Annotated in this window: 51 protein-coding genes and 5 pseudogenes (2 of these 56 cut by a window edge); 40 read left to right on the top strand and 16 right to left on the bottom strand. The window is 68.8% G+C overall.

Annotated features, from left to right (window positions below):
* The 10 genes from rpsE to G4Q83_RS14735 form a co-directional block, all read left to right on the top strand.
* Positions 1-108 carry the end of a 30S ribosomal protein S5 gene (rpsE, locus tag G4Q83_RS14780; RefSeq protein WP_104557639.1) on the top strand. It extends 438 nt beyond the left edge of the window, so 108 of the gene's 546 nt are visible here — the last part of the coding sequence; its start codon lies off the left edge, out of view; it ends in the stop codon at positions 106-108.
* Positions 101-292 carry a 50S ribosomal protein L30 gene (gene rpmD / locus G4Q83_RS14775; protein WP_128420168.1) on the top strand — a complete coding sequence of 64 codons (192 nt, stop codon included), beginning with the start codon at positions 101-103 and terminating at the stop codon, positions 290-292. The genes rpsE and rpmD overlap by 8 nt, the downstream gene beginning before the upstream one ends.
* A gap of 6 nt (positions 293-298) precedes the next feature.
* Positions 299-742: a 50S ribosomal protein L15 gene (rplO, locus tag G4Q83_RS14770; protein WP_128420167.1), complete on the top strand. Its 444-nt coding sequence runs from the start codon at positions 299-301 to the stop codon at positions 740-742.
* Between the two features lie 7 nt (positions 743-749).
* Positions 750-2,117: a preprotein translocase subunit SecY gene (gene secY / locus G4Q83_RS14765; RefSeq protein ID WP_128420166.1), complete on the top strand. Its 1,368-nt coding sequence runs from the start codon at positions 750-752 to the stop codon at positions 2,115-2,117.
* Positions 2,118-2,457: 340 nt separating this feature from the next.
* The gene (rpsM, locus tag G4Q83_RS14760) at positions 2,458-2,814 is read left to right on the top strand and encodes a 30S ribosomal protein S13 (protein WP_128420186.1); all 357 of its coding nucleotides are present in this window, start codon (positions 2,458-2,460) and stop codon (positions 2,812-2,814) included.
* Between the two features lie 9 nt (positions 2,815-2,823).
* A complete protein-coding gene (gene rpsK, locus G4Q83_RS14755; RefSeq protein WP_003470632.1) occupies positions 2,824-3,216 on the top strand; it encodes a 30S ribosomal protein S11 in 393 nt (130 codons plus the stop codon).
* 14 nt (positions 3,217-3,230) lie between these two features.
* The gene (gene rpsD, locus G4Q83_RS14750) at positions 3,231-3,860 is read left to right on the top strand and encodes a 30S ribosomal protein S4 (protein WP_128420165.1); all 630 of its coding nucleotides are present in this window, start codon (positions 3,231-3,233) and stop codon (positions 3,858-3,860) included.
* A 50-nt stretch (positions 3,861-3,910) separates the two neighbouring features.
* Positions 3,911-4,909, top strand: coding sequence for a DNA-directed RNA polymerase subunit alpha (locus G4Q83_RS14745; protein WP_128420164.1), 999 nt, complete (start codon positions 3,911-3,913; stop codon positions 4,907-4,909).
* A 197-nt stretch (positions 4,910-5,106) separates the two neighbouring features.
* Entirely contained in the window at positions 5,107-5,493 is a 387-nt protein-coding gene (gene rplQ / locus G4Q83_RS14740) for a 50S ribosomal protein L17 (RefSeq protein ID WP_128420163.1), read from the top strand.
* 213 nt (positions 5,494-5,706) lie between these two features.
* Entirely contained in the window at positions 5,707-6,219 is a 513-nt protein-coding gene (locus tag G4Q83_RS14735; RefSeq protein ID WP_128420162.1) for a disulfide bond formation protein B, read from the top strand.
* A gap of 305 nt (positions 6,220-6,524) precedes the next feature.
* Here G4Q83_RS14735 and G4Q83_RS14730 read toward each other — a convergent pair whose 3' ends face one another.
* The gene (locus G4Q83_RS14730) at positions 6,525-8,660 is read right to left on the bottom strand and encodes a TonB-dependent receptor (RefSeq protein ID WP_128420161.1); all 2,136 of its coding nucleotides are present in this window, start codon (positions 8,658-8,660) and stop codon (positions 6,525-6,527) included.
* A 226-nt stretch (positions 8,661-8,886) separates the two neighbouring features.
* On the opposite strand from G4Q83_RS14730, the gene G4Q83_RS14725 reads away from it, so the two are divergent.
* Positions 8,887-10,284, top strand: a complete 1,398-nt coding sequence (locus G4Q83_RS14725; protein WP_128420160.1) for a class II 3-deoxy-7-phosphoheptulonate synthase — start codon at positions 8,887-8,889, stop codon at positions 10,282-10,284.
* A 383-nt stretch (positions 10,285-10,667) separates the two neighbouring features.
* Positions 10,668-11,837, top strand: a complete 1,170-nt coding sequence (locus tag G4Q83_RS14720; RefSeq protein ID WP_185817441.1) for a mechanosensitive ion channel family protein — start codon at positions 10,668-10,670, stop codon at positions 11,835-11,837.
* Positions 11,838-12,229: 392 nt separating this feature from the next.
* Here the strand turns inward: G4Q83_RS14720 and G4Q83_RS14715 are convergent, their stop codons facing one another.
* Both G4Q83_RS14715 and typA read right to left on the bottom strand, forming a co-directional pair.
* On the bottom strand, positions 12,230-12,712 hold the full coding sequence (locus tag G4Q83_RS14715; RefSeq protein WP_128420158.1) for a DUF2127 domain-containing protein: 483 nt from the start codon (positions 12,710-12,712) through the stop codon (positions 12,230-12,232).
* Between the two features lie 13 nt (positions 12,713-12,725).
* Positions 12,726-14,555, bottom strand: coding sequence for a translational GTPase TypA (gene typA, locus G4Q83_RS14710; RefSeq protein WP_128420157.1), 1,830 nt, complete (start codon positions 14,553-14,555; stop codon positions 12,726-12,728).
* A 191-nt stretch (positions 14,556-14,746) separates the two neighbouring features.
* Here typA and G4Q83_RS14705 point away from each other — a divergent pair, with 191 nt between their 5' ends.
* From G4Q83_RS14705 to G4Q83_RS14695, 3 genes are all read left to right on the top strand, one after another.
* A complete protein-coding gene (locus tag G4Q83_RS14705) occupies positions 14,747-15,241 on the top strand; it encodes a peptidylprolyl isomerase (protein WP_128420156.1) in 495 nt (164 codons plus the stop codon).
* Between the two features lie 113 nt (positions 15,242-15,354).
* A complete protein-coding gene (locus G4Q83_RS14700) occupies positions 15,355-15,705 on the top strand; it encodes a glutaredoxin family protein (RefSeq protein WP_246432108.1) in 351 nt (116 codons plus the stop codon).
* A gap of 34 nt (positions 15,706-15,739) precedes the next feature.
* Positions 15,740-16,726, top strand: coding sequence for a malate dehydrogenase (locus tag G4Q83_RS14695; protein WP_128420155.1), 987 nt, complete (start codon positions 15,740-15,742; stop codon positions 16,724-16,726).
* Between the two features lie 340 nt (positions 16,727-17,066).
* On the opposite strand, the gene G4Q83_RS14690 is transcribed toward G4Q83_RS14695, so the two are convergent.
* Both G4Q83_RS14690 and G4Q83_RS14685 read right to left on the bottom strand, forming a co-directional pair.
* On the bottom strand, positions 17,067-17,669 hold the full coding sequence (locus G4Q83_RS14690) for a TetR/AcrR family transcriptional regulator (protein ID WP_128420154.1): 603 nt from the start codon (positions 17,667-17,669) through the stop codon (positions 17,067-17,069).
* The gene (locus G4Q83_RS14685) at positions 17,666-18,289 is read right to left on the bottom strand and encodes an NAD(P)H-dependent oxidoreductase (protein WP_128420153.1); all 624 of its coding nucleotides are present in this window, start codon (positions 18,287-18,289) and stop codon (positions 17,666-17,668) included. The genes G4Q83_RS14690 and G4Q83_RS14685 overlap by 4 nt, the downstream gene beginning before the upstream one ends.
* Positions 18,290-18,563: 274 nt before the next feature.
* Between G4Q83_RS14685 and G4Q83_RS14680 the strand changes: the two genes are divergently transcribed.
* Both G4Q83_RS14680 and prpE read left to right on the top strand, forming a co-directional pair.
* On the top strand, positions 18,564-21,059 hold the full coding sequence (locus G4Q83_RS14680) for a S9 family peptidase (protein ID WP_128420152.1): 2,496 nt from the start codon (positions 18,564-18,566) through the stop codon (positions 21,057-21,059).
* Positions 21,060-21,178: 119 nt separating this feature from the next.
* Positions 21,179-23,049, top strand: a pseudogene (gene prpE / locus G4Q83_RS14675) (propionate--CoA ligase); the annotation flags it as partial.
* A 207-nt stretch (positions 23,050-23,256) separates the two neighbouring features.
* Here the strand turns inward: prpE and G4Q83_RS14670 are convergent.
* Positions 23,257-23,865 (bottom strand): glutathione binding-like protein, encoded by a 609-nt coding sequence (locus G4Q83_RS14670; protein WP_128420151.1) that lies wholly within the window; start codon positions 23,863-23,865, stop codon positions 23,257-23,259.
* Between the two features lie 73 nt (positions 23,866-23,938).
* Positions 23,939-24,400 carry a cell wall hydrolase gene (locus G4Q83_RS14665; protein ID WP_128420150.1) on the bottom strand — a complete coding sequence of 154 codons (462 nt, stop codon included), beginning with the start codon at positions 24,398-24,400 and terminating at the stop codon, positions 23,939-23,941.
* A gap of 296 nt (positions 24,401-24,696) precedes the next feature.
* On the opposite strand from G4Q83_RS14665, the pseudogene G4Q83_RS14660 reads away from it, so the two are divergent.
* Positions 24,697-25,495: pseudogene (locus tag G4Q83_RS14660) on the top strand (IS5 family transposase).
* Here the strand turns inward: G4Q83_RS14660 and G4Q83_RS23485 are convergent.
* Positions 25,482-26,144 (bottom strand): hypothetical protein, encoded by a 663-nt coding sequence (locus tag G4Q83_RS23485; RefSeq protein ID WP_246432107.1) that lies wholly within the window; start codon positions 26,142-26,144, stop codon positions 25,482-25,484. The pseudogene G4Q83_RS14660 and the gene G4Q83_RS23485 sit on opposite strands and share 14 nt — an antisense overlap.
* Before the next feature lie 3 nt (positions 26,145-26,147).
* Between G4Q83_RS23485 and G4Q83_RS24100 the strand changes: the two genes are divergently transcribed.
* Both G4Q83_RS24100 and G4Q83_RS23480 read left to right on the top strand, forming a co-directional pair.
* Positions 26,148-26,282, top strand: a complete 135-nt coding sequence (locus tag G4Q83_RS24100) for a hypothetical protein (protein ID WP_281401965.1) — start codon at positions 26,148-26,150, stop codon at positions 26,280-26,282.
* Positions 26,283-26,311: 29 nt separating this feature from the next.
* A pseudogene (locus G4Q83_RS23480) lies at positions 26,312-26,416 on the top strand (hypothetical protein); the annotation flags it as partial.
* A gap of 208 nt (positions 26,417-26,624) precedes the next feature.
* Here G4Q83_RS23480 and G4Q83_RS14645 read toward each other — a convergent pair.
* Positions 26,625-27,989 (bottom strand): MFS transporter, encoded by a 1,365-nt coding sequence (locus G4Q83_RS14645; protein WP_128420979.1) that lies wholly within the window; start codon positions 27,987-27,989, stop codon positions 26,625-26,627.
* Between the two features lie 136 nt (positions 27,990-28,125).
* Here G4Q83_RS14645 and G4Q83_RS24235 point away from each other — a divergent pair.
* Positions 28,126-28,419: pseudogene (locus G4Q83_RS24235) on the top strand (Rap1a/Tai family immunity protein); the annotation flags it as partial.
* Positions 28,420-28,500: 81 nt separating this feature from the next.
* Here G4Q83_RS24235 and G4Q83_RS14635 read toward each other — a convergent pair.
* From G4Q83_RS14635 to G4Q83_RS14615, 5 genes are all read right to left on the bottom strand, one after another.
* On the bottom strand, positions 28,501-30,549 hold the full coding sequence (locus tag G4Q83_RS14635) for an NADPH-dependent 2,4-dienoyl-CoA reductase (RefSeq protein WP_128420980.1): 2,049 nt from the start codon (positions 30,547-30,549) through the stop codon (positions 28,501-28,503).
* 271 nt (positions 30,550-30,820) lie between these two features.
* Positions 30,821-31,846, bottom strand: a complete 1,026-nt coding sequence (locus G4Q83_RS14630) for a zinc-binding alcohol dehydrogenase family protein (protein ID WP_128420981.1) — start codon at positions 31,844-31,846, stop codon at positions 30,821-30,823.
* A gap of 65 nt (positions 31,847-31,911) precedes the next feature.
* Entirely contained in the window at positions 31,912-32,946 is a 1,035-nt protein-coding gene (locus G4Q83_RS14625) for an aldo/keto reductase (protein WP_128420982.1), read from the bottom strand.
* A gap of 42 nt (positions 32,947-32,988) precedes the next feature.
* Positions 32,989-34,263 (bottom strand): SGNH/GDSL hydrolase family protein, encoded by a 1,275-nt coding sequence (locus tag G4Q83_RS14620; protein WP_128420983.1) that lies wholly within the window; start codon positions 34,261-34,263, stop codon positions 32,989-32,991.
* Positions 34,260-35,507, bottom strand: a complete 1,248-nt coding sequence (locus G4Q83_RS14615) for an MFS transporter (RefSeq protein WP_128420984.1) — start codon at positions 35,505-35,507, stop codon at positions 34,260-34,262. Before G4Q83_RS14615 ends, G4Q83_RS14620 begins: the two co-directional genes overlap by 4 nt.
* Positions 35,508-35,607: 100 nt before the next feature.
* Between G4Q83_RS14615 and G4Q83_RS14610 the strand changes: the two genes are divergently transcribed.
* The 4 genes from G4Q83_RS14610 to G4Q83_RS14595 all read left to right on the top strand — a co-directional run bounded on the left by G4Q83_RS14610 (position 35,608) and on the right by G4Q83_RS14595 (position 39,544).
* A complete protein-coding gene (locus G4Q83_RS14610) occupies positions 35,608-36,519 on the top strand; it encodes a LysR family transcriptional regulator (protein ID WP_128420985.1) in 912 nt (303 codons plus the stop codon).
* Positions 36,520-36,799: 280 nt separating this feature from the next.
* Positions 36,800-37,894 carry an OmpA family protein gene (locus tag G4Q83_RS14605; RefSeq protein WP_128420986.1) on the top strand — a complete coding sequence of 365 codons (1,095 nt, stop codon included), beginning with the start codon at positions 36,800-36,802 and terminating at the stop codon, positions 37,892-37,894.
* Between the two features lie 290 nt (positions 37,895-38,184).
* Positions 38,185-38,682: a hypothetical protein gene (locus G4Q83_RS14600; RefSeq protein WP_128420987.1), complete on the top strand. Its 498-nt coding sequence runs from the start codon at positions 38,185-38,187 to the stop codon at positions 38,680-38,682.
* A gap of 46 nt (positions 38,683-38,728) precedes the next feature.
* Complete coding sequence (locus G4Q83_RS14595) at positions 38,729-39,544, top strand: pseudouridine synthase (protein ID WP_128420988.1); 816 nt, start codon at positions 38,729-38,731, stop codon at positions 39,542-39,544.
* 240 nt (positions 39,545-39,784) lie between these two features.
* Here the strand turns inward: G4Q83_RS14595 and kbl are convergent, their stop codons facing one another.
* Positions 39,785-40,981, bottom strand: a complete 1,197-nt coding sequence (kbl, locus tag G4Q83_RS14590; RefSeq protein ID WP_128420989.1) for a glycine C-acetyltransferase — start codon at positions 40,979-40,981, stop codon at positions 39,785-39,787.
* A 156-nt stretch (positions 40,982-41,137) separates the two neighbouring features.
* On the opposite strand from kbl, the gene G4Q83_RS14585 reads away from it, so the two are divergent.
* The 6 genes from G4Q83_RS14585 to G4Q83_RS14560 all read left to right on the top strand — a co-directional run bounded on the left by G4Q83_RS14585 (position 41,138) and on the right by G4Q83_RS14560 (position 47,149).
* Complete coding sequence (locus tag G4Q83_RS14585) at positions 41,138-42,199, top strand: sulfate ABC transporter substrate-binding protein (protein WP_185817226.1); 1,062 nt, start codon at positions 41,138-41,140, stop codon at positions 42,197-42,199.
* A 4-nt stretch (positions 42,200-42,203) separates the two neighbouring features.
* Positions 42,204-43,064, top strand: a complete 861-nt coding sequence (cysT, locus tag G4Q83_RS14580; protein WP_128420991.1) for a sulfate ABC transporter permease subunit CysT — start codon at positions 42,204-42,206, stop codon at positions 43,062-43,064.
* A 1-nt stretch (position 43,065) separates the two neighbouring features.
* Positions 43,066-44,028, top strand: a complete 963-nt coding sequence (cysW, locus tag G4Q83_RS14575; RefSeq protein WP_128420992.1) for a sulfate ABC transporter permease subunit CysW — start codon at positions 43,066-43,068, stop codon at positions 44,026-44,028.
* A 7-nt stretch (positions 44,029-44,035) separates the two neighbouring features.
* Positions 44,036-45,079, top strand: coding sequence for a sulfate/molybdate ABC transporter ATP-binding protein (locus tag G4Q83_RS14570; RefSeq protein WP_128420993.1), 1,044 nt, complete (start codon positions 44,036-44,038; stop codon positions 45,077-45,079).
* Positions 45,080-45,267: 188 nt separating this feature from the next.
* The gene (locus tag G4Q83_RS14565) at positions 45,268-46,056 is read left to right on the top strand and encodes a hypothetical protein (protein WP_128420994.1); all 789 of its coding nucleotides are present in this window, start codon (positions 45,268-45,270) and stop codon (positions 46,054-46,056) included.
* A gap of 385 nt (positions 46,057-46,441) precedes the next feature.
* On the top strand, positions 46,442-47,149 hold the full coding sequence (locus tag G4Q83_RS14560) for a TorF family putative porin (RefSeq protein WP_128421966.1): 708 nt from the start codon (positions 46,442-46,444) through the stop codon (positions 47,147-47,149).
* Between the two features lie 189 nt (positions 47,150-47,338).
* On the opposite strand, the gene tdh is transcribed toward G4Q83_RS14560, so the two are convergent.
* Positions 47,339-48,370: an L-threonine 3-dehydrogenase gene (gene tdh / locus G4Q83_RS14555; RefSeq protein ID WP_170069212.1), complete on the bottom strand. Its 1,032-nt coding sequence runs from the start codon at positions 48,368-48,370 to the stop codon at positions 47,339-47,341.
* Between the two features lie 341 nt (positions 48,371-48,711).
* Here tdh and G4Q83_RS23470 point away from each other — a divergent pair, with 341 nt between their 5' ends.
* The 9 genes and pseudogenes from G4Q83_RS23470 to G4Q83_RS14515 all read left to right on the top strand — a co-directional run.
* Positions 48,712-49,029, top strand: coding sequence for a hypothetical protein (locus tag G4Q83_RS23470; protein ID WP_246432105.1), 318 nt, complete (start codon positions 48,712-48,714; stop codon positions 49,027-49,029).
* A gap of 378 nt (positions 49,030-49,407) precedes the next feature.
* A pseudogene (locus G4Q83_RS23465) lies at positions 49,408-49,647 on the top strand (IS30 family transposase); the annotation flags it as partial.
* 57 nt (positions 49,648-49,704) lie between these two features.
* On the top strand, positions 49,705-49,881 hold the full coding sequence (locus tag G4Q83_RS14545; RefSeq protein WP_158254987.1) for a hypothetical protein: 177 nt from the start codon (positions 49,705-49,707) through the stop codon (positions 49,879-49,881).
* Positions 49,882-50,047: 166 nt separating this feature from the next.
* A complete protein-coding gene (locus G4Q83_RS14540) occupies positions 50,048-50,692 on the top strand; it encodes a histidine phosphatase family protein (RefSeq protein WP_128419576.1) in 645 nt (214 codons plus the stop codon).
* Between the two features lie 250 nt (positions 50,693-50,942).
* Entirely contained in the window at positions 50,943-52,202 is a 1,260-nt protein-coding gene (gene folC / locus G4Q83_RS14535) for a bifunctional tetrahydrofolate synthase/dihydrofolate synthase (protein WP_128419577.1), read from the top strand.
* Positions 52,203-52,270: 68 nt separating this feature from the next.
* Complete coding sequence (locus G4Q83_RS14530; RefSeq protein WP_128419611.1) at positions 52,271-53,299, top strand: SPOR domain-containing protein; 1,029 nt, start codon at positions 52,271-52,273, stop codon at positions 53,297-53,299.
* A 93-nt stretch (positions 53,300-53,392) separates the two neighbouring features.
* Positions 53,393-54,118 carry a CvpA family protein gene (locus G4Q83_RS14525; RefSeq protein ID WP_128419578.1) on the top strand — a complete coding sequence of 242 codons (726 nt, stop codon included), beginning with the start codon at positions 53,393-53,395 and terminating at the stop codon, positions 54,116-54,118.
* A 28-nt stretch (positions 54,119-54,146) separates the two neighbouring features.
* On the top strand, positions 54,147-55,613 hold the full coding sequence (purF, locus tag G4Q83_RS14520) for an amidophosphoribosyltransferase (RefSeq protein ID WP_128419579.1): 1,467 nt from the start codon (positions 54,147-54,149) through the stop codon (positions 55,611-55,613).
* A gap of 22 nt (positions 55,614-55,635) precedes the next feature.
* Positions 55,636-56,165 carry the 5' portion of a ferritin-like domain-containing protein gene (locus G4Q83_RS14515; protein WP_128419580.1) on the top strand. 292 nt of this gene lie beyond the right edge of the window, so the window shows 530 of its 822 coding nt (coding positions 1-530); it begins with the start codon at positions 55,636-55,638; the stop codon falls past the right edge of the window.

Raw genomic sequence — 56,165 nt, 5'->3', positions numbered from 1 at the left:
CCGATCAACCTGGTGCGCGCCACCCTGCGCGGCCTGGAAGACATGCAGTCGCCGTCGCGGATCGCGGCCAAGCGCGGCAAGAAGGTGGAGGAACTCAACCATGGCTAATGAGTCCAACAAGACGGTGAAGGTGCGCCTGGTGCGCGGCCTGCGTGGTACCCAGTCGCGTCACCGCCTGTCGGTGCGTGCGCTGGGCCTGAACAAGCTCAACGATGTGCGCGCACTGAAGGACAGCCCGCAGGTGCGCGGACTGATCAACAAGGTTCAGTACCTCGTCCAGGTTGAGGAGTAATCGACCATGACTATGCAACTCAATGATCTCAAGCCCGCCGCTGGCGCCCGTACCGAGCGTACCCGCGTCGGCCGCGGCATCGGTTCCGGCCTGGGCAAGACCTGCGGCCGCGGCCACAAGGGTTCGTTCGCGCGCAAGGGCGGCGGCAAGATCAAGGCCGGCTTCGAAGGCGGCCAGACCCCGATGCAGCGTCGTCTGCCGAAGATCGGCTTCCGTTCCAAGATCGCCAAGGATACCGCCGAGGTGCTGTCCTACCAGCTCGACAACCTGCCGGAAGGCGAGATCGATTTCGCCGCGCTGCGCGCCGCGAAGCTGGTCCCGAGCACCGCGAAGCAGGCCAAGGTCGTGCTCAAGGGCGAGCTGAGCAAGAAGTTCGTGCTCAAGGGCATTGCGGCGACCGCCGGTGCCAAGGCGGCAATCGAAGCTGCCGGCGGCAGCGTGCAGGAGTAACACGCAGATGGCGCAGGCTGGCATGGGTAACCTCGGCGGCGGGCTCGGCAAGTTCACGGAGCTTCGCCAGCGCCTGTTGTTCGTTCTCGGCGCATTGGTCGTCTATCGCATCGGTTGCTACGTACCGGTGCCGGGCGTCAATCCCGAAGCCATGCTTGCGCTGATGCAGGCGCAGGGCGGCGGCATCGTGGACATGTTCAACATGTTCTCGGGCGGCGCCCTGCACCGTTTCAGCATCTTCGCGCTGAACGTGATGCCGTACATCTCGGCATCGATCGTGATCCAACTGGCCACGCACATCTTCCCGTCGCTGAAGGCGATGCAGAAGGAGGGCGAATCCGGCCGGCGCAAGATCACCCAGTATTCGCGCATCGGCGCGGTGCTGCTGGCGGTAGTGCAGGGCGGCAGCATCGCGCTCGCGCTGCAGAACCAGACGGCACCCGGCGGCGCTCCGGTGGTGTACGCCCCCGGCATGGGTTTCGTGCTTACCGCGGTGATCGCGCTGACCGCTGGCACCATCTTCCTGATGTGGGTCGGCGAGCAGGTCACCGAGCGCGGCATCGGCAACGGCGTGTCGCTCATCATCTTCGCCGGCATCGTCGCCGGCCTGCCGGCGGCGTCGATCCAGACCGTGGAGGCTTACCGCGACGGCAACATGAGCTTCATCTCGCTGTTGTTGATCGTGCTGACGATCCTGGCCTTCACCTTGTTCGTGGTGTTCGTGGAGCGCGGGCAGCGCCGGATCACGGTGAACTACGCGCGCCGCCAGGGCGGCCGCAACGCGTATATGAACCAGACCTCGTTCCTGCCGTTGAAGCTGAACATGGCAGGTGTGATTCCGCCGATCTTCGCCTCGAGCATCCTCGCCTTCCCGGCGACGCTGTCGATGTGGTCGGGGCAGGCCGCGTCCAACAGCACCTTCGGCAGCTGGTTGCAGCGCATCGCCAACGCGCTGGGCCCGGGCGAGCCGGTGCACATGATCGTGTTCGCCGCGCTGATCATCGGGTTTGCGTTCTTCTATACCGCGCTGGTGTTCAATTCGCAGGAGACCGCGGACAACCTGAAGAAGTCCGGCGCGCTGATTCCCGGCATCCGTCCCGGCAAGGCCACCGCCGACTACGTCGACGGCGTGCTGACCCGCCTGACCGCCGCCGGCTCGCTGTACCTGGTGATCGTGTGCCTGCTGCCGGAAATCATGCGCGCGCAGTTCGGCACCTCGTTCCATTTCGGCGGCACCTCGCTGTTGATCGCGGTCGTGGTGGTGATGGACTTCATCGCGCAGATCCAGGCGCACCTGATGTCGCACAGGTACGAAAGCCTGTTGAAGAAGGCCAACCTCAAGGGCGGCTCGCGCGGCGGTCTCGCCCGCGGTTGATTGTACAATTCGATTTCCTTCCGCGAAGACGCCCCTGGTTCCCAGGCGCAGTCTTCCGACTTGAAGGGCGGCCCGTGCAGCGGTCTCGTGCGTGGGTGAGATGTGGTGGCCCTGCGCTGGAGTAGCGCGGGCGGCACGGGCGGATCCTCGCCCGGCCAACGACATCCGGCGCCGGAGCATGGGCACACTCCCCATGCCGGGCCTGCGGAACCGAAAGGTTCCACGGGCTTCCATGTAACCCGAGACCTTGCTACACTTACAAGTTCACTTTTTGATCATCCTGCCGGAATGGCGCCGCGGCGCGCCGTCGGGCCATCCTTTTCAGTTGGAGAACCGCGTCATGGCGCGTATTGCAGGCGTCAACCTGCCAGCCCAGAAGCACGTCTGGGTCGGGTTGCAAAGCATTTTCGGCATCGGCCGTACCCGTTCGAAGAAGGTTTGCGAAACCGCAGGCGTGACCTCGACCACCAAGATCCGTGACCTGTCCGAGCCGGAAATCGAGCGCCTGCGCCTCGAAGTCGGCAAGTACATCGTCGAAGGCGACCTGCGTCGCGAAGTGGGCATCGCCATCAAGCGTCTGATGGACCTGGGCTGCTACCGCGGCCTGCGCCATCGTCGCGGCCTGCCGCTGCGCGGTCAGCGCACCCGCACCAACGCCCGCACCCGCAAGGGCCCGCGCAAGGCGATCAGGAAGTAAGGGACAGACATGGCCAAGCCCGCAGCAGCAAAGACCAAGAAGAAGATCAAGCGCGTCGTCACCGACGGCGTCGCCCACGTTCACGCTTCGTTCAACAACACCATCGTGACCATCACCGATCGCCAGGGCAACGCCTTGTCCTGGGCGACCTCCGGCGGCGCCGGTTTCCGCGGTTCGCGCAAGTCCACGCCGTTCGCGGCGCAGGTGGCCGCCGAGAAGGCCGGGCGCGCTGCGCTCGACTACGGCGTGAAGTCGCTGGAAGTGCGCATCAAGGGCCCGGGTCCGGGTCGCGAGTCCGCCGTCCGTTCGTTGAACAACGTCGGATACAAGATCACCAACATCATCGACGTGACGCCTATCCCGCACAACGGGTGCCGTCCGCCGAAGAAGCGTCGCGTCTAAAGGAGCGATAAGAAATGGCTCGTTATATCGGTCCTACCTGTAAGCTCGCGCGCCGCGAAGGCGCCGATCTTTCCCTCAAGAGCCCGGCACGTGCGCTGGATTCCAAGTGCAAGCTGGAGCAGAAGCCCGGCCAGCACGGCGCGACCGCCCGCAAGGGCAAGCTGTCCGACTACGCCACCCAGTTGCGCGAGAAGCAGAAGGTCAAGCGCATCTACGGCCTGCTGGAGCGTCAGTTCCGCAACTACTACAAGAAGGCGTCGACCAAGAAGGGCAACACCGGCGAGAACCTGCTGCAGCTGCTGGAAACCCGCCTGGACAACGTCGTCTACCGCATGGGCTTCGCCGTCACCCGTCCGGCCGCGCGCCAGTTGGTGTCGCACCGTGGCGTGCTGGTCAATGGCAAGTCGGTGAACCTGGCCTCTTACCAGGTCAAGGCCGGCGACGCGATCGCCCTGTCGGAAAAGGCCCAGAAGCAGTTGCGCGTGCAGGAAGCGCTGACCGTCGCCGAAACGCATGACCTGAACCCGTCCTGGGTCGAGGTCGATTCGAAGAAGTTCAGCGGCGTCTTCAAGGCGGTGCCGGATCGTGCGGACCTGCCTGCCGACATCAACGAAGCGCTGATCGTCGAGTTGTATTCGAAGTAATCACATTGGAGAGCCTCCGGCAACGGAGGCTCGTCAGGAGAACCCGCAACATGACGGTTACCGCCAACCAGGTTCTGCGCCCCCGTGGGCCGCAGATCGAACGCCTTACCGACAACCGCGCCAAGGTCGTAATCGAGCCCTTGGAGCGCGGGTATGGGCATACGCTGGGCAACGCCCTGCGTCGCGTGCTGCTGTCCTCGATCCCCGGCTTCGCGATCACCGAAGTCGAGATCGACGGCGTGCTGCACGAGTACACCACGGTCGAAGGGCTGCAGGAGGACGTGCTGGAGGTCCTGCTCAACCTCAAGGACGTGGCCATCCGCATGCACACCGGCGACAGCGCCACGCTGTCGCTGTCCAAGCAGGGCCCGGGCACGGTCACTGCCGCCGACATCAAGACCGACCACAACGTCGAGATCCTCAACAACGACCACGTGATCTGCCACCTGACCAAGGATACGGCGATCAACATGCGTCTGAAGATCGAGCGCGGCTTCGGCTACCAGCCGGCCGCCGCGCGGCGCCGTCCGGACGAGGAAACCCGCACCATCGGCCGCCTGGTTCTGGATGCGTCGTTCTCGCCGGTGCGCCGTGTCGCCTACGCGGTCGAGTCCGCGCGCGTCGAGCAGCGGACCGACCTGGACAAGCTGGTCCTGGACATCGAGACCAACGGCACCATCGACGCCGAGGAAGCGGTGCGCACCGCCGCCGACATCCTCAGCGACCAGCTGTCGGTGTTCGGCGACTTCACCCATCGCGATCGCGGCGCGGCCAAGCCGGCCAGCAGCGGCGTCGATCCGGTGCTGCTGCGCCCGATCGACGATCTGGAGCTGACCGTGCGTTCGGCCAACTGCCTGAAGGCCGAGAGCATCTACTACATCGGCGATCTGATCCAGAAGACCGAAGTGGAGCTGCTCAAGACTCCGAACCTGGGCAAGAAGTCGCTCACCGAGATCAAGGAAGTGCTGGCTCAGCGCGGCCTGTCGCTCGGCATGAAGCTGGAGAACTGGCCGCCGGCCGGCGTCGCCCAGCACGGCATGCTCGGCTGATCCAGGCGACACCGGTTCCCCGCATGCGCGCCATGCGGGGAACCGCGTTTTAGCGTTATCCGCAGCGATGGGCCTGAACGCCCACGCTGCCGGTCGTCCAGGACGGGCGGCCAAGGGCCATCCGCAGTCCGTGCTCCAACGCCAGGAAGGCGACAGCGAATCCCAGTCGTTTCACCATTCATCCAGGAACCAAGACCATGCGTCACCAGAAATCCGGCCGCAAGTTCAACCGCACCAGCGCCCATCGCCAGGCGATGTTCTCCAACATGGCGGCCTCGCTGTTCAAGCACGGGCTGATCAAGACCACTTTGCCGAAGGCCAAGGAACTGCGCCGCGTCGCCGAGCCGCTGATCACCATCGCCAAGGTCGATGGCGTCGCCAACCGCCGCCTGGCCTTCTCGCGCCTGCGCGACAAGGAAGCGGTGGGCAAGCTGTTCGTCGAGCTGGGCCCGCGTTACCAGTCGCGTCCGGGCGGCTACCTGCGCATCCTGAAGTGCGGCTTCCGCGCCGGGGACAACGCGCCGATGGCGTACGTCGAGCTGGTCGACCGCCCGACCGCGGTGGCCGAGGAAGTGGCCGAGTAATCCGGCCCTCCGCGCGGCAGCAGAAAAGCCCGGCATGTCCGGGCTTTTTTGTTTTTGTTTCTGTGCCCGCGGCGGCGCAATCCGCCGCACCGGGCGGTTCCCGTGCACGCGCTGCATGCGTTGCCGTCGCGTCCCCCTCCCGCGCCGTTCGGCACATGGTGGCGATGCAGGCGATGGCGGATAATGCCGGTTCGTTCACTTGAGCCCGACCCGATGAACCCGTTACGCTGGAGTTTCCGCGCGCAGTTCCTGCTCGGCTTCGCGATCTGTGCCGCGTTGCTGGGCTATGCGATCTACGTGCAACTGCAACTGGGCATCGAGCCCTGCCCGCTGTGCATCTTCCAGCGCATCGCGTTCGCTGCGCTGGGGCTGCTGTTCCTGCTCGGCGCGGTGCACGGTCCGGCCCGCAGCGGCGGACGCAAGGCCTATGGCGTGCTCGCTTTCCTCGCCGCGGCGGCCGGCGCCGGCATCGCCGGCAAGCACGTGTCGGTCCAGCTGTTTCCCGATCCGATGGCCTCGTGCGGTCCGCCGTTGGGCTTCCTGCGCGAGACGCTGGGACCGTTCGAGGCGATGCGCCGGGTCCTGACCGGGACCGGCGACTGCGGCAATATCGACTGGCGCTTCCTGGGCCTGTCGATGCCGATGTGGTGCCTGATCTGCTTCGTGCTGTTGGCGCTGTTCGCGCTGTATGCCGGGTTCAAGGCCAGTCGGCGTCCGCTGCACTGAGATCGTTGCGATTCGGTACCGTCGCGGGGGAAAGCGTCGCCCGATTCAGTGGCGGGCGACGACGATCGCGAATTGAATCCGCAGGAGCGGCTTCAGCCGCGACGAACGAAGTCGGATCGCGTCGGCTCCGACATTGGTCGGGGCCGAAGCCCCTCCTACAGGGACCTTCCACGCTTGCTTTAGGCGCTTGCTTGAATACCTGGGGCGCAGGACTGGACCAGGCTCGCGGCGGCGACAGCGAGGCAACCTTCCCCGGTGCCAGGCCTGCCCGTCCCACGGGCCGGCCTGCCGCTTCCACGCCTGCCTCAGAAGTCCTGCTGCAGGCTCAGGTACACGCCGCGGCGCGGCGCCCACTGCGGCGCAAACACGCCGATGCCGCCGCCGTCGCGCAGTTGGTAGCTGCGATCGAGCACGTTGAGCACGGCCAGTTGCGCATGCAGCGGATGCGCGCCGGGCGCGAAATCGTGGCCGGCGCTGAGGTTCAGCTGGAAGTACGACGGCAGTTCGCCGCCGTTGGGCACGCCGTCGGCATCGGTGCGCAGGCCGCTGCCGAACAGGTAGTTGGCGCCGATCCTGCTGTCGTCGGCGATCGCGTAGCTGACCCCCCCGGAAGAGGTGAATTTCTGATCGTGGTCCAGGTGGATCCAGTTGTCGTGGATGTAGGCCAGTGCGTCGGAATCGAAGTTGTACAGGTTGGTCATGACCTGCTTGCCCATCGCCTTGCTGTAGGCGACGTTGAAGTAGGCGGTGAGCGGCCCGTTGTTGTAGTCGGCGCTGAACTCGGCGCCGCGGATGCGGCCGTCGCGATAGTTGAAGGTGGAATAGATGTAGGCGGCGCCGAACTGGCCTTCGTCCTGCAGGCGGTCGGCCTTGCGGTAGTAGGTGTCCAGGCCCAGGGTCAGGTGCTCGCCGACCGCCTGCGAGATGCCAAGATCGTAATAGTCGCTGCGTTCGCTCAGCGGGGTGGTCGCGCCGCCGGCAACCGAGTGCTGGTTGGTGGTGCCGTCGTACAGGGCGATGTCGCTGGTGGAGATCAGTTCGCTGGCCGGCGGGGTGAAATAGCGCGCATAGCCGGCGTGCACGGTGGTGTCCTCGCTGGCGCGCCAGACCACGCCCAGGCGCGGGCTGAGTTGGCCCTGGGTGTTGCCGAACGCCTTGTAGCGGTCGCCGCGCACGCCGTAGTTCACGGTCCAGTCGTCGCCGAGCTTCCACTCGTCCTGCAGGTAGAGCGCGTAGGTGCTGGCGTGGAAGCGGCTGGCGTCGGCGATGAAGAGCGGTGCATTGCTGGTCTGCTTGCCGTCGGCATCGGCCGGGAAGACATAGGAGTCGTTGCTGGCGATGGCGTGCTCGAAGTTGCCGTACACGCCGTAGCGCAGGGTGTGCGAGGCCCCCCAGGGAGTCGAGAAGTCGGCCTGCACGGTGTTGGCGCGGTTGCTGCGGTCCACCTGCGAGGCGACGCCGTTGAAGATCAGGTCGCCGGCGATGTCCGGCGAGAACGCGACGCTGCTGTAGCGCTGGCCGGCCGACAGCTGGTAGCTGGTGGCGCCGAGCGAACCCTGCAGGACCAGCGTGCCGAAGCGGGTGTTCTCGCGCTGGTTCTCGTCGAGCGTGGACGAGTCGAAGTCGGTCGTGCCCAGGTAGTCGAACGCCGGGGTCTGCCCGGGATTGTTCGGAATCTGGAAGCGGTTGTTGGCGTAGCCGACCAGCAGGCTGAGCCGGGTGTCCTCGTCGACCAGGTAGCTGAGGTCGGCGAAGCCCTTGCCCTGGTGCGACTTGTCGTGCTTGGGGGTGCGGCTGTCGACCGGGTTCTCCAGGCCGATCTTGTTCTGCGCGTAGTTGCCGCTGGCGAACCAGCTCCAGCGGCCGTTGCTGCCCCGCCAGGAGGCATTCGGGTTGATCGTGCCGAAAGAGCCGCCGGTGATGCCGACGCTGCCGCCGTTGCCCAGTTCCACGCCGTTCTTGGTGGTGATGTCGACCACCGCGGCGGTACGGTCGCCGAACTGTGCCGGTAGCGCGCCGTCGAGCAGCTTGACGCTCTTGATGGTGCGCGGGTCCAGGCTCTGGCCGAAGCCGGAGATGGACTCGGGGATCAGCACGCCGTTGATGCGGTACTGCAGGTTGGCGTGGTCGCCGCGCACGTGGATGCCGCCGTAGGAATCCTGGACCACGCCCGGCGCCTGCAGCAGTACCTGGTTGAGCGGGGTGGAGGCGCCCAGCGGCAGCCGCTCGATGTCCTCGGCCGTGATCGCGTATTGGCTGCTGCCGATGTCCGGCGACAGCGCGTTGCGCGCCGCTTCCAGCTTGGCGGTGACGGTGACCGCATCCAGGTCGGTGGTGCGTTCGGGGCCGGCGTCGGTGCTGGCCGCATCGGTAGCGAACGCGAGGCTGGGCGCGGCCAGCAGGACAAGGGCGATGGCGGCGGAGAGGGGGCGTGGCGTCATGGCGGGGGCGAGACCTGGAGTGGACGGGGGGAAAGATTTGTTATTTAGTAACATTCTGCTTTCGCGGTGGCTTTGACGTAGGCCGGAAGTCATGCCTGCCATGCGCACTTTGCCTGCCGTTCATGTCCTTGCCGCGGCGGTGGCGACGGCTGCGCAACCGCGTCACGCAGTGCTTTGCGTCGCGGCCAGGCTCTGCGAACATCGCAGGCTGCCAAGGAGTCCTTTCATGAACCTGTCCGTCCCCGTGGTCGCGCCCGAATCCGCCCAGCCGTCCTGGGCGCCTGCCAGCTGGCGCGGCAAACCCGCGCTGCAGATGCCGGTGTATCCGGACGCGCAGGCGCTGGAGGCGACGCTGGGCGAGTTGCGCCACCTGCCGCCGCTGGTCACCTCGTGGGAGATCTTCGCGCTGAAGAAGCAACTGGCCGAGGCGCAGGAAGGCAAGCGCTTCCTGCTGCAGGGCGGCGATTGCGCGGAGAACTTCAGCGATTGCGAGTCGGGCACGATCTCCAACCGGCTCAAGGTGCTGCTGCAGATGAGCCTGGTGCTGGTGCATGGATTGCGCCTGCCGGTGGTGCGGGTCGGGCGCTATGCAGGCCAGTACGCCAAGCCGCGCTCGGCCGACACCGAGACCCGCGACGGGGTGACCCTGCCCAGCTACCGCGGCGACGTGGTCAACGGCCCGGAGTTCACCGCGCAGGCGCGCGTGCCCGATCCACGGCGGATGATCACCGCGCATTCCCGTTCGGCGATGACGATGAACTTCGTGCGCGCATTGATCGACGGCGGTTTCGCCGACCTGCACCATCCCGAGTACTGGAACCTGAGCTGGGTCGGCTATTCGCCGCTGGCCGAGGACTACCAGAAGATGGTGGCCTCGATCGGCGATGCGGTGCGCTTCATGGAAACCCTGTCCGGCGCGCAGCTGTACAACCTCAACCGGGTCGACTTCTATACCTCGCACGAAGCGCTGCTGCTGCCGTACGAGGAAGCGCTGACCCGCGAGGTGCCGCGGCAATGGGGCTGGTTCAACCTCAGCACCCACTATCCGTGGATCGGCATGCGCACCGCGGCGCTGGACGGCGCGCACGTGGAATATTTCCGCGGCATCCGCAATCCGATCGCGATCAAGGTCGGGCCGTCGGCGCAGCCGGATCAGTTGCTGCGCCTGATCGACGTGCTCAATCCCGAAGACGAACCGGGCCGGCTGACCTTCATCCATCGCATGGGCGCGGCGCAGATCGCGCAGAAGCTGCCGCCGCTGCTGGACGCGGTGAAACGCGACGGCCGCCGCGTGCTGTGGGTGTGCGATGCGATGCACGGCAATACCGAGAGCACCAGCAACGGCTACAAGACGCGGCGCTACCACAACGTACTGGGCGAGGTGGAGCAGTCGTTCGACATCCATGCCGCGGCCGGCACGCGGCTGGGCGGCGTGCACCTGGAGCTGACCGGCGAGGACGTCACCGAGTGCACCGGCGGCGCGCGCGAGCTGACCGAGCGCGACCTGGAGCGGGCCTACCGCTCCAGCGTGGATCCGCGGCTGAACTACGAGCAGTCGCTGGAGATCGCGCTGGCGATCGTGCGCAAGCAGAACGGGCGCAGCGTGCCGCTGACGATGGACTGACGTCTCGCCCTGCCGCCGCTGCGCGCGTGCGGATGCGCGGCGTGCACCATGCGCGCATCGCCGCGCCTGCTCCCGGGCGCGACCGAGGGCGGACCATCGGCAGCCACTTCTGCGGGAACATGGGCGAGAGCGCCTGTTGTCAGGCGAGAGCCGCGCGTGCTGCGACTGTGAACGCCGGTGTCGCCGCCGGGCTGCGCCAGGATCTGTGTGGCGTCGCGATGATCTGTGCGCACACCGCTCGCATTCACGCCGCCGGCGCGCATGCCGCTGGGTCGCGTCGCGTCGCGTCGCGCCGGCGCCACGCCGCGTCGCTCGACATCGCGCTCATGCTTGCTTTGCCACGCTGTCGCGACTTCTCCCCCTTCAAGGAGCGCATCTTGACTCTGGATCTCGACTGGATCCCGTGGCGTACCTACACGCTGCCGATCGGCGCCGCGGTCGTGCTCGGCTTCCTCGCCTGGTGGCTGCTGCTGGGCATCGCGCAGCGCATGCGCGGGCGCGACTACCGCCGCGCCCGCGTCATCGGCGTCATCAGCGTGCCGATGGCCTTCCTGCTGCCGATGCTGATGCTCAGTTTCGCGCTGGAATCCACGCCGCTGGACGAGCGCGCGCTGACCGACCTGCAGCATCTGCTGCACATCGGCATGATCGCCTGCGTGACCTGGCTGCTGGTGCGTGGCGCCGCCGCACTGGAAGCGGCGATCCTGCGCAGCTATCCGATCGAGGTGGCCGACAACCTAGCCGCGCGCCGCGTCCAGACCCAGACCCGGGTGCTGGCGCGGGTGGCGATGGGCACGATCATCCTGCTCGGTACTTCGGTGGTGCTGCTGACCTTTCCGGCGGTACGGCAGATCGGCACCACGCTGCTGGCTTCGGCGGGCATCATCGGCCTGGTCGCCGGTATCGCCGCCAAGCCGGTGTTCGGCAACCTGATCGCCGGCCTGCAGATCGCCTTGACCCAGCCGATCCGGCTCGACGACGTGGTCATCGTCGAAGGCGAGTGGGGCCGCATCGAGGAGATCGGCAGTTCCTACGTGGTGGTGCGCATCTGGGACGAGCGGCGCATGGTGGTGCCGTTGACCTGGTTCATCGAGAACCCGTTCCAGAACTGGACCCGCAGCAGCGCCGACCTGCTCGGCACCGCATTCCTGTGGCTGGACTACCGCACGCCGATGGCGCAGCTGCGCGCCGAGCTGGAGCGGATCTGCAAGAGCGAACCGCTGTGGGACGGACGCGTCTGCGTGACCCAGGTGACCGAGACCAGCGAGCGCACGATCCAGGTGCGCCTGCTGGTCAGCGCGCGCAATTCCGGCGATGCGTTCGACCTGCGCTGCATCGTGCGCGAGCGGATGATCGATTTCCTGACCCGCGACCACCCGTATGCCTTGCCGAGGATGCGCGCGGAGATCGCGTCGGAAGCGGCACCGCCGTTGCGGCCGGCGCCGGCCGCGTCCCTGGATTCGGCGGCAATGCGCTCGCCCGGCGCCGAGGACGGCGCGCCGGCGCCGCCGGTGGCGGCGGATCTGGCCGCACCGGGGCCGGGCGCGGTGTAGCCCCGCCCTGCGCGGTGGCATCGCCCTGCCGCCATCGCTTGCTTGGCGCATGTGCTGTTGCGTGGCGCATGGCCCAAGGCCGAAGGCCGAAGGCATGTTTTTCATCTGCCTGCTGGCAATGACGCGGGCACGAGCGACCCGGATCGCGACGGCGTACTCGGGAGCGCTTGCCGCGGCCGATGGCGCGCGAGGCCACCTGGCGCCCGCTCCCGCTGGCTGCTGGAACAGACGTGGAAAACGCCGCAATCCGGTTCGATCAGGTGTGGCTCGTTCCAAGCGCGCCAGTCGCGCCAGTGGATACCAGGCGGTCCCGGCCAACGGCAGTCCGTCGCTGGACTCAATAGCATGGGGCCGGGTTGGAATAGCCGGCCACCTGCCGCGCCGGCTTGCGCTCAGCGCGCGGAACGCCGCCGGCGCCGGACCAGGTCACGGGCCAGGATACCGACCACGGCGAGATTGATCGCCAACACCGCCCAGGACGCCCAGCCGGGATGGCGCACGATCGCGTAGATGTCGAACGGCAAATAGATGGCGGCGGAGATGCAGCCCAGCATCGACGCCCAGGCCTTGGCGCGCCACAGGCCCCAGGCTTCGACGATATGCAGCACGCCATAGGCGAGCATGCCGGCCGCGGCCAGATGCAACGCGCCCGGATTGATCATGGTGAGCAGCGACGGCAGCGCGCCGTGCTCCGGGTCCAGGCTGAAACGGACGATCAGCCGGTCCACCGCCGCGCGCAGCGGCAGCGGGCCCATCAGTTCCAGGCCCGTGGCCGCGAGCACCGCCAGCAGGCCCTTGCCGGCCTCCAGCAGTGCGATCAGGTGCAGGCCCGGATGCGCGTGCGGATCCGGGTTGTACGCCTTCTTGCTGGCCACGGGAGGTCGGCGATCAGCCGCCGCGACCGGCGCGCTTGCGATCGCTTTCGGTCAGGAACTTCTTGCGCAGGCGGATTTCCTTCGGGGTGACCTCGACCAGTTCGTCGTCCTCGATGAAGTCCAGCGCCTGCTCCAGGGTGTACTTGATTGCCGGGGTCAGCTTGATCGCATCGTCCTTGCCCGACGCGCGCATGTTGGTCAGCGGCTTGGTCTTGATCGCGTTGACGGTCAGATCGTTGTCCTTGGAGTGGATGCCGACCAGCTGGCCTTCGTACACGTTGTCGCCTTCGGCGGCGAACAGGCGGCCGCGCTCTTCCAGCGGCCCCAGCGCGTAGGCGGGGGTGGCGCCGGCGGCGTTGGCGATCATCACGCCGTTCTGGCGCTTGGCGATGGCGCCCTGTTCCTTCGGGCCGTAGTGGTCGAACACGTGGAACAGCAGGCCCGACCCCTGGGTCAGGGTGCGGAACTCGTTCTGGAAGCCGATCAAGCCACGCGCCGGGATCATGTAGTCCAGGCGCACGCGGCCCTTGCCGTCCGGCTCCATGTTCTTCAGCTGGCCCTTGCGGATGCCCAGCTTCTCCATCACGCCGCCCTGGTGCTGCTCTTCGATGTCCACCACCAGCTGCTCGACCGGCTCCATCTGCTGGCCGTCGATCTCCTTGACGATGACTTCCGGGCGCGACACCGCCAGTTCGAAGCCTTCGCGGCGCATGTTCTCGATCAGCACCGACAGGTGCAGCTCGCCGCGGCCGGAGACCAGGAACTTGTCCGGGTCCGAGCCTTCCTCGACCTTCAGCGCGACGTTGTGCAGGGTCTCGCGCTCCAGGCGCTCGCGGATCTGGCGGCTAGTGATGAACTTGCCGCCGCTGTGGTCCTTGCTGCCGGCGAACGGCGAATTGTTGACCTGGAAGGTCATCGAGATGGTCGGCTCGTCCACGGTCAGCGCCGGCAGCGCTTCGGGGGCGTCCAGCGCGCAGATGGTGTCGGAGATGCTCATGTCGGCCACACCGGAGATGGCGACGATGTCGCCGGCCTCGGCTTCCTCCACTTCCACCCGCTCCAGGCCCATGAAGCCGAGCACCTGCAGGATCTTGCCCTGGCGCTTCTTGCCCTCGCGGTCGACGATGCTGACCGGCATGTTCTTCTTGATCTTGCCGCGCTGGATGCGGCCGATGCCGATCAGGCCGACGAAGTTGTTGTAGTCCAGTTGGCTGATGCGCATCTGGAACGGACCGTCCGGGTCCACCTGCGGCGGCGCCACGTGCTTCATGATCGCTGCGTACAGCGGGGTCATGTCGCCTTCGCGCGCGCTGTCGTCCAGGCTCGCGTAGCCGTGCAGCGCCGAGGCGTAGACGATCGGGAAGTCGAGCTGCTCGTTGGTCGCGCCGAGCTTGTCGAACAGGTCGAACACCTGGTCGATCACCCAGTCCGGACGCGCGCCCGGGCGGTCGATCTTGTTGACCACCACGATCGGCTTGAAGCCCATCGCGAACGCCTTCTGGGTGACGAAGCGGGTCTGCGGCATCGGCCCGTCCATCGCGTCGACCAGGATCAGCACCGAGTCCACCATCGACAGCACGCGCTCCACTTCGCCGCCGAAGTCGGCGTGTCCGGGGGTGTCGACGATGTTGATGCGGTTGCCCTGCCAGGTGATGGCCGTGTTCTTGGCCAGGATCGTGATGCCGCGCTCCTTTTCCTGATCGTTGCTGTCCATCACGCGCTCGGCCAGCACCGTGCGCTCGGACAGGGTGCCGGACTGCTTCAGCAGGCAGTCGACGAGGGTGGTCTTGCCGTGGTCGACGTGGGCGACGATGGCGATATTGCGAAGATTTTCGATGGACATGCGAAAGGGGGCCAACCGGCGCCGGAAAGAAAGGAAAGTAAGCCGTCTATCATACCTGGATCCCGGCCCGCCTGCCGGTTCAGGATGGCGGCGGTGGCGCTCAGTCCCGTGATCGGGTGCCGGAAGCGGGCCAAGCAGGCCGCCATGTATCCTATGCGCCCCCCATGACGCCCTCGTTTCCAAGGAGTCCCATGTCCCTGATCGCCCATTTCGACACCGCCCGCGGCCCGATCAAGATCGAGCTGTATCCCGACAAGGCGCCGCTGACCGTGGCCAACTTCGTGAACCTGGCCGAGCGCGGCTTCTACGACGGGCTGACCTTCCACCGCGTGATCGCCGACTTCATGATCCAGGGCGGCTGCCCGGAAGGCTCCGGCCGCGGCGGCCCGGGCTACCGCTTCGAGGACGAGACCGACAACGGCGTGCGCCACGAGCGCGGGGTGCTGTCGATGGCCAACGCCGGCCCCAGCACCAACGGCAGCCAGTTCTTCATCACCCACACCGCCACCCCTTGGCTGGACGGCAAGCACACCGTGTTCGGCAAGGTGATCGAGGGCCTGGACGTGGTCGACAGCGTCGTCCAGGGCGATGTGATCAACAAGGTCGCCCTCGAAGGCGACGCCGATGCGGTGCTGGCGGCCAAGGCCGACCGCGTCGCCGAATGGAACCGCCTGCTCAGCGCCTGATCGCTGTGCGTGCGCGGCCGTGCAGGCCGGCCGCCGCTGGCCTGCGTGCTAGCATTCGCCGGCTGACCGCCGCGCCCGCGCCCGAGCCTCGATGACGATGCGTCCTCTCCTAATTGTGCCTGCTGCTGCTCGGAATCGGCGGCGGCGGTGTGCATGCGTGGTGGCGCGGCGGCCAGTCGGCGGCGCTGGCGGACCGCGATCCGCGGCGGCTCACCGGCGAGGACGGCATCGTGATGCTGGCCGCCGACTGGTGCGGCTACTGCCGTCGGCAACAGGCCGATTTCGCCCGCGCCCGGGTCCGCTATCGCGTCCTCGACGTGGAGCAGGAGCACGGCCGCCGCGCGGCCGCCGCCCTGGGCCGCGAGGGCGTGCCGATCACGGTGATCGGCCAGCGCGTGATCGATGGCTACGACACGGCCGCTCTGGACGCGCACCTGCTCCGGCTCGGCTATCGCGTCTACTGACCCTATCCCTTTTTTAGCAGAGGAATCCCCCCCCATGAAGACACCCGTACGTGTTGCCGTGACCGGTGCCGCCGGCCAGATCGCCTATGCCCTGCTGTTCCGTATCGCCTCCGGCGAAATGCTGGGCAAGGACCAGCCGGTGATCCTGCAGCTGCTCGAGCTGCCGGTGGAGAAGGCCCAGGCCGCGCTGAAGGGCGTGATGATGGAGTTGGAGGACGGCGCGTTCCCGCTGCTGGCCGGCATGGTCGGCACCGACGACGCGGAAGTGGCGTTCAAGGACGCCGACGTCGCCCTGCTGGTCGGTGCGCGTCCGCGCGGTCCGGGCATGGAGCGCAAGGACCTGCTGCTGGAGAACGCCAAGATCTTCACCGCGCAGGGCGCGGCGCTGAACAAGGTCGCCAGCCGCAACGTCAAGGTGCTGGTGGTCGGCAACCCGGCCAACACCAACGCCTACATCGCGATGAAGTCGGCGCCGGACCTGAACCCGAAGAACTTCACCGCGATGCTGCGCCTGGACCACAACCGCGCGCTGAGCCAGCTCGCCGCCAAGCTCGGCAAGCCGGTCGGCGGCATCGAGAAGCTGGTGGTGTGGGGCAACCACAGCCCGACCATGTACCCGGACTACCGCTTCGCCACCGCCGACGGCGCCTCGATCGGCGACGCGATCAACGACCAGGAGTGGAACGCGGGGACCTTCATCCCGACCGTCGGCAAGCGCGGCGCGGCGATCATCCAAGCGCGCGGCCTGTCCTCGGCGGCCTCGGCGGCGAACGCGGCGATCGACCACGTCCACGACTGGGTGCTGGGCAGCGGCGGCAAGTGGGTGACGATGGGCATTGCCTCCGACGGCAGCTACGGCATTCCGGAAGGCGTGGTGTTCGGCTTCCCGGTGACGACCGAGAACGGCGAGTACACCCTGGTCAAGGACCTGCCGATCGACGCGTTCAGCCGCAAGTACATCGACAGGACCCTGGCCGAGCTGGAAGAAGAGCGCAGCGGCGTGGCGCACCTGCTGGGCTGATCGCACGCACGATCACGTCACCGGGCGCCGGGCTGTGCCCGGGGTTCTGCGTTGTGCGGGCCGGAACGCGATGGACATGCGCCGCTGGCGGCTGTTCGTCGCTGTCGCCGACCGGCAGCGTCGTCGGTGGCGCCATGCGTTGCGGCAGCACCCGGTCCGGCGCCAGCCAGGCCGTAGAGAAGATACGGCCTGGCTGGGGTGCGGCGGCGCCGTGGATGGCGGCGGTGCCGGCTGCGTCCCGTCGCGCAGCGCCGTCGGCATGCGAGTCCTGCGTCCGACACCGGATGGCGGCGCCGCAACCTGTGCAGGCCGGGTATCTCCGGTGTCCCCCCCCCTCGGCCTATTTGCTGCGTTTGACCATGGCGAGTGTGCTCACGAACAGCGCGTGCCTGGCCTGCTCTTCGCTGATGTCGCCCGACACCACCGCTTGCGAAAGCGAGTCCGCCGCACCCAGCAGCGCCCATAGCGCTGCCGGCGACACACCGGTCGGCCCGGAAAACGGTGCCAGGATTTTCCGGCATTTTTCGATGAAGACCTGCTGGTAATGCCGCTTGACCGAGGCCAGCTCCGGCGAGCCGCCGAGCGCGGCCAGCACGCTCGGAATCTCCCGCCCTTGCGCCAGCACGCACGCCACGTAGCGCGAGGCGATCACGCTCGCCTTGTCTTCCAACGTCGGCTTCGAGGCGGCGATGGCCGCATCGATGATGGCCGTCTGGCGCGCATCGAAATCTTTGTAGAGCGCAGCCAGCAATCCATTGCGCGTGCCGAAGTGGTCGTAGACCACCGGCTTGCTGACGCCTGCATCCTCGGCGAGCTGCCCCAAGGTCAGCGCATCGGTTCCCTTGCTGCGGATCAGCGTCCACGCGACGTCGAGCAACTGGCGGGTTCGCGCCTGGCGGGACAAACGCCGACGTGGCGTTGCGTCGGGCGTGCGTGCGCTCATGCCGGGATGCTCTCGCTGCGGGTGGCGGCGGCAGCGCAAAAAATGCGCCGGCCAATGGCGTGCGCCGATGCGTAGTGCGCCTGCGGGAATGCCGGATCCGGCAGCAGAAGCAGTTCCGATGTCTGCACGCGTGCGCCGCAGTAGCCGAAGATGCCGTGGTCGATCTGCGTCTTCATCGCGCCGAAGTAGCCGTGGCGCGCATAGGTGCGCTGATCGGCGCCGCCGATGGCGAGCAGGTGGACACGCAGGCGCGCGAGCTTGCCGACCAGCCTTCCGTTCGCGTCGTCCTCGTAGGCCCAGCCCTGGGTGAAGACGCGGTCGATCCAGCCCTTGAGCAGGGCGGGAAAGGACCACCAGTAGATCGGATAGACCAGGATCAGGGCGTCGGCGCGGTCCAGGCGCGCATGTTCCGCGGCGATGTCGGTGTCGGGAGCGGTGGTCTTCAGCTGTACCGCGACGTCGTTGCGGGTAAACCGCGGATCGAACCCTTCCTGGGCCAGGTCGGCGATTTCGAAGGTGTGCCCCGCATCGGCCGCCGCCAGACCTGCGCCCAGCTGCGCAGCGACGGCGTGGGTATGAGAGCGTTGATCCGGATGGGCTACGACGATGACGGCGTGCATGGGGTGGTCGGCTCCAGTAGAACGATATCGACCAATGGTAACCTACTGTTGGTAGGTAGTTGGGCGGCGTTGGCCGCATGCAGCGCATGGAGGCACCCGCAGGGAGTGCGGATGCCGCGCGCCGACACGATTGCAGGGGCGCGCAAAGGCGCGCGTGGGAGCTTGCACAGATGTGGGGGCGCTTCGGCGGCGGCACTCCGATGCCGAAGCTGCCTCGGCCCGATGCGTCACGGTGTGCTACGTTGCCGCAGCCATTCGCCTGGGAACAACGTCTATGCACACGTCGTATCGATGGATCGGGTCGCTGGCGCTCGCCAGCGTGTTGCCGCTCGCCGCCTTGGCCGCGGACGGCGGTTACCGGCAGCCGCCGGAGCCGCTGCTGAGCGTGATGCGCGCGCCGCTGAATCCATCGCCGCGGTTGGATCCCTCCGGCAAGACCGTGTTGCTGGTGCAGCGCACCCAGTATCCGCCGATCGCGCGCGTCGCCGAGCCGTACCTGAAGCTGGCCGGCGTGCGCGTGGAGCCGCGCAGCCACAGCCGCCACGACATGGCCAACGGCTATGGCATCCGCACCTGCCTGGAAGGCTTCGCCCTGCTCGACGTGGCCAGCGGCAAGCAGACCACGGTGGCCTTGCCGGCCGGCGCCTGTCCGGCGCTGCCGGTGTGGTCGCCCGACGGGCGCCGCTTCGCCTTCGGCAACACCGCCGCCGACCGCGTCGAGCTATGGCTGGGCGACGTCGCCAGCGGCCGCGTGCGCCGGATCGACGGCGTGCAGCTCAATCCGGTGCTGGGCGGCGAGATCCAGTGGCTGGGCGGCAGCGACACGCTGCTGCTGAAGACCGTGCCGCAGGACCTGGGCGCGGCGCCGCGCAAGGCGGCGGTGCCGCCGGGCCCGGAGGTCAAGGAAACCATCCAGGGCAAGGGCGAAAGCAGCACCTACGAGGCGCGCGACACGCTGTCCAGTCCCGAGGACGAGGCGCTGTTCGCGTACTACGCCACCTCGCAGCTGCTCAAGGTCGATGCCGCCACCGGCAGCCAGAGCAAGGTCGGCGCGCCGGCGGTCTACACCGCGGTCGACGGCGCCCCCGACGGCCGCCACGTGCGCGTGGAGCGACTGCAGCGGCCGTATTCCTACGTCACCACCTACAGCCGCTTCGCGCACGACGTCGCGGTGCTGGACCTGGCCAGCGGCAGCGAGCGCGTCCTGGCCGACCTGCCGGTCGCCGACCGGGTGCCGGTGCAGGGCGTGCCGACCGGCCCGCGCGCGTATTCCTGGCGGGCCAACCAGCCGGCGACGCTGGTGTGGGCCGAAGCGCTGGACGGTGGCGACTGGAAGGCGAACGTGCCGGCGCGCGACAAACTGCTGACCCTGTCGGCGCCGTTCACCGCCAAGCCGCGCGAACTGGCGCGGGTGACGCAGCGCTATGCCGGGCTGTCCTGGTTCGCCGAGGGCGCGCAGGCGCTGCTGGACGAGTACGACGAGAACCGCCACTGGCGCCGCACTACGCTGCTGGACGCGGACCGCCCCGGCCATGGCGGCCGCGTGCTGTTCGACCTGTCCACCGACGACCTGTACGCCGATCCCGGCACCCCGGAGATGCGCGTGCTCGCCAACGGCGAAGCGGTGCTGCACGAGGACCGCGGCGCGTTGTTCCTGAGCGGACAGGGCGCCTCGCCGGCCGGCAACCGGCCGTTCCTGGATCGCTACGAGCTGGCCAGCGGCAAGACCGAGCGCCTGTTCCGCAGCGACGCCAGCGTCGACGAGGTGTTCGCCGGTTTCGCCGGCGACGACGTGGCGCGGCTGCTGACCTGGCGGCAGTCGCCGGTCGATCCGCCGAACGTGTACCTGCGCACGCTGGGCCAGGCGCGGCCGGGCGCGGCGGCGGGCGAGGCGGCCTACGCGTCCAGCATCGTGCCGGTGACCCGCTTTCCCGACCCGACGCCGCTGGTACGTCAGATCAAGAAGCGCTTGGTGACCTACAAGCGCAAGGACGGGGTGGAGTTGTCGTTCACCCTGTACACGCCGCCGGGCTACCGGGAAGGCACGCGGGTGCCGGCGATCCTGTACGCCTATCCGCTCGACTATGCCGACCCGTCCAAGGCCGGCCAGGTCAGCGGCGCCAACGAACGCGATTTCACCCGCCTGAGCTCCTACCAGCTGCTGCTGCTGGCCGGCTACGCGATCATCGACGACACCGCGTTCCCGATCGTCGGCGATCCCAAGACCGCCTACGACACCTATCTGCAGCAGCTGGTGGACAACGCCAGCGCCGCGGTAGACAAGGCGGTGGAACTGGGTGTGGTCGATCGCCAGCGGATCGGCGTCACCGGTCACAGCCACGGCGCGCTGATGGCCGCCAACCTGCTGGCGCATACCGACTTGTTCCGCGCCGGCGTGGCCACCAGCGGCAGCTACAACAAGACCCTGACCCCGTTCGGCTTCCAGAACGAGCGGCGCTCGTTCTGGGCCGCGCCGCAGGTCTATGCGCAGGCCTCGGCGTTCTTCCATGCCGACAAGATCGACGAGCCGCTGCTGATCGTGCACGGCATGGACGATGCGAATCCCGGTACCGAGACCACCCAGGCGCCGCGTCTGTTCCAGGCGATCCGCGGCAACGGCGGCACCGCGCGCCTGGTGCTGCTGCCGTTCGAGCCGCACTGGTACACGGCGCGCGAGTCCAACGAGGACCTGGTCGCCGAGATGCTGGAGTGGTTCGACCGCTACGTGAAGAATGCCGCGCCGCGCGCCGCCGCGGCGCAGAAGCAGTAGCCGCGCGGGCATAGGCGCGGCGGGGCCGTGGCCTGCACCGCTTCGACCAATGTTGGAAGGACGCCCGCGCCGCGCAGGGACCATGCTCGGCGCGGCTGCATCGCCTCGGGAGGGGCCGCATGGGCTACGCCAGGCTGTACCGGCGCTCGATCGAGCGGCCGGAGGAGTTCTGCGCGGAGCAGGCCAGGGCCATCCACTGGCAGCGGCCGCCGCAGACCATCCTGGAGAGTACGACGACCCGCCGTTCCGGCGCTGGTTCGGCGGCGGGCTGACCAACCTGTGCCACAACGCGGTCGACCGGCACCTGCCCGAGCGCGCCGCGCAACTGGCGCTGGCGGCGGTGTCCAGCGAGACCGGGCAGACCCGCGAATTCACCTAATGCGCAGCTGCATGACGAGGTCAACGCCTTCGCGGTGCTGCTGCGCCTGGACGTGCAGCGCGGCGACTGCGTGGTGGTGTACATGCCGAACATGGCCGAGGCGGTGTTCGCGATGCTCGCCTGCGCGCGCATCGGCGCGGCGCACTCGGTGGTGTTCGGCGGCTTCGCCGCGCACAATCTGGCGCTGCGCATCGACGATGCGGCGCCGAAGCTGCTGATCGCCGCCGACGCCGGCAGCCGCGGCGGCAAGATCATTCCCTACAAACCGCTGATCGACGCCGCCTGCGTGGAGGCCAGCGCGCCGCCGCCGAAGCTGCTGATCGTCTCGCGCGGGCTGGATCCGGCGCAGCCACGCATCGACGGGGGCGACGTGGATTACGCCGATCTGCGCGCGCAAGTCGGCGCCGCGCCGGTGCCGGTGGTCTGGCTGGAGTCCAACGCACCCGGCTACCTGCTGTATACCTCGGGCACCACCGGCAAGCCCAAGGGCGTGCAGCGCGACGTCGGCGGCTACGCGGTGGCCTTGGCGCTGTCGATCCGCACGGTGTTTGATTGCGCGCCCGGGCAGGCGATGTTCTCCACCTCCGACGTCGGCTGGGCGGTCGGCCATTCGTACAACGTGTACGGACCGCCGATCGCCGGTTGCACCTCGCTGCTGTACGAAGGCTTGCCGGTGCAGCCGGATCCCGGCGTGTGGTGGGCGCTGTGCGAGCAATGCCGGGTGCGCACGATGTTCTCCTCGCCGACCGCGATCTGCGTGCTGAAGAAGCACCCGCCCAGCCACATCCGCGACCACGACCTGAGCGCGCTGCAGTCCCTGTTCCTGGCCGGCGAACCGCTGGACGAGCCGACCGCGTGGTGGATCGGCGCGGCGCTGGGCAAGCCGGTCATCGATACCTACTGGCAGACCGAGACCGGCTGGCCGGCGCTGACTCTGCTACCGGGGCTGGAGATGAAGCCGGTCAAGCCCGGCTCTCCCGGGTTCCCGAACCTGGGCTACCGGAGGAAGATCGTCGAGGAGGCCGGCGCCGAGGTGCCGGACGGACGCAAGGGCGTGCTGGTGATCGAGCCGCTGTTGCCGCCGGGCTGCATGACCACGGTGTGGAGTGACGACGCGCGTTTCCTGCGCAACTGCTTCGGCCGTTTTCGGGAACTGCTGTACAGCTCGCCGGACTGGGCGATCCGCGACGAGGACGGCTATACGTTCATCCTTTGCCGCACCGACGACGTGATCAATGTCGCCGGGCACCGCCTGGGTACGCGCGAGATCGAAGAAGCCATCGCCGGCCATCCGGACGTGGCCGAGGTGACGGTGATCGGCATGCGCGACGAACTGAAGGGGCAGGTGCCGGTGGTCTTCGCCATGCTGAAGCAGGCAGCGCCCGATGCCGCCGCCATCGCCGCGCAGCTGCGGCAATGCGTGGTCGAACGGCTCGGTGCGGTGGCGCGTGGCCGGCGCAGGTCCACCTGGTGCAGATGTTGCCGAAGACGCGTTCGGGCAAGCTGCTGCGGCGCTCGCTGCAGGCGCTGGCCGAGCAGCGCGATCCGGGCGACCTGTCGACACTGGACGATCCGCGCGCGCTCGACGCGATCGGCCGGGTCTTGCGGCGCGGAGCCGCCGCCGCGTGCCTGCACCGCGCCGACCGCTGCGAGCGAGCGCCATCGCATGCGGGCGAAGATCGGATGGTGCCGCGACGCTGCTGCGCGGATGCGGTGAGAGCGTCCGCAACGCGGCGGCTGCAGGTGCGGGTCGGTGTCAGCCGCCGGGACGGGCGTTGTCGGTCGGGGACTGTCGCGGCTGCAGCTGCCCCTGCAGTCTCACTGCAGGCCTTCGGCGTGCAGTGCCGCCTGCACCTGCGGGTCGGCGGCCATGCGCACGAAGAAGCGCTGCAGGTTCGCGCCGAGTTCGATCCGCAATGCCTGCGCCCAGCGCAACGTCACGAACAGATAGGCATCGGCGATCGAGCGTTGTGCGCCGCCGAGCCAGGCCTGAGTCTGTAACGGCGCGTCCACGCGAGCGAACAGCGTGTGCAGGCGCTCGCGCGCATGCTGCTGGGTCCGCGCGATCGCCGCATCGTCTTCGAGGTAGCGCGTGCTGCCGAACAGGGGATGGAACGCGGGGTGCAGGTCGGCGTTGAGAAAGGCGAGCCAGCGCTGCACTTCGGCACGGCTGCGCGCGCTGCCGTCGCCGGCCAGCTGCGCGGCCGGGACCAGATCGGCGATGTAGTTGAGGATCGCCGAATTCTGGGTCAACACCCAGTCGTCGGACTGCAGCGCGGGTACCGCACCGGCGGGATTGACGGCGAGATAGGCCGGCGCCTTCATCGACGCGGCGTCGAGCAGCACCAGTTCGAACGGCAACTGCGCCCAGCGCAGCACGATGTGATCGGCCAGCGAACAGGCGCTGGGCTTGGCATAGAGTTTCATCGCGGGAAGTCTCCACATGCGGAAAGGGCCGGCAAGCCTACCCGGCCGCATGTGCATATGGCGATACCGGGGATCAGGATGCGTCGCGCGGCCGCAGTTTCTGCACGCGGTAGAACGTATGGTCGCCGATCGTCGCGACCTGGTAGGCGTTGCGCCAGCTCGGGCGGGCGATCGCATGCGCGGCGAAGTGGCTGGCGCCGGGCACGATCTCCTTGCGCTGGCCCTGCGGCAGCGCCCAGTTGCGCTCGGCGGCGAAGGCGACATCGACCGCATCGGCCCAGGCATCGTCGTTCTTCAGTTCGGTGCCGGGCTTCACCAGGCCGGGCGCGAACTGCTTGCGCGCGGTGACCACCTGGCACATCGAGGTACCCCACAGGCCGCTGTCCAGGCGCCGCAGCGCGACTTCGGCGACCGCCTGCTGGCCGCGCAGCGTCTGGTCGCGTGCTTCCAGGTACACGGTGGTGCTCAGGCACAGCGAATCGGCGGCCGGTTGCGGCAACAGCTGCGACAGCCAGAGTATCCAGGCCAGTTTCATGTCACTCCTTGCTCCGTATGGGCCGTTGCGGGGCTGCACCGGGTGGCGCGGCAACGCAATGCGGCTTGGCGTCATGGGGAGGCGGCCTGTCACGGGCCGCCCGGGTGCCGGCGCGCTCTGCGGCGCCGGCGGATCCGCCAGGATGGGCGGATCGGAGGTGGCGCGCACGATAGGTGCCGCGTCCCCAATCGCAACTGAACCCCGATCGTTGACAGGCTTCACAGGTTCTGCCGCGGCGGCGGTGCCGGCGCTTAGAACCTGTTCACGATCTTTCCCGGGTAGTGCAAACTCTGCGGATGCGCACAAAGACGTATCCGAGTGCCATGAGCCGGGAGCGGTTCGAGCAGATCCGCCCCATTCTGGAGCAGGCGCGCAAGCGTACCAAGCCACGGACCGTGGATCTGTAGGACGTGTGGTGCGCGGTGCTGTACCTGCTGCGCACCGGCTGTCAGTGGCGAGCGCTGCCCAGCGACTTCCCGAAGTGGCGCACCGTGCACTGCTACTTTGCCAAGTGGAGCGAACCAGACGATGAAGGAGTGAGCCTGCTGGAGCGGGCGCTCAAAAAATCAGGTTGGCGCGGCCCGCCAGGGACAGGGGCGCAACGCTTGCAGCACGTTCTTGATCGTGGACGCACAGAGCGTGAAGAACACGGACACGGCCGGCCAGAAGGGTTATGACGCGGGCAAGAAGGTCTCGGGGATCAAGCGTCGCATCGCCGTCGATACCCAAGGCCTGCCGCATGCGGTCGCGGTGACGAGGGCGGAAGTGACCGACCGCAAAGGCGCGCTCCAATCCCTGGATCGTTGCAAGCCGAACCTGGGACACGTGCAAAGCCTGTTGTGCGATAGCGGCTATACCGCAGAACCATTCGCCGAAGGCGTACGAGAGATCCTGGGCAAGCAAGTCACGGTGCAGATCGCCAAACGCAGCGAACTGCACACCTTCAAGGTCATGCCCAAGCGCTGGAGCGTCGAACGCAGCTTTGCGTGGCTGGAAAAGAACCGAAGGCTATGGAAGAACTGCGAGCGCAAGCTCAACACCAGCTTGCAGTTCATCCACCTGGCATGCCTGACACTACTACTCAAAAGATCGTGAACAGGTTCTTAGGGAACTGGCGGCGTCGCATCAGCAAGACATAGGTCCTGACCACCGGATTCGGGGGGCCAGCGAGTTGCGCCAAGCGCTGGGCGCGGTCCGGCCAGTGCTTGCCAGCGATCGCCGGCACGGGCAGATCCTCGAACCATGGGTCGTGGTCGTGCGCGTAGTGCGGCGCGGACAGCAGCGCGGCGAGCAGCGCGACGCCGCGATCTCGGGCCGCGCCGGGCGGCGCGTATTCGAGAGAGCGCAGCAGCGTGCGCTGCACGCGGCGATGCCTTTCAGGGTGTTCCGAGGCGAGCTTCCAGCACACACGGTGCGATAGCGCCAGCGCATCGCCGTGCGGATCGCACAGGCGCTCGGGCAGTACCGCCGGCGCCAGCAGCGGCCGGCCGACCACCGCACCCAACAGCAATGTCCGGCAGCGCATGCTCGCCACCGCCAGGCCGGCGATGCGTTGTAGTTGCGGCCTCAGAGGGTGTTTCCTAAATAATTTCTCGCGCGAGTCTGGAGGCAAGCATACGTGCCAGACCCAGGCCACTGCGTTCTGCATCGGCCTGATGGGCGGCGTGCGCGGCCAGCGCCGGATGGCCTGGCCGAGATGCGGCCCGGTGCGGTGCTGGCATAGCTGCTGCGGTTCCGCGACCAACTGTTGGCCGAGACCGGCGTGGAGCGCGCGAGGGTGGTCGGCGCGGGCCTGGCGATCTCGGTATTCTTCACCGGACAGGGCCGGCAGATGGCCGGGCCGCCGGCACTGGAGGACTGGTCCCAGGTGGAGCCGGGGTGATCCTTGAGGACGCGCTGGGTTGCGCGATCATGGTGGAGAACGACGGTGCGGCAGTGGCCGAGAGCCTGTACGGGGTCGGCCGCGACTGCCGCGATTTCGCCTACCTGCATCTGATCAACGGCTTCGGCGGCGGCATCGCCGATGGCCGGCTGTCCCGCGGCCATCGCGGCAACGCCGTCGAGTTCGGCGGCATCTGGACCGTCGCCGGTCTGGCGCCACCGCTGCCGGAACTGCGCATCGCCCGCACCGCCGGCGACGCAGCGACCCTGGGCGCGGCGCTCATGCCCCCTGCCGCGTGCCTTCTTCGTCTGAGCGGGCGCAGCGCCTGCAGGCATGGTTGGGTCACGGGCGCACATCCCCTGGTGTCGGCCTGCCGCGCCCTTGCACGGGCACGGCGCGGCCCATCCCGCTTGCGGGCACAGGCCGCGGTGCGGACAGCAGCGCCAGCAGCAGGCACAGCGCGCCGCAGGCCAGCGGGCCGGCCGCCATCGCCCAGCGCAGCAGCCTGCCATCGTCGGCGCGGTAGTCCACCGCGCCCAGCAGCAGTCCGATCACCGCGATGCCAGCGGCCAGCGCCACCTGCGCGCTGGCGCTCAACGCGGCGAAGCACAGTGGCTGCTGGGCGACCGCGCGCTTGGCGGTCTGCTGCGCATGCCAGGCCCAGACCAACTGGCCGCCGCCGCCGCCGATCGCGCCGATGCACGCGGCCGCCAGCACGCTCAGCTGCGGCCGCGCCGGCAGCGCCAGCGCGAACAGCGGCGCGCTCAGCAGCAGTGCGGTGCCGAGCCAGGCCAGGCGCTGCCGCGGCGCATGGCGTCGGCCCAGCCGCACGGCCAGCGGCTGCACCAACACCGCGCCCAGCGCATAGGCGACCAGCACCGCGCTGCCCCAGCCCGGCGACAGCAGACCGTAGGCGGCCACGTACGGCGCCAGCTTGGTGAAGGCGGGCAGGGTCAGCGACACCGCGGCGATCAGCGCCAGCGGCTGCCACGGGATCGCGCGCCAGGACGGGGCCGGCGCGGCAGATGCAGGCGCGCCGGGCGGCATGGCGGCCGGCGCGGGCGCGGCATGACGCTGCAGCACGCGGTGCAGGCGCCATGCGCACAGCACCGCCACCGCGGCCAGCAACGTGCTGGCCTGCAGGACGAAGGCCGCGCCGCCGGCGCCGCGCGCCAGGACCGCGCCGACCACCGCGCTGACCAGCAGCGCGGCGACGCCGCTGCCGGCCAGGCGCAGCGCGCTGGCGCCGTCGTGGCCGTGCCACGGCCAGTGCACCAGACTCAGCAAGGTGTTCTGCGCCACATCGCAGGCGGCATAGGCGATGCGGAACTGCAGGCTGACCACCAACACGTAGCCCAGCCGAAGCGACGCCGGCAGCAGCGGCGCGGCGAACGCCAGCAGCAGCGCCAGCGCCGCCGTGGCCAGCCCCAGCCATTGCAGGCGCCCGCTACCGGCCACCGCGCGCAGGTGCCGGCGCAAGCGCCAGCCGGCGCCGAGGCCGATCGCCGCACTGGCCAGCAGGCCCAGCGCCAGTACCAGTCCGGCCGCCGCCGCCCCCAGCCCGGCGTGCTCGGTCAGTGAATACAGCAGCAGCAATTCGCTGGCGTACCACAGCAGGCTCTTGCCGAAATGCGCCAAGGCATAAGCCGCCAGCGCCGCCGGTGGCAGCGACGGCAGCGGGGAAACGGGCTGTTGGGTCCATTGCATCCCCGGCTTATAGCGGTGCGATGCGACAACACCAAGTCCGGCCGCGCCGAACGGCCGCCCGCCGGGATCGACGCCATCGACCGGGCTGCCCGGGCCCACATCCGATGTCCCTGCGCATGCCCTTCCCGTTCGCTCCGTGCCTGGCGGCCTGGGCCGCAACGCCGGCATCGGCGACGCCCGCGCAGCCGCGGCGTGCCGATGTCTATTCAAGCGTCCGCAACCCGCTGCAGATGCTCAAGGGCGATCCGGACGCCGCCGGGCTGCACCGCGGCTCGCCGAAAGCCGCCGCCAGGCCAGCGAAGCGGCGCAGCTGTACATCGCGGGCGTGGCCGACGGTGCAGAGGGTGTGCAATGGTGCACGGACACGGGCGTGCTGCGGCACGAACTGGCCGATCGCGTCCACACTGCGCTCAGCGCGTTGCCGCCGGCGCAGCTGCAGCAGCGCGCGTCGACCTGGGTGATCCAGGCATTGCGCGCGTGTTTTCCCTGCCGTCCCGGCCGAGTGCGCCGCCTACAGCTGCGCCGCCAGCCGGCTGCCCTGGGCGATGGCGCGCTTGGCGTCCAGTTCCGCGGCGACGTCGGCGCCGCCGATCAGGTGCGCGCTGCGGCCCGCCGCCCGCAGCGCAGCGTGCAGCTCGCGGCGCGGTTCCTGGCCCGCGCAGATCACCACGGTGCCGACCGGCAGCCGCTGCTCGACGCCGTCCACGCGGATGCGCAGCCCGGCATCGTCCATGCCCAGGTACTCGACCCCGCCGAGCATGGTCACGTCCTTGGCCTTGAGCGTGGCGCGGTGGATCCAGCCGGTGGTCTTGCCCAGCCGCGCGCCGGGGCGGCCGGGACTGCGCTGCAGCAGCCACAGCGTGCGCGCCGGCGGCGTCGGCTGCGGCCTGCGCAACGCGCCGCGCGCCTCGAACTGCGGATCCACGCCCCATTCGGCCATCCACCGCGCCGGATCCAGCGCGGTCGATTCGCCGGCATGCGTCAGGAACTCGCCGACATCGAAGCCGATGCCGCCGGCGCCGATGATCGCGACCTTGTCCGCGGCCGTCACCCGGCCCCGCAGCACGTCGAGATAGCTGACCACGTTGGGGTGGTCGGCGCCGGGGAAATCGACCGCGCGCGGCACGATGCCGGTGGCCAGCACGACCTCGTCGAAGCCGGCCAGCAGCGCCGCATCGGCGGTGGTCTGCAGGCGCAGGTCCACGTCGCCGGCGGCGAGCGTGTGACGGAAGTAGCGCAGCGTCTCGTGGAATTCCTCTTTGCCGGGAATGCGCTTGGCCAGGTTGAACTGCCCGCCGATCTCCGCGGCGCTGTCGAATAGGGTCACGCGGTGGCCGCGTGCGGCGGCCACGCTGGCGCAGGCCAGCCCGGCCGGGCCGGCGCCGACCACGGCGATGCGCTTGGGCGCCGCCGTGGGCAGGTAGTTCAGGTCGGTCTCGGCGGCCGCGCGCGGATTGACTAGGCAACTGGCGGTCTTGTTCTCGAACACGTGGTCCAGGCACGCCTGGTTGCAGGCGATGCAGGTGTTGATCGCCTGCGCCTGGCCACGCCGCGCCTTGTCCGGCCATTGCGGATCGGCCAGCAGCGGCCGCGCCAGCGACACCATGTCGGCGCCGCCGCCGGCGAGGATGCGCTCGGCCACGTCGGGCATGTTGATGCGGTTGCTGGCGATCAGCGGCACCCGCACGTGCGGCTTGAGCTTGGCGGTGACGCCGGCGAACGCAGCGCGCGGCACCGAGGCGGCGATCGTGGGCACGCGCGCCTCGTGCCAGCCGATGCCGGAATTGATCAGCGTCGCGCCGGCCGCTTCGATCGCCTGCGCCTGCGCCACGATTTCGAGCCAGTCGCTGCCGTCCTCGACCAGGTCCACCAGCGACAGCCGGTAGATGATGATGAAGTCCGGCCCGCAGGCGGCGCGGATGCGGCGCACGATCTCCACCGCGAAGCGCATGCGCCTGGCCGCATCGCCGCCCCAGGCATCGTCGCGGCGGTTGCTGCGCGGCGCCACGAATTCGTTGATCAGATAGCCTTCCGAGCCCATCACTTCCACGCCGTCGTAGCCGGCCTCGCGCGCCAGCCGCGCGGCACGCGCATAGGCGCCGATCTGGCGCTCGACCCCGCGTGCGGACAGCGCGCGCGGCGTGAACGGATTGATCGGCGCCTTCAGCTGCGACGGCGCCACCGACAGCGGGTGGTAGGCGTAGCGTCCGGCATGCAGCAGCTGCAGACAGATCTTGGCGCCGTGCGCGTGCACCGCGCGGGTCACCTGCCGGTGCGGGCGCACTTCCCACGGCCACGACAGCTTGCCGCCGAACGGCTTCAGCCAGCCGACCACGTTCGGCGCGAAGCCGCCGGTGACGATCAGTCCGGCGCCGCCGGCGGCGCGCTCGGCGAAATACGCGGCCAGCTTGGGAAAGTCGCGCGCGCGATCCTCCAGGCCGGTATGCATCGAGCCCATCAGCACCCGGTTGCGCAGCTGGGTGAAGCCCAGGTCGAGCGGGGCGAACAGATGCGGATAGGCGACGGAGGACGGATCGGACTGGGCGGAGGCGGGCGACATGCCTTGGATACGCTTGCGTACGGAAGCGCGCAGGGTGCCGCGAAACCCGCGCCACGGCAAGAGGGGACCGCGGTGGTGGCCCCGAATCGCAGCGCTGCAACCCGGCCGGCCGTATGCCGGCGCCGTGCTGCGCCGCATGCGGCAACGGCGGTCGCCACCAAGCGTATCGACAGCGCTTGTAGGTGGGGCTTCAGGCCCGGTCGGGCTATCCCGGTAACGTCCGGTCGGGGCTGAAGCCCTTCTACACGGGTTACGGGGCATGCATGCCGGGTCAGCCCCAGCCGGCCAGCGCCAGCTTGCCGATGGTGCTGCCCGATTCCAGCCGCCGGTGCGCCTCGCGCAGGTTGGCCGCGTCGATCGGCGCCAGCGTCTCGGTCAAGGTGGTGCGCAGTGCGCCGGCGTCGATCAGGCTGGCCGCGCGCGCCAGGATCCGGTGCTGCTCGATCATGTCGGCGGTCTTGAAGCGCGCCCGCGCGAACATCATCTCCCAGTGGATGCCGATGCATTTGGCCTTGTATGGATCGCCGATGTGCAGCGCGCCGGACGGTTCCACGATCAACCCGACATGGCCTTGCGGCGCGACCAGTTCGCCGAGCGCATCCCAGTAGCGCTCGGTGTCGGCCAGATTCAACGCCGCCTCCACCTGCGCGATGCCCAGCGCCTGCAACTGCGGCGCCAGCGGCTGGCGATGGTCGATCACATGGCGCGCGCCCAACTGCAGGCACCAGTCGCGGGTCTGCGCGCGCGAGGCGGTGGCGACGACCTCGAAGCCTGCGTGCCGCGCCAGCTGGATCGCGATCGAACCGACGCCGCCGGCGGCGCCGATCACCAACAGGCGGCGGCCGCGGTTGCGCTCGTCGTCGAAGTCGAACGGCATGCGCTGGAACAGCAGCTCCCACGCGGTCAGCGTGGTCAGCGGCAGCGCCGCCGCTTGCGCGAAGTCGAGCGTGGCCGGCTTGCGCGCGACGATGCGCGCGTCGACCAACTGGTACTGCGCGTTGCTGCCGGCGCGGGTGATGTCGCCGGCGTAGTAGACCTCGTCGCTCGGCGCGAAGCCCTCGACCTCCGCGCCGACCGCCTCGACCACGCCGGCGGCATCGTAGCCCAGCACCCGCGGCTGCGCTTCCACCTGCGGCTTGGGCGCGCGCAGCTTGGTGTCGACCGGATTGACCGACACCGCTTCCACCCGCACCAGCAAGTCGAAGCCGGTGGGGGCGGGGGGCTTGGGCAGGTCGGCATCGAACAGCGATTGCGGATCGTCGATCGGCAGGTAATGGGTCAGGGCGACGGCTTTCATGATGTCTCCAGGAGTGGGGAAGCGGTGATCGGAGTGCGTTGCTGTCGGCGTGCGCTGCGCGCGGCTCACACCGGGCGCGGATTGCGCTCGGCGAAGCCGCGCTGGTGCCAGTACGGGTACCGCGGCACCACCGCGCTGGCCGCGTCCAGACGCTGTACCTGCGTGGCGTCGAGGTTCCAGCCGACCGCGCCCAGGTTCTGCCGCAACTGCTCCTCGTTGCGCGCGCCGATGATCACGCTGCTCACCGTGGGCCGCTGCAGCAGCCAGTTCAGCGCGATCTGCGGCACGCTCCTGCCGGTCTCGGCGGCGATCGCGTCGAGCGCATCGACCACCCGGTACAGGCGCTCGTCCTCGACCGGCGGCCCGGCCTCGGTGACCTTGCTGTCGTGCAGGCGGCTGCCCTGCGGCAGCGGCTGGCCGCGGCGGATCTTGCCGGTCAGCCGGCCCCAGCCCAGCGGGCTCCACACCAGCGCGCCGACACCCTGGTCCAGGCCCAGAGGCATCAGCTCTTCTTCGTAGTCGCGGCCGATCAGCGAGTAATAGGCCTGGTGCGCGACGTAGCGCGACCAGCCGTAGCGGTCGGCCACCGCCAGCGACTTCATCAGATGCCAACCGGAGAAGTTGGACACGCCCAGGTAGCGGATCTTGCCGGCGCGGACCAGGTCGTCGAGCGCGGACAGGGTTTCCTCCACCGGCGTCTTCGCATCGAAGCCGTGCAGCTGGAACAGGTCGATGTAGTCGGTGCCCAGGCGGGCCAGCGCCGCCTCCACTGCACGCACCAGGTGGAAGCGCGAGGAGCCGACGCTGTTCGGGTCGTCGGCGTCGAAGCGGAAGGTGGCCTTGGTCGAGATCAGCACCTGGTCGCGGCGGCCCTTGATTGCCGCGCCCAGCACCGATTCGGCGGCACCGCCGGAATAGATGTCGGCGCTGTCGAACAGGTTGACCCCGGCCTCCAGGCAGATGTCGATCAGGCGTCGCGCCTGGTCCACGTCCGAATTGCCCCAGGAGGCGAAGAACGCGTCCGCGCCGGCGAAGGTGCCGGTGCCGAAGCTGAGCACGGGGACCTTGAAGCCGGAGGCGCCGAGATGACGGTATTCCATGGTTGAGACTCCTTTGCGGGGGAAGTAATGAAGACGCGTGCTTCAGTGCGGCGCAGCGGTCGTGGCGCGCGCATCGCGCGTGTCGCCGAGTACGCGCGCGGCGGCCTCGGCCATGGCCGCATAACCGGCATCGCCGGGGTGCAGGTGGTCGCCGGAATCGAATGCGGGCAGCATGCGGGTGGGGTGCGCGGGGTCGCGGAGCAGGGCGTCGAAATCGATGATCGCATCGAAACCGTTGCCGTCGCGTATCCATGCGTTGACCTGCTGGCGCACGCGCTCCTTGTCCGCGCTGTAGTAGCCGCGGATCGGCGTGTCCGGCAGCGCGCCCTCGAACGGGGTCAGGGTGGCGCCGATCACGCGCAGGCCGCGCGCCTGCGCACGCTGCAGCAGCTGGCGATAACCGGCGATCAGTTCCTGTGCGGGCACCGGCGCGTCGTCCGGCGCGAACGGCGTGGCGTACCAACTGATGTCGTTGATGCCGATCAACAGCAGCAGCGTGCGCACGCCGGGTTGCGCCAGCACGTCGCGGTCCAGCCGCGCCAGCGCATTGCTGCCCATCCGGTCGCGCAGCATGCGGCCGCCGGAGATCCCGGCGTTGAGCACCGCCACGCGCTGCGCCGCCAGCCGCGTGGCCAACTGGTCCGGCCAGCGCCGGTCGCTGCCCGGGGTGGACGCGGCGCCATCGGTGATCGAATCGCCGAGCGCCACCACCGCGCCGACGGCATCGGCGCGGCGCACCTGGATGCCGCTGACGAACAGCCGCACCGGCAGCGCCGCGGCATCGGCCAGCGCCGTGTCCGCAGTGCGTTCGCCGTCGGCCAGCCAGGCGCTGTGCAGGCCTTCCCAATGGAACGTGGCCGGTGCGGTCGGCTGCGGCAGGTACAGGCTGATACTGAGTTGGGCCAGGTCCGGCACCGCCAGCGCGACCGGGTCGCTGAGCATCGGCGCACCGGCGGGGATGGTCACCGCGCGCTGCCCGCCGAAGCGCAGCGCGCGCTCCGAACCGGGCACGGTCGCCGCGCCGTCCGCGGCCAGCGCCAGCTGCGCGGCGCCGATGTGCAGCGGTTCGCGGCCGTAGGCGTTGGACAGTTCCACGCGCACTTCATTGCCGCCCAGGCTGATCCACGCCACCTGGCGCACGGTCTGCCGCCACAGGTTGAACGGGGTCCGGGTGGGGAACGGGAAGTCCGCCGCCCATAGCGGCTGCGGACTCGCCTGCCAGGTCGCGATCCAGTCGCGCCCGGTCGCGCCGGCGGGCGCCGCAAGCGCGCCCAGCAACGCCGTGGCCAGTGCGGCCTGCCACAAGTGCCAGTTCATGCCGCACCGCCCGTGGCGCATGCCGCCGCCGCCGCGTTCTCGGCGGCGGGCGCGGGCGACAGGCGCAGCGCCAGCAGCGCCGCCGCCAGCCCGGCCGCGGTGACCAGCGCGGCCGCCCATGGCAACTGCGCCAGACTGCCGCCGTGGTCGATCACCCGCCCGCCGAGCCAGGCACCCAGCGCATTGCCCAGGTTGAACGCGCCGATGTTCAGGCTCGACGCCAGGTGCCTCCCGGCGTCGCCGGCCTTGCCCAACACCCACACCTGCAACGGCGCCACGGTGGCGAACGCGGCCACGCCGAGCAGGCCGACGCACAGCGTCATCGCCGGCGCCGAGCGCAGCGCGAAGGTCAGCGCCGCCAGCACCAGCGCCAGCAAGCCCAGGGTCAGCGGCAGCGCGTGCCGCGGGCGCCGGTCGGCCAGACGCCCGCCGAGCACGTTGCCGACCACCATGCCGACCCCGAACACCAGCAACAGCGGCGAGACCGCGCTGTCGGCCAGGCCGGTGAGCCGGGTCAGGATCGGCTGGATGTAGGTATAGACGGTGAACACGCCGGCATAGCCGAGCACCGTCGTCGCCAGCCCGAGCAGCACCGGCGCACGGCCGACCGCGCGCAGTTCCTCGCGCAGCGGCGGCGCGGGCGCGCTGGCGCCGTCCGCCGGCACCAGTGCGGCGATCACCACGGTGGCCAGCAGGCCGATCGCGGCCACCGCCCAGAACGTCGCGCGCCAGCCCAACTGCAGGCCCAGCCAGGCGCCGGCCGGCACCCCGAGCAGGGTGGCGATGGTGAGTCCGGTGAACATGGTCGAGATCGCCGAGGCCTTGCGCTGCGGCGGCACCAGGCCGGTGGCGACCACCGCGCCGACGCCGAAGAAAGTGCCATGCGCCAGCGAGGTGACCACCCGCGCCGCCATCAGCGTGGCGTAGTCCGGGGCCAGCGCGCAGGCCAGGTTGCCGGCCGTGAACACCAGCATCAGCGCCACCAGCACCTGCTTGCGCGGCCAGCGCCGGCTGGCCACGGTCAGCAGTGGCGCGCCGGCGAATACGCCCAGCGCGTATCCGGAAATCAGCAGTCCGGCGGCGGCCACACTGACCTGCAGATCGGCTGCGACCTGCAGCAGCAGGCCCATGATCACGAATTCGGTGGTGCCGATGCCGAACGCACCGGCCGTCAGCGCGAACAGCGCGATCGGCAGGCGCGGCGGTGGCGGGACGGCGGGCGACTGTGTGGGGGACGAGATCATGTTATGAGGGTGCTGCTGGATGGGAAGAACACAGCCTGGGCCCGCGCTTTACCTTCGGAAACTGGCAAGATATTGAGTGACTTTCAACAGAATCGATAAAATGGACCGGATCGGCGACATCGCCCTGTTCCTGCGCGTGCTCGACCTGGGCTCCATCAGTGCCGCGGCGCGCAGCCTGGACCTGTCGGTGGCGGTCGCCAGCCAGCGGCTGAAGCGGCTCGAGCGCGAACTCGGCGTGCGCCTGTTGCACCGGACCACGCGGCGCCTGCACCCCACCCCGGAAGGCTTGCAACTGGCCGAGCAGGGGCGCGCGCTGGTCGAGGATCTGGAGTCGCTCGCCGGCGGCCTGCGCGCGGCCGGACGCACCGCCGCCGGCACCTTGCGGGTGACGATGTCGGCCACGTTCGGGCGCCAGTACGTGTCGCCGCTGCTGCCGCAGTTCATGGCCCTGCACCCGCAGGTGCGGCTGAGCGTGCACCTGAGCGACAACGTGGTGGATCTGGTCAGCGAAGGCTTCGACCTGGCGATCCGGATCGGAGCGCTGCGCGATTCCAGCCTGGTCGCGCGGCGCCTGGCCGGCAATCGCCGCGTGCTGTGCGCCGCTCCCGGTTACCTGCGCCGCCATGGCGAACCGGCGACCCCGGCGCAACTGGCCATGCACGCCTGCCTGCTGCTGACCGGCGCCGAAGGCCGCCAGGACACCTGGCGCCTGCGCGGGGCCGACGGCGAGGTCGGGGTCCGCGTCAACGGACCGCTGGAATCGAACTTCGGCGAGGTGTTGCGCGACGCGGCGCTGAACGGCCAGGGCATCGCCCTGCATTCGGTGTGGCACGTGGCCGAGGACCTGCGGCACGGGCGCCTGCGCCAGGTCCTGCCGCAGTACGCGATCGCCGAGACCGGCATCTACGCGGTGATGCCGCAGCGCCGGCTGATGCCGCCGCGGGTGCGCGCCTTCGTCGAGTTCATGCAGGTACAGCTGGCCGATCCGCCGCCCTGGGAGCGCCCGTCGTGAGACGCACACGGCATCCCGTTGCACTGTCTACAAGGGTGTACGAGCTGCGGGAAGCGCCGCATTGCATGTCTTTCATGAAGCTGTATACGGTAAATCCGTACCGCTGAAGGCCTGGCACCGGATTTTCACATGTTACGTGGCCGTTAACGTCGTCTTCACCATGTCGAGCATAATGTGCGCGGCGATGGCGTGCGGAAACGGCCGTCTGGATGTGACAAGACATCTGTAACTGAACCATGCCTTATCGGTTTCTATATCCCCGAAACAAGGAGCTGCATTAATGAACAAGAAAATTCTCACCGCCGCGTTGCTGGGCGGTCTGGCCGTCGCCCAGGCAGCGTCCGCACAGGAATTCGATGACCGCTGGTACCTGACCGGTTCGGCTGGCTTCAACTTCCAGGACAACGACCGTCTGACCAACGATGCCCCGTTCGTCACCCTAGGCCTGGGCAAGTTCGTCAGCCCGAACTGGTCCATCGACGGCGAACTGAACTATCAGAACCCGAACTTCGACGCCAACCAGGATCTGAACTGGAGTCAGTACGGCATCTCCTTCGACCTGCGTCGCCACTTCATCCAGGAAGGCCGCGGCTGGAACCCGTACCTGCTGTTCGGCCTAGGCTACCAGCGCTCGGAAGAAGAGTTCGACACCCGCGGCGCCGTGTCTCCGGGCCAGCGCAAGGACGGCAACTTCGCCGCCAAGGCCGGCGTCGGCCTGCAGACCACCTTCGACAAGCGCGTTGCCGTGCGTGCCGAAGTGGCCTACCGCGCCGACTTCGACGACCAGAGCGTTGCCGCTTCGTCGAACAACTGGTTCGGCGACGTGCTGGCCTCGGTCGGCGTCGTGATCCCGCTCGGCCCGCCGCCGGCCCCGCCGGTCGCTCCGCCGGCTCCGGTCGCGGCCCCGAGCTGCGCCGACCTGGACACCGATGGCGACGGCGTCAACAACTGCGACGACAAGTGCCCGGACTCCAAGCCTGGCCAGACCATCGGTCCGGACGGTTGCCCGGTGCCGGTGTCGATCGACCTGAAGGGCGTCAACTTCGACTTCGACAAGGCGACCCTGCGTCCGGACGCGATCGCGATCCTGAGCGAGGCCACCGAGATCCTGAAGCGTTACCCCGACCTGAAGGTCGAGGTCGCCGGTCACACCGACTCGAAGGGTAGCGACGCCTACAACCAGAAGCTGTCCGAGCGTCGTGCCACCGTGGTGTACGACTATCTGACCAAGAACGGCGTGGACGCGTCGCGTCTGGTCGGTCCGATCGGCTACGGCAAGAGCCGCCCGATCGCGCCGAACACCAACCCGGATGGTACGGACAACCCGGAAGGCCGTGCGAAGAACCGTCGTACCGAGCTGAACGTCCAGAACTGATCGGACGCTTCATGCCTGAAGCAAAGCCCGGCCTTGCGCCGGGCTTTGCTTTTGTGCGTCCGATAAAGGTCATCGCGGACTTGTGGGGTCGCGACGGGCTTGACCAGTGATGCCCCATCGCGACTGAAGTCGCTTCCACAGCAGCTGCGAGCGAGGCGCCGAACAGCCCCGCTAAGCTTAACTTTTTCAGCCTTCCCAATTATTTAGCGCATGCAGTGCCGGTGACAGTTGAAACTGCGCCTGGCCCTGCCTACACTCGCGGCGTCGCCTTGCCTGAATGGAAAAAAACGATGCTGCGTATCGCTATGGCCGGCCTGCTTGGTCTTGCCCTGATTCCTGCTGCGCATGCCGCACCGGATTGCTCCGGCGACATCCTGCCCAAGCCCTTGCCGCTGCCAGCCACGGTCGCTGCGCCGGTCGCCTCCGAGCTGTATACGCGCAATGTGCAACTGGGCATGCCCAGCGGCGTGCTGGCCCAGTCCTACAGCGGCGACCAGTCGCTGGACCGGGTCCTGCTGCGGCTGCGCGCCGAAGGCTGTCAGAGCCTGGCCAATGCGATCCCGGCCGCCGCCGCGGTCAAGCCCAACGATCCGGCCGCCTACAAGCCGACGACCGCGTTCGACAACACCCCGTGGCGCTTCGACATGAGCCAGAACGGCAAGCGCATGACCGCCGAGGAATTCGATGCGTGGATGAAAGCGCGCGGCGTGCGCGTGGTCAAGGCGCGTCCGGCAGCCGTGCCCGCCGCGGCGGCGGTCGACGCGCCGAAGCCGGTCGAAGCCAAGTAAGCGCGCCGCGCGGCTGCCCGACGCGCCTGCGCACGAAGCGCGAGCGGTGAAGCCTCCGCATCCCCGCCGCCCCGCGCCGCGCACGGCGGCGCCCTCGGCCACGGCCACGCGGTTGCCGCGCACCGTCGCGGCCGGCGAGGCCCGCCATGGCCTGGCGCGTACCCTGTCCAAGCTCGGCCTGTGCTCGCGCAGCGAAGCCGCGCACTGGATCGCCGCCGGCCGCGTCGCGGTCGACGGCCGTACCGTCACCGATCCCGAGTTCCCGATCCTGCGCGGCCGGCACCGTCTTGCGCTCGACGGCGCGCCGCTGGCCGCGACGCGGCGCATCTACCTGATGCTCAATAAGCCGCGCGGCCTGGTCACCACTGCGCAGGACGAGCGCGGCCGCGACACCGTCTACCGCTGTTTCGACGGCGCTGGGCTGCCCTGGCTGGCCCCGGTCGGGCGCCTGGACAAGGCCAGCGAGGGCTTGCTGCTGTTCTGCAACGATCCGCAATGGGCGGCGCAGGTCACCCACCCCGCCAGCGGCCCGGACAAGACGTATCACGTGCAGGTCGATGCGGTGCCGGACGCGGCGCTGCTGGCGCGCATGTGCGCTGGTGTCGTCGCCGCCGGCGAGCTGCTGCGCGCCAAGCAAGCGCAGCTGTTGCGCCAGGGCGACAAGCACGCCTGGCTGGAAGTGGTGCTGGACGAAGGCCGCAACCGGCAGATCCGGCGCCTGCTCGCCGAACTGGGTGTGGACGTGCTGCGCCTGGTGCGCGTGGCGATCGGCGGGCTGGCGCTGGGCGAACTGGGCAAGGGTGGCTGGCGTGAACTCGGCGCGGAAGAAGTCCAGACATTGGTGGCAGGGAGTGGGGATTGAATCGGGCTCGGACTTGAGACGCGGGACCCGCGTTTTCGCAAGTGTGCTGCATCGTGTAGGAGGGGCTTCGGCGTCGATGCTTGATCGGTAAGGCGTCGGAGCCGAAGCCCCTCCTGCAGAAAGCCGTCAGGCTGAAATGGGGGAAAGTTGCTTTTCTGCAAAAAGCGGCACTTTTCTCATCAGATCGTTCGACAGCGATTTGCGCCGGGGCGGCGTCCTGCGGTCCCCGGTCCTGGCTCCTCAGATCACCGCCAACTCGCGACCAATCCGAACGAACGCGTCGATCGCCCGGTCCAACTGCTCGCGGCTGTGCGCGGCGCTGATCTGGGTACGGATCCGCGCCTGGCCCTTGGGCACCACCGGGAAGAAGAAGCCGATCGCATAGATGCCTTCCTCCAGCAGCCGCTCGGCGAAGCGCTGCGCCAGCGGCGCGTCGTACAGCATCACCGGGCAGATCGGGTGGGTGCCGGGCTTGATGTCGAAGCCGGCCGTGGCCATGCGCTCGCGGAAGTGGCGGGTGTTCTCGACCAGTCGCGCGCGCAGCGCGTCGGCCGCGTCCAGCATCGCGAACGCCTTGATCCCGGCGGCGACCACGTGCGGCGGCAGCGAATTGGAGAACAGGTAGGGGCGCGAGCGCTGACGCAGCAGTTCGATCACCTCGCGCCGGCCGGTGGTGAAGCCGCCCAGCGCGCCGCCCATGGCCTTGCCCAGGGTGCCGGTGAAGATGTCGATCCGGTCCATCACCCCATTGACCTCGGCCGAGCCGCGGCCGGTGGCGCCGAGGAAGCCGGTGGCATGGCATTCGTCGATGTGCACCAGCGCGCCGTATTTGCGCGCCAGCGCAGCGATCTGGTCGAGCGGGGCGATGAAGCCGTCCATCGAGAACACGCCGTCGCTGGTGATCAGCTTGGTCTTGCAGCCGGCCGCGTCGGCGGCCTGCAGCTGCGCCTCCAGGTCGGCCATGTCGCAATTGGCGTAGCGGAAGCGCTTGGCCTTGCACAGGCGCACGCCGTCGATGATCGAGGCGTGGTTGAGCGCGTCGGAAACGATCGCGTCGTGCTCGCCCAGCAGCGGTTCGAACAGACCGCCGTTGGCGTCGAAGCAGGCGGCGTAGAGGATGGTGTCCTCGGTGCCGAAGAACGCGGCGATCCGCGCTTCCAACTGTTTGTGCAGGTCCTGGGTGCCGCAGATGAAGCGCACCGAGGCCATGCCGAAGCCGTGGCTGTCCAGCGCGTCCTTGGCCGCGGCGATCAGCGCCGGGTGGTCGGCCAGGCCCAGGTAGTTGTTGGCGCAGAAGTTCAGCACGCGGCGCCCGTCGGCCAGCACGATCTCGGCGGCCTGCGGGCCGACGATGATGCGTTCGGACTTGAACAGACCCTGCGCGCGGATCGCGTCCAGTTCGTCGGCGTAGCGCCGGGTGAGGCGGGAGTCGGTCATGGCGGGCAAGCATGCGCAAGCGGAAGAAGCGAAGATCTTAACGCGCCGTGTGCGAAAATCGGCGGGCGTCATGCACAAATGGCATAAGCACCGCCGACGAAGTCACTTCACCGGCCGCATGCGGCTGCACAGCATGGCGCACTGGCCGTGGCTTCCATGGCCTGCCCGCCGTGCCCTCGACCCTGTTCCGGAGATCCGTCCATGCCCAGCCTCCTGCCGCGCCGATTCGGCCTGCTGCTCGCGCTGTGCGCAGTCGCCTGCACCGCCGCCGCGCGCGACGTGCAACTGCTCAACGTGTCCTACGATCCCACGCGCGAGCTGTACCGCGACTACAACGCCGCCTTCGCCAAGCATTGGGAACAGACCCACAGCGGCGACAAGGTCACCGTGGAGACCTCGCACGGCGGCTCCGGCAAGCAGGCGCGCTCGGTCATCGACGGGGTCGAGGCCGACGTGGTGACGCTGGCGCTGGCCTACGACGTGGACGCGATCGCCGAGAAGGGCAAGCTGATCGACCCGGGCTGGGCCAAGCGCCTGCCCGACAACAGCGCGCCGTACACCTCCACCATCGTGTTCCTGGTGCGCAAGGGCAACCCAAAACAGATCAAGGACTGGCCGGACCTGTTGCGCACCGGCGTGTCGGTGATCACCCCGAACCCGAAGACTTCCGGCGGCGCGCGCTGGAACTACCTGGCCGCCTGGGCCTATGGCGACCATATCTTCAAGGGCGACCGCGAGCGCATCCTCGGCTACATGCGCGCGCTGTTCCGCAACGTGCCGGTGCTGGACACCGGTGCGCGCGGGGCCACCACCACCTTCGTCCAGCGCGGCATCGGCGACGTGCTGCTGGCCTGGGAGAACGAGGCGTTCCTGGCGCAGGAGGAACTGGGCAAGGACAAGTTCGAGATCGTGGTGCCGAAGCTGTCGATCCTGGCCGAGCCGTCGGTGGCGCTGGTCGACAGGAACGTGGACAAGCACGGCACCCGCGAGGTCGCCGAGGCGTACCTGAAGTACCTGTATTCGCCGGAGGGACAGAAGATCGCGGCCAAGCACTACTACCGCCCGCGCCATCCCGAGTACGCCGACCGCGCCGATGTGGCGCGCCTGCCGAAGGTGCAACTGGTGACCATCGACCAGGCGTTCGGCTCCTGGGCCAAGGCCCAGGCCGAGCATTTCAACGATGGCGGCCTGTTCGACCAGATCCAGGCGAGCAAGTGAGGCGATGGGCGTGAATGCCGCCGCGGTCGCGCGATCCTCGTCGCGTCGCAGGGTGATCCCTGGGCTCGGCCTGAGCCTGGGGATCACGCTTGCGTGGCTGGGGCTGGTGGTGTTGATCCCGCTGCTGGGCGTGGTGCTCAAGACCAGCGGGCTGGGCTGGCACGGCGTGTGGCAGGTGTGGAGCGAGCCGCGGGTGTTGTCGGCGCTGCAGGTCAGCTTCGGCACCGCGTTGGCCGCCGCCGCGTTCAATGCGGTGATGGGCACCTGGGTGGCCTGGGTGTTCGTGCGCTACCGCTTTCCTGGCAAGCGCCTGTTCGACGCGATGATCGACCTGCCGTTCGCGCTGCCGACCGCGGTGGCCGGCATCGCGCTGACCGCGCTGTACGGCGGCAACGGCTGGATCGGGCAGTGGCTGGAGCCGCTGGGGCTGAAGATCGCCTACACCCGGCTCGGCATCGTGGTGGCGCTGGTGTTCGTCGGGCTGCCGTTCGTGGTGCGGATCGTGCAGCCGGTGCTGGCCGAGGCCGAGCGCGAAGTGGAAGAGGCCGCGGCCACGCTCGGCGCCGGCCGTTGGCAGACCATCCGCCGCGTAGTGCTGCCCGGGCTGTGGCCGGCGGTGCTGACCGGGTTCGCGCTGGCCTTCGCGCGCGGCATCGGCGAATACGGCTCGGTGATCTTCATCGCCGGCAACCTGCCCAATGCGACCGAGATCGCGCCGCTGCTGATCACCATCCGCCTGGAGGAATTCGACTACCCCGGCGCCACCGCGATCGCCGCGGCGATGCTGCTGCTGTCGTTGCTGATGCTGCTGGTGGTCAATGGCGTGCAGGCACGGTTGGCGCGGCGCGGCCTGGCGGCGCACTGAGATGAACGATACCGTGTCCACGTTGACCGTCCCGCTCCCGGAGAATGCGTTGAGCGCATCGCTGCCTGCCGTCCGCCGCCGCGCTGCATCGGTCACCACCGAGCCGCGGTGGGTGCAGGCGCTGCTGATCCTCGGCGCGTTGGGCTTCCTGCTGTCGTTCCTGTTCTTGCCGCTGCTGCTGGTGTTCGTCGAGGCGGTGCGCAGCGGCCTGGGCGTGTTCTGGCGGGCGGTGTCCGATCCGGATGCGCTGGCGGCGATCCGCCTGACCCTGCTGGTGACTGCGATCGTGGTGCCGCTGAACCTGGTGTTCGGCGTGGCCGCGGCCTGGGCGGTGAGCAAGCACCGCTTCCCGGGCAAGCGCCTGCTGGTGAGCCTGATCGACCTGCCGTTCTCGGTGTCGCCGGTGGTCGCCGGCCTGGTCTTCATCCTGATCTTCGGCCGCAGCGGCTGGGCCTGGCCGCTGATCGACGAGGGCTGGCGGCTGCACCTGCCGGTGTTCGGCGAGGTGCTGCTGCAGTTGCCGCGGATCGTGTTCGCGCTGCCCGGCATCGTGCTGGCGACGACCTTCGTCACCTTCCCGTTCATCGCCCGCGAGCTGATGCCGCTGATGGAGCAGCAGGGCAGCGACGAGGAACTGGCGGCGCTGAGCCTGGGCGCCAGCGGCTGGCAGATGTTCTGGCGGGTGACCCTGCCCAACATCCGCTGGGGCCTGCTGTACGGCGTGCTGCTGTGCAGTGCGCGGGCGATGGGCGAGTTCGGCGCGGTGTCGGTGGTGTCCGGGCATATCCGCGGGCGCACCAACACGCTGCCGTTGCACGTGGAGATCCTCTACAACGAGTACGCCTACAGCGCCGCGTTCGCCTGCGCCAGCCTGCTGGCCCTGACCGCGCTGCTGACCCTGGCGCTGAAGTCCTACCTGGAATGGCGCCACGGCGAATCGCTGGCCGCCAATCACCGACACTGAGGTTGCGATGACCATCCGCGTACAGCACCTGGGCAAGCGTTTCGACGATTTCGCCGCGCTCGACGACGTCAGCCTGGACATCCGCCAGGGCGAACTGCTGGCGCTGCTGGGGCCGTCCGGCTCGGGCAAGACCACGCTGCTGCGGGTGATCGCCGGGCTGGAGCATGCCGACGCCGGGCGCGTGCTGATCGACGGCGAGGACGCGACCGGGCTGCCGGTGCAGTCGCGCCGGGTCGGCTTCGTGTTCCAGCACTACGCGCTGTTCCGGCACATGACGGTGCGCGACAACATCGCCTTCGGCCTGCGCGTGCGCCGCGGCGCCGAGCGCTGGGCCGAGTCGCGCATCCGCGCGCGCGTGACCGAGCTGCTCGCGCTGGTGCAGTTGGACGGGCTGGAGGCGCGCTATCCGACCCAACTGTCCGGCGGCCAGCGCCAGCGCGTGGCATTGGCCCGCGCGCTGGCGATCGAGCCGCGCGTGCTGCTGCTGGACGAACCGTTCGGCGCGCTCGACGCGCAGGTGCGGCGCGACCTGCGGCGCTGGCTGCGCGATCTGCACGACCGCACCGGGCTGACCACGGTGTTCGTCACCCACGACCAGGAAGAGGCGCTGGAGCTGGCCGACCGCGTGGCGATCCTCAATCGCGGGCGCATCGAGCAACTCGGCAGCCCGGCCGACGTCTACGACCACCCGGTGTCGCCGTTCGTGTACGGCTTCGTCGGCGTGGTCAATCGGTTGCCGGCGCAGTTGCACGACGGCCAGTTGCAGGTCGCCGGGCTGGCGCTGCCGGCGCCGGACACGCCGCTGTCCAGCGGCCCGGTCGACCTGTACGTGCGCCCGGAAGATCTCGCCCCCGGCGCCAGCGGCTGGGCGGCGACGGTCCTGTGGTCGCAGCGCAGCGGGTCGCGCCTGCGCCTGCGCGCGCAGCTGGCGCATGGCCAGGACGAGGTGGAAGTCGAGTTGCCGGCAGGCGAGGGCGCAACGCGCTATGCGCCGGGCCAGGTCGTGCAGCTGAGCGCGCGCCGCTTCGGCGTGTTCGCCCAGGGTAGTTGACCTGCGCGCCGGGACGTGCCGCCTGTTCACTGGCGCGCCTGTTCTACCGTATGTTGAACCGGCCAGCGGCGCACGGGGGGCGATCGGTCAGGTTCCGGACTCGCTCGTAGGACGACCTGGTTGATGGAAAAGCCGAAAATATGCGAATTTTATTTGGCAACGTTCCATTACATGGATAGGTCAATGCGATGAATCGCAACATGGTTGCGGCACGGCTTGTCGTTGTAGTTGCACTTGCCATCGCGGTTTTCGGCGCAGTTGATTTGTTTGGAACACGGCAGCAAGCCGACCACCGGGCCTTGGGAGCTGTGGCGCCAAGTCAGCCTCAGGGTCGGACAAACAGCGGGGACGGCAAATCTGAAAAACCGGACGCAGCCGACCATGTGCCGCCCGCCGTCACAGGAATGCAAAGGCGCGAGCCCTCTGACGTGGCCGCTGCTGCGGCATATGAATTGGTTGAAACCAACCTGCGCTGTCAGACGGATCGCGAAGCATCGCTTGCGGGAGAGCATCTTGGAAGCACAAGCGAAGAACTCTGTCGGGATCTATCGTTCGATCCGCTGAGCAGAGAGGAAATCTTCAATGCGATCGCGTATGCCGCTGAGCATGGAAATGTCAGAGCGCAGCTTGATTACGCTCTGTACGCCGCCAGGATTTTTGAGGATGAACGCAATTCTCTCAACCCGAGCCTGATCCGGGAATACAAGAGAAATGCCCTCCGATTCCTTGAGTCGGCTGGAAACGCAGGGCAATCACAGGCTTACGTTCGATTGAGTGATATCTATAAAAATGGCGCCCTCGCTCCTAAAAGCCCTGTCATGGACTATGCCTATGCCGAAGCATATTTCCAGGCGGGGACGAGCTCCTACGGCGCATCCTTTTTGAATGGCGCCGCAGCTGGACTGGACAGGGAGCAGATACGCCGCGGAAAGGAACTTGCGAATCATATTCTCAACGGAAGGAGTGCGTCGAAGTGACGATTAAGAACACGCTCGCTAAGAATACGTCCGCGCCGCCCAGCCTACCTGTACGTCAAACTTAGTGCCGTTTTCCTCCTGAAAAATAAAGTGAATCGTAACGGGAGGGGTAATGAGGGCGGAGGTGGCGGGGCGGAAGTGAAGGCGGCGGCGTTGGCGTATCCCGGAGAGCGACCAGGGCGACGGCGCCGATTGCGCGTGGGTGTGGACGCAGGGGACCCCGCACGTCGCAGGAGGGAGTTCGGCGCCGACGCGCCCTGTCGCGGAAGTGTTGCACTGCAAGAATCGTTATGTTAAAAATTTATGAATACAACCTGTAGCCCGGCGCTGAAGTTCCCCCCCCCCCCCCCCCCACACACACACACGAACCGAAGGAGAATCAACGGTGAACAAGATCAAGCTTGGTGCCGCCCTGGCCGTGGCGCTGGCCGCCTCTCCGTTGAACGCATTGGCCCAGGACGAGGCGCCCGCATCGCCGTTTACCGGCTCCTACGGCGTGGTCAGCGACTACGTGTTCCGCGGCGTGTCGCAGACCCAGGAAGACCCGGCGTTCCAGGCCGGCATCACCTATACCTCGCCGTTCGGCCTGTACGTCGGCGGCTGGGGCTCCAACGTCGACTTCGGCGAGGGCGACCCGGATTGGGAAGTGGACGGCTTCATCGGCTACAACGTCGATTTCTCCGAGAACTGGAACTTCGACGTGATGGTCAATCGCTACGCCTATCCAGGTGCCGGTGGTTCGAACTACAACGAGTTGATCACCAAGACAAAGTTCCTGAAGACCTATGCGCTGACCGTTGCCTACACCGACGATGTGTATGGCCTGGACGAGGACAGCTTCTACTACGCGCTGGACGGGAATTGGACGCTGCCGCACGACTTCAGCATCGGTGCGCACGTCGGCCGTACCACCTATGCCAACGCGCTGGCCCAGTACCATGACTACACCGACTACAGCGTCAGCGTCGGCAAGATGGTCGGACCGCTGGCGCTGAACGTGGGTTACTACGACACCGACAACAAGGGCAACCAGAACTTCGGCAAGAAGCTGGCCGACCACCGCGTCGCGGTCTCGGCGACGATCGCGTTCTGATCGCGCGTTCTGGTCGCGTGTGAATCGAAAGGGCGCCGCAAGGCGCCCTTTTGGGGTTCTGCCCCCCACCGCGGGCGCGCCGCGCGGCCGACCAGCGCGACTGCCGCCATCGGCCGCCCGCCAGGCCTGCGGTTGCGGGGTCGGCATCGACCTCCAGCGCCGGGAACCGCGGTCGCGGCCCGGCAGCGGCTACCAGCTCAGCACCACCTTGCCGGCCTTGCCTTCTTCCATCAGGTCGAAGCCCTTCTGGAACTCGTCGATGGTCAGCTGGTGGGTGAGCACCTTGCCGAGCGGGAAGCCGGACAGCACCAGCTGGGTCATCTTGTACCAGGTCTCGTACATCTTGCGGCCGTAGATGCCTTGCACCGTCAGGCCCTTGAAGATGATCTTGTCCCAGTCGGCGCCGGCGCCGCGCGGCATGATCCCGAGCATGGCGATCTTGCCGCCGTGGTACATGCAGTCGAGCATGTCGTTGAACGCGCGCGGGTTGCCGCTCATCTCCAGGCCGACGTCGAAGCCCTCCATGTGCAGGTCGGCCATCACCTCCTTGAGCGAGGCGTTGGCGACGTTGACCACGCGGGTGGCGCCCATGTCGGCGGCCAGCTTGAGGCGGAAATCGTTGACGTCGGTGACGACCACGTTGCGCGCACCGATGTGCTTGCAGATGCCGGCGGCGATGATGCCGATGGGGCCGGCACCGGTGATCAGCACGTCCTCGCCGATCACGTCGAACTCCAGCGCGCAGTGCGCGGCGTTGCCGTAGGGGTCGAAGAACGCGGCCAGCTCGGACGGGATCTGGTCGGGGATGGGCCACAGGTTGCTGGCCGGCATCAGCATGAATTCGGCGAAGGCGCCATTGACGTTGACGCCGATACCGACCGTGTTCGGGCACAGGTGCGGGCGGCCGCCACGGCAGTTGCGGCAGTGGCCGCAGACGATGTGGCCTTCGGCCGACACGCGCTGGCCGACCTGGTAGCCGGTGACCGCCGAGCCGAGCTCGGCGATGCGGCCGACGAACTCGTGGCCGATGGTCAGGCCAGGCCTGATCGTGCGCTGGCTCCATTCGTCCCACAGATAGATGTGCAGGTCGGTGCCGCAGATCGCGGTCTTCTCCAGCTTGATCAGCACGTCGTTCGGGCCGGGCACCGGCACCGGCACCTGTTCCAGCCAGATGCCCTTGGCTGCGTCGCGCTTGACCAGCGCCTTCATTGTTTGCGCCATGTTGGCAGGATTCGGGGTTGAGAGGGCGCGAAGTATAAGCTGCCCGCCGGCGTGGCCATGTTGCGGCGGGGGGGGAGGGGGGGGGGGGGGGGGGCGCCATAGGTCACGGTCGCCGCCCTGGCCTGCGCCCAGGCCGCCCGTGCCAGCCAGGGCATGTGGGTACCGCAGCAATTACCGGATATCGCCGGCCCGCTGCAGCAGGCCGGCCTGAGGCTGCTTGGACTCAAGTTCCCAGTGCAACACCTCACAGAGCGCAGGAGGTTGCGCTGGGCAAACAGTCCAGTCATCTGCGTGTTGAGGAACGCGCGGTGCTGCAGGTGGAGCGCGATCGAGGAACGCGCTTGCGCAAGATCGGTCGCCGGTGGGGATGCCGTGCATCGACGCCGAGCCGCCAGGTCGGTGGTCTGCAAGGGCCGGTGTCCTGTGCGCACGCGGCGGCGGCGGCCTATCGCTCGCGCCGCTCGCGCTGCGTGCGCCCTCGCCGGCCCCTGGAAGGTTCGTCGTTGTTCCCGTGCGTCGATGAGCGCCTGGTGTACGAGCGCTGGTCGCCACAGCAGATCGCGGCCGCACGGCGGGACAGGCATCCGGACGCTTCCAGCCAGCGGGTCAGCCACGAGAGGATCGCTGCGGCGATCGACACGCAGCGGGGGGGGGTCTGAACAAGGCGCTGATCCATGCATGGAGAGGGGGCCAGCCCACACCAGGTGGCAGGCGCACGACAGCGGCGGTGCGCTCGTGGGCGCCGGAGGAGCTGCGCATCGTGCATGGCCCGGACCCGGTGAAGCAGCGCCTGGCGCCGGGGCATGGGGAGGGCGCCCTGATCGAAGGCGCGTTCAACCGTTCATGCGTGGGCGCACTGGTGGAACGCAAGACCCGCTTGGTGGTGCTGTGCAGGATGGACGGTGGCACGGCGCAGGCGGCGGTCGAGGGGTTTCCCCGGCAGATGAAGCAGCGGCCGGCCTTCCTGGGTGAGAGCCCGACCGACGACCGCGGAACGGACCTGCTACGAGGAACGGATGCAGCGGTTGAACAGCCAGGTCCGGTTCGCCGATCCGCATGCGCCGTGGCAGCGCGGCAGCAACGAGAACACCAACGGTCTACTTCGCCAGTTCCTGCCCAAGGGGGCGGACCTATCCGCCGTCAGTCAGGAATACCTCAATCACATCGCGTTGCTGATGAACACTCGCCCTCGCCAGACACTTGGCTGGAAGACGCCTAGCGAGGCAATGGAAGCGGACATCGCAGCGTTCAAATCACGTGTTGCACTTGATTCTTGAGACCGCCGTTTCAAGCGCATCGACGCGGCGGCGCAGAAGCCGGCCGCGGAACGTGCGGTGCTGGCCTGGCTGAAGCGGCAGGGCCGCGACGGGCGCGCCGCGCTGCAGGCGCATGCGCGGTTGCCGGCGCTGGACCAGTGGCCGGCCGGCGCCGATGCGCCGCCGCGCGCCTGGCACGCGCGCTACCTGCACTGGATCCTGCAGGAAGTGGCGCCGGCGCCGCGCAAGAACTGAACCTGGCGCGGCAGCGGCCGCCACCGCGCGGCCTGCCGCTCGCTAAACGCGGACTGCAGCGGCGGAGCGGGACGCGATTGGGGGTTCCCGGCGACAGAGCAGGTATCATGCCGCTCCGTTTTCGCTCGCGAGACGGGCCCTCTATCCCTCAACGGAATTTCGCAGCATGCGCATCCTGCTCGCTCGTCACGGCGAAACCCCGTGGAACGCCGAAGGCCGCTACCAGGGCCAGATCGACATCCCGCTGTCGCCGCTTGGCGAAGCGCAGGCGCAGGCGCTCGGCGCCCGGCTGCGCGAGGTGCCGCTGACCCGCGCAGTGGCCTCGCCGCTGTCGCGTGCGCAGAGCACGGCCCGCCACGCACTGGGTGCGCAGCGCGAAGCGATGCTGCTAGCCGATCCGGACCTGCAGGAAATCGCCCATGGCGAATGGGAGGGCCTGCTCGCCAGCGAGATCAACGAGAAGGATCCGGCGCGGCTGCGCGCCTGGCGCGAGGAACCGGACACGGTGCTGATGCCGGGCGGCGAGTCGCTGCGCCAGGTGCTGGACCGTTCCTGGCGCGGTCTGACTCGCGCCGCCGAGGGCCTGGGGGAGGACGACACCTTGCTGGTGGTGGCGCACGATGCGGTCAACCGGGTGATCCTGTGCCGGGTGCTGGGCCTGCCGATCGCCAAGCTGTGGAGTTTCCGCCAGGCGCCGACCACGCTGAATCTGCTCGAAGGCCCGGATGTGGAACATCTGGAAGTGGTGCGCCTGAACGACTGCGCGCACCATACGCCGTTCTTCGGCGAGGCCAAGCATCGGGCGCTGTAGGCGACGAAATCCGCAAGTTTGGATTAGCGGCTCCCAGCCCTAACCCAGTGCACGTTTTTGCTTTTGCTGCTTTTGCTTTTGCTTCGCTTTTCGGGTCCCGTGAGACGCGGCGCGTCGCCCCGGGTGTGCTTTCTTTTGGTTACTTGTTCTTTGCACAAGCAAAGAAAAGTGACTCGCGCGCGCGAAAGCTTGTGCTTCTTCGATGTGACGCGATCGAGACGCACCTCGTCGAAAGGCTCAAAATACATAGATGAAAACCCTCCCCGAATGGCTCGCCTACATCGAGCAGCAGCACCCGCAGGACATCGCGATGGGCCTGGAGCGCGTGCGTGAGGTGGCCGCGCGCATGGGCCTGATCCGGCCGGCGAAGAAGGTCGTGACCGTCGGCGGCACCAACGGCAAAGGCTCGACCGTGGCCTTCGTCGAGGCGATCGCGCGCGCCGGCGGCTGGGCGGTGGGCAGCTACACCTCGCCGCACCTGCTGCGCTACAACGAGCGGGTACGCCTTGGCGGCGAAGAGGCCAGCGACGCGCAACTGGTGTCCGGCTTCGCGGCGGTGGAGGCCGCGCGCGGGCAGACGCCGCTGACCTATTTCGAGTACGGCACGCTGGCGGCGCTGTGGCTGTTCCAGCAGGCCGCGCTGGACCTGGTGGTGCTGGAAGTGGGCCTGGGCGGGCGCCTGGATGCGGTGAACCTGGTCGATGCCGACGTGGCGGTGATCACCACTGTCGACATCGACCACACCGACTGGCTCGGCGGCGACCGCGAGGCGATCGGTGCGGAGAAGGCCGGCATCGCGCGGCCGTGGAAACCGCTGGTGCTGGGCGAGATCGATCCGCCGTCGAGCGTGCTGCGCCGCGCCTATGCGATCGGCGCCAATGCGATCCGCGCCGGCAGCGATTTCTTCCATGAGTCGATCGACGCCGACCACTGGCGCTGGCGCGATGTCGGCACCGAGTTGGAGCTGCAGACCCCGCAGCTGCGCGCACCGGTGCAGCGCGCCAATGCCGCCACCGCCATCGCCGCGCTGCGCGCGCTGCGCAAGGGCTTGCCGCGCACCGCTTACGCCGAGGGCATCGCCGCGGCGCGGCTGCACGGACGCCTGCAACCGTTCATGCGCGACGGCGTGGAGGTGCTGGTCGATGTCGGCCACAACCCGCAGGCCGCGCGTGCGCTGGCCGCGACGCTGCAGGCGCAGCCGTGCGCCGGCGTCACCCGCGCGGTGTTCGCCGCGCTGGCCGACAAGGACGCGGCGGGCGTGGTGCAGGCGCTGGCCGGACAGGTCGGCGCCTGGCATCTGGCCGGGCTGCCCGGCGCGCGCGGGCAGAGCGGCGCGCAGTTGCAGGCGCGCCTGGCGGCGACCGATGCAGCCGCCGCCAGCGTCGCCGACAGCGTGGCGCGGGCGCTGCAGCAGGCCCTGGCGCAGGCGCGGCGCGGCGACCGGGTGCTGGTGTTCGGTTCGTTCCACACCGCCGCCGATGCCTTGCACTGGCTGCATTCAGCCGCTTGACCCCGCCCGGAACCGGGCCGACCTTATAATCCCTGCGGCACTCCGCCATGCCGCCCCCCAAGCTTTCCGTGGATACCGTCCTGAAACAGCGACTGATTGGCGCCCTTGTCCTGGTGGCGCTCGCCGTGATCTTCCTGCCGATGCTGGTCAAGGGTCCCGCGCCCGACAGCGGCGTCGCCAATGTCCCGCTGAAGGTCCCGGACGCCCCGGCCGACGGCCAGTTCCAGACCCGTGAGCTGCCGCTGGTGACGCCGGGCGATGCGCCAACCGGCGGTGCCGTGGGCATGGCCGGCGCGCCTGCGGCGCCCGCGCCGGTGCAGAACAACCCCGATGCCGCCGACCTGGCCGACCCGGCATCCGCCGGTAGCGCCGCCCAGCCGCTGCCGCCGACGATGGCGGCCGGCAACTATGCGGTCAATTTCGGCGCCTACGCCACTCCGGGCGACGCCGATGCGGTGATCGCGCGGCTCAAGCAGGCGCAGTTGCCGGGCTTCCGCGAGACCGCCACGATCGGCGGGCGCCAGGCCTGGCGGGTACGGATCGGCCCGTATGCCGACCGTGCTCAGGCCGAGTCGGTGCGCCTGCAGGCAGTCAGGGTGCGCAACGACGTCAATGCGCAGGTGGTGACCCTGGACGCAGCGAGCGCCACCTCGGTGGCTGCCGCCGCGGCCCGGGCCGCCGCCGCACCGGCCCGGACCCAGCCCTTGCCACCGGAGCCGGCCAAGCCGGTGGCTGCGGCCAAGCCGCCTGTCGCCACGGCGCCCAAGCCTGAGCCCGAGCCGGTCAAGGCGGCCGCGACGCCGGCCTCGGTCGCCGCGGTCAAGCCGGCCCCGAGCGTGCCGCCGGCGCCGGCCGCGGCCGGTACCGGCTTCGCCGTGCAACTGGGCGCCTTCGGCAAGTCCGAGGACGCCAACGCGTTGCGCGACAGGGTCCGCGCCGCCGGCTTCAGCGCCTTCGTCGAGCAGGTGCGGACCGACAAGGGCGCCTTGAGCCGGGTGCGGGTCGGCCCGGTGGCCAACCGCGCCGACGCCGAGCAACTGCGCGTGCAGGTCGCGGCGAAGGTCGGCATCAGCGGTATGGTACGTCCACATCCTTGACCGGGCCTTGGCCCAAGGAGTCGCAAGCATGGACCAGGGAAGGGCACGGCGGCGCGCCGGCGCCATCGCGCGGCGCGGCCGCGGGAGGCACGCATGATCGATCTGGTGCTGCTGGCGGTGATCCTGGTCTCGGCACTGCTCGGCGCCTTGCGCGGCTTCGTCGGCATCGTGGTCGGCACGCTGTCGTGGCTGCTGGCCGGGTGGGCCACCTTCCAGTTCGGCAGCGATGCCGGGCGCTGGCTGGCCGACGGCGCGCGTCCGAGCATGACCTACTATCTGGGCGGCTATGCGCTGACCTTCGTGGTGGTGATGGCGGTGGTCGGCGTTGTCGGCATGGTGATCCGCAGCGCGGTCCGTTCCACTGCGCTGTCCGGCACCGACCGTGCGCTGGGCTTCGGCCTGGGGGTGCTGCGCGGCGGGTTCTTCGCCGCGGTGCTGGTGTTGCTGATGAGCTTCACCCCACTGACCCGCGAGCCGGCCTGGCGCCAGTCGCTGCTGCTGCCGGTGCTGGATCCGGGGGTGCACTGGATGCGCGCGCAGCTGCCGGCCTGGCGCATGCCGCAACTGAGCATGCAGCAGATGGATTTGGGCAAGTTGCCCGCGGCAGGCGATAATGCCGCCCTGGGCGATGCCCTGTCGGCCAGCGGCCTGCAGGACATCATGTCCAAGGCCCTGGGGCGTCCAGCCGCATCGGCGCAGCCCGGCGGCGATCCGGCGCAGGATCTGCCTGCGAACATCGATCCGGCGCAGGCGCGTCCGGCAGCGACCGATCCGGCGCGCGTCGAACCCAACGGCCAGGCACGGCCACCTTCCCAATAGCGGCGCAGTCGCCGCGGAGAGTGTTCAAATGTGTGGCATCGTCGGAATCGTCGGCAACCAGAATGTCGCAGCGCAACTGTACGACGGCCTGGCCGTGCTGCAGCACCGCGGTCAGGATGCCGCAGGCATCGCCACTGCCGATGGCACCCGCTTGCGCGTGCAGAAGGCCAACGGCCTGGTCCGTGACGTCTTCGACGAGAAGCGCATGGCGGTGCTCGAAGGCCGGGTCGGCATCGCCCACTGCCGCTACCCCACCGCCGGCTCCGAAGGCATGGACGAGGCGCAGCCGTTCTACGTCAATTCGCCCTACGGCATCGCGCTGGCGCACAACGGCAACCTGATCAACACCGAGGCGCTGCGCCAGCAGGTGTTCGAGGCCGACCGGCGCAACATCAACACCGACTCGGATAGCGAAGTGCTGCTGAACGTGTTCGCCTACGAACTGGACGCGCAGCGCATGCTGACCCCGGAAGCGGCGATCCGCGCGGTGGCCGGCGTGCACCGCCGCTGCAAGGGCGGCTATGCGGTGGTGAGCGTGGTGCTGGGCCTGGGCCTGGTCGCGTTCCGCGATCCGCACGGCATCCGTCCGCTGGTGCTGGGCAAGCGCGAGGGCGCGGAGGGCGACGAGTACATCGTCGCCTCCGAGTCGTCGGCGCTGGACATCCTTGGCTTCACCCGCCTGCGCGACGTGCGCCCCGGCGAAGCGCTGGTGATCACCGGCCGCGGCGAGCTGTTCTCCGAAGTCTGCGCCTCGCCCACCGGCCACACGCCGTGCATCTTCGAGTACGTGTACTTCGCGCGTCCGGACTCGATGATCGACAACGTCTCGGTGCACAAGGCGCGCATGCGCATGGGCATGAAGCTGGGCGAGAAGATCCTGCGCCTGCGCCCGGACCACGACATCGACACCATCATCCCGATCCCCGACACCTCGCGCGACGCGGCGCTGGAAATGTCCAACGTGCTCGGGGTCAAGTACCGCGAGGGCTTCGTCAAGAATCGCTACGTCGGCCGCACCTTCATCATGCCGGGGCAGGGCGAGCGGGTGAAGTCGGTGCGCCGCAAGCTCAACCCGATCCACCTGGAATTCCGCAACCGCGTGGTGCTGCTGGTGGACGATTCGATCGTGCGCGGCACCACCAGCCGCCAGATCGTGCAGATGGCGCGCGAGGCCGGCGCGCGCAAGGTGTACCTGGCCAGCGCCGCGCCGCCGGTGCGCTACCCGAACATCTACGGCATCGACATGCCGGCCGCCGACGAACTCATCGCGCACGGCCGCAGCGAGCAGGAGATCCAGGAATTCCTGGGCTGCGACTGGCTGATCTACCAGGACCTGGAAGACCTGGAGACCGCGGTGCGCGAGGGCAACCCGGAACTGAAGACCTTCGATTCCTCGTGCTTCAACGGCCAGTACACCACCGGCATCGAGCCGGGCTATTTCGAGCGCATCCTGCAACTGCGCTCGGACGAAGCGAAGAAGAAGCGCCGCGCCTGACGCGGCGTTGCGTGGCGCACGGATGCAGGATGCGGACGCCGGCGGGGATCTGCTGCACGCGGCGCGGCTGTGCCTGGCCGCCAGCGCGCCCGAGGACAAAGTCGCGCTGACCCAGCGCTGCGCCGCTGCGTTCGCCGCCGGTGCAATGCGCGTGCCTGCGCAGCCCGGCGAACCCGAGCCGATCGGCATGCCTGGCCGCCCGCCGCGGCCGCTGTTGGTGCACCCGCGCGACCTGCCACGGCGCGGATTGGGCAGCGCCGAAGGCCGGGCCGCCTTCATTCACGCGATCGCGCATATCGAGCTCAACGCGATCGACCTGGCCTGGGACGCGGTGTACCGTTTCCGCGGGCTGCCCGAGGCGTTCTACGCCGACTGGGTGGCGGTGGCCGCCGACGAAGCGCGCCATTTCCTGCTGCTGCGCGATCGCCTGCGTGCGCTGGGCTACGATTACGGCGATTTCGCCGCGCACAACGGACTGTGGGAGATGTGCGAGAAGACCGCGCACGATGGCCTGGCGCGCATGGCGCTGGTGCCGCGCGTGCTGGAGGCGCG

Source organism: Xanthomonas theicola (assembly GCF_014236795.1).
GTDB classification, from domain to species: domain Bacteria; phylum Pseudomonadota; class Gammaproteobacteria; order Xanthomonadales; family Xanthomonadaceae; genus Xanthomonas_A; species Xanthomonas_A theicola.
The sequence above is the reverse complement of the archived record's forward strand: the minus strand, read 5'-3'. Positions and strand labels throughout refer to the sequence as shown.

Excerpts from the sequence above, each read along its gene's own strand:
- rpmD (WP_128420168.1), top strand. The coding sequence starts at position 101 with ATGGCTAATGAGTCCAACAAGACGGTGAAGGTGCGCCTGGTGCGCGGC.
- rplO (WP_128420167.1), top strand. The coding sequence starts at position 299 with ATGACTATGCAACTCAATGATCTCAAGCCCGCCGCTGGCGCCCGTACC.
- secY (WP_128420166.1), top strand. The coding sequence starts at position 750 with ATGGCGCAGGCTGGCATGGGTAACCTCGGCGGCGGGCTCGGCAAGTTC.
- rpsM (WP_128420186.1), top strand. The coding sequence starts at position 2,458 with ATGGCGCGTATTGCAGGCGTCAACCTGCCAGCCCAGAAGCACGTCTGG.
- rpsK (WP_003470632.1), top strand. The coding sequence starts at position 2,824 with ATGGCCAAGCCCGCAGCAGCAAAGACCAAGAAGAAGATCAAGCGCGTC.
- rpsD (WP_128420165.1), top strand. The coding sequence starts at position 3,231 with ATGGCTCGTTATATCGGTCCTACCTGTAAGCTCGCGCGCCGCGAAGGC.
- G4Q83_RS14745 (WP_128420164.1), top strand. The coding sequence starts at position 3,911 with ATGACGGTTACCGCCAACCAGGTTCTGCGCCCCCGTGGGCCGCAGATC.
- rplQ (WP_128420163.1), top strand. The coding sequence starts at position 5,107 with ATGCGTCACCAGAAATCCGGCCGCAAGTTCAACCGCACCAGCGCCCAT.
- G4Q83_RS14735 (WP_128420162.1), top strand. The coding sequence starts at position 5,707 with ATGAACCCGTTACGCTGGAGTTTCCGCGCGCAGTTCCTGCTCGGCTTC.
- G4Q83_RS14730 (WP_128420161.1), bottom strand. The coding sequence starts at position 8,660 with ATGACGCCACGCCCCCTCTCCGCCGCCATCGCCCTTGTCCTGCTGGCC.
- G4Q83_RS14725 (WP_128420160.1), top strand. The coding sequence starts at position 8,887 with ATGAACCTGTCCGTCCCCGTGGTCGCGCCCGAATCCGCCCAGCCGTCC.
- typA (WP_128420157.1), bottom strand. The coding sequence starts at position 14,555 with ATGTCCATCGAAAATCTTCGCAATATCGCCATCGTCGCCCACGTCGAC.
- G4Q83_RS14705 (WP_128420156.1), top strand. The coding sequence starts at position 14,747 with ATGTCCCTGATCGCCCATTTCGACACCGCCCGCGGCCCGATCAAGATC.
- G4Q83_RS14695 (WP_128420155.1), top strand. The coding sequence starts at position 15,740 with ATGAAGACACCCGTACGTGTTGCCGTGACCGGTGCCGCCGGCCAGATC.
- G4Q83_RS14690 (WP_128420154.1), bottom strand. The coding sequence starts at position 17,669 with ATGAGCGCACGCACGCCCGACGCAACGCCACGTCGGCGTTTGTCCCGC.
- G4Q83_RS14685 (WP_128420153.1), bottom strand. The coding sequence starts at position 18,289 with ATGCACGCCGTCATCGTCGTAGCCCATCCGGATCAACGCTCTCATACC.
- G4Q83_RS14680 (WP_128420152.1), top strand. The coding sequence starts at position 18,564 with ATGCACACGTCGTATCGATGGATCGGGTCGCTGGCGCTCGCCAGCGTG.
- G4Q83_RS14670 (WP_128420151.1), bottom strand. The coding sequence starts at position 23,865 with ATGAAACTCTATGCCAAGCCCAGCGCCTGTTCGCTGGCCGATCACATC.
- G4Q83_RS14665 (WP_128420150.1), bottom strand. The coding sequence starts at position 24,400 with ATGAAACTGGCCTGGATACTCTGGCTGTCGCAGCTGTTGCCGCAACCG.
- G4Q83_RS14645 (WP_128420979.1), bottom strand. The coding sequence starts at position 27,989 with ATGCAATGGACCCAACAGCCCGTTTCCCCGCTGCCGTCGCTGCCACCG.
- G4Q83_RS14635 (WP_128420980.1), bottom strand. The coding sequence starts at position 30,549 with ATGTCGCCCGCCTCCGCCCAGTCCGATCCGTCCTCCGTCGCCTATCCG.
- G4Q83_RS14630 (WP_128420981.1), bottom strand. The coding sequence starts at position 31,846 with ATGAAAGCCGTCGCCCTGACCCATTACCTGCCGATCGACGATCCGCAA.
- G4Q83_RS14625 (WP_128420982.1), bottom strand. The coding sequence starts at position 32,946 with ATGGAATACCGTCATCTCGGCGCCTCCGGCTTCAAGGTCCCCGTGCTC.
- G4Q83_RS14620 (WP_128420983.1), bottom strand. The coding sequence starts at position 34,263 with ATGAACTGGCACTTGTGGCAGGCCGCACTGGCCACGGCGTTGCTGGGC.
- G4Q83_RS14615 (WP_128420984.1), bottom strand. The coding sequence starts at position 35,507 with ATGATCTCGTCCCCCACACAGTCGCCCGCCGTCCCGCCACCGCCGCGC.
- G4Q83_RS14610 (WP_128420985.1), top strand. The coding sequence starts at position 35,608 with ATGGACCGGATCGGCGACATCGCCCTGTTCCTGCGCGTGCTCGACCTG.
- G4Q83_RS14605 (WP_128420986.1), top strand. The coding sequence starts at position 36,800 with ATGAACAAGAAAATTCTCACCGCCGCGTTGCTGGGCGGTCTGGCCGTC.
- G4Q83_RS14600 (WP_128420987.1), top strand. The coding sequence starts at position 38,185 with ATGCTGCGTATCGCTATGGCCGGCCTGCTTGGTCTTGCCCTGATTCCT.
- kbl (WP_128420989.1), bottom strand. The coding sequence starts at position 40,981 with ATGACCGACTCCCGCCTCACCCGGCGCTACGCCGACGAACTGGACGCG.
- G4Q83_RS14585 (WP_185817226.1), top strand. The coding sequence starts at position 41,138 with ATGGCCTGCCCGCCGTGCCCTCGACCCTGTTCCGGAGATCCGTCCATG.
- cysT (WP_128420991.1), top strand. The coding sequence starts at position 42,204 with ATGGGCGTGAATGCCGCCGCGGTCGCGCGATCCTCGTCGCGTCGCAGG.
- cysW (WP_128420992.1), top strand. The coding sequence starts at position 43,066 with ATGAACGATACCGTGTCCACGTTGACCGTCCCGCTCCCGGAGAATGCG.
- G4Q83_RS14570 (WP_128420993.1), top strand. The coding sequence starts at position 44,036 with ATGACCATCCGCGTACAGCACCTGGGCAAGCGTTTCGACGATTTCGCC.
- G4Q83_RS14565 (WP_128420994.1), top strand. The coding sequence starts at position 45,268 with ATGAATCGCAACATGGTTGCGGCACGGCTTGTCGTTGTAGTTGCACTT.
- tdh (WP_170069212.1), bottom strand. The coding sequence starts at position 48,370 with ATGGCGCAAACAATGAAGGCGCTGGTCAAGCGCGACGCAGCCAAGGGC.
- G4Q83_RS14540 (WP_128419576.1), top strand. The coding sequence starts at position 50,048 with ATGCGCATCCTGCTCGCTCGTCACGGCGAAACCCCGTGGAACGCCGAA.
- folC (WP_128419577.1), top strand. The coding sequence starts at position 50,943 with ATGAAAACCCTCCCCGAATGGCTCGCCTACATCGAGCAGCAGCACCCG.
- G4Q83_RS14525 (WP_128419578.1), top strand. The coding sequence starts at position 53,393 with ATGATCGATCTGGTGCTGCTGGCGGTGATCCTGGTCTCGGCACTGCTC.
- purF (WP_128419579.1), top strand. The coding sequence starts at position 54,147 with ATGTGTGGCATCGTCGGAATCGTCGGCAACCAGAATGTCGCAGCGCAA.